Origin of the sequence: Chitinophaga sp. H8 (assembly GCF_040567655.1) — a bacterium.
Lineage (GTDB): Bacteria > Bacteroidota > Bacteroidia > Chitinophagales > Chitinophagaceae > Chitinophaga > Chitinophaga defluvii.
Genome location: NZ_JBEXAC010000001.1, coordinates 3,402,622 through 3,460,292, shown reverse-complemented (window position 1 = coordinate 3,460,292; position 57,671 = coordinate 3,402,622). Strand labels below are relative to the sequence as shown.

Below are 57,671 nucleotides of genomic sequence, written 5' to 3'. Positions count from 1 at the left end.
TGTGTCAGCAGGTCTGCCAGGCCTTGCCCCTGCGGAGGACCATAAGCAATAGTAGAGCTGCCGGTAAATGCTACCGCATGGTTCAACAGGTAGTTGTTGGCAATACTGAGCAGATGGCCATCACTTACCTTAGGATCGAATAACTGGGCACCGTAACAGCATTCTGCGGCTACCACGGTACCAAAGGTTACCTTTTTGGTAAGGGCATCTGACTGAAGGGCAATGGGATAATCATTGCCTTTCTGACCGTAATAGGCCGCATCATCCAGTGCACCATGGCAATTATAAAAATGTACTTTGGGTTTCATCTGGGATAAAGTCCATTTGGCCACTTTCCCTTTACCGGGAGAAAGCTGCAGGCTTTTAAAACCACCAAAGATATTTTGCAGGCTTTGTTCGGTCGACTTTTGCCAGTCGAACACACTTACTGAAAAATAGGCATGGTAATTTTTCCTGGCCACCGGCTTCACCGCCATGCTATCCTTGAGCAGGGATAGCAGATAAGCCGGATCATTTTGTCCGGGCACATCCGGCAGGCGGCCTACCACTCTGGCAGGTGCAATGAATTTACCGGGCTTGGTATTATAAGGTACATCGCAGGCATAGGGCAAATCGCTCGGAATATATTTGTCTTCATCATCCTCACTGAAAAGCAGGTTGTCCAGGCGCTGAAAAGGAATAATGTCCTGGGCGCCCACCAACAAGATATAACCAGGAGAGAAGTGTTTATATAGCGCATCTACCGCCTGTTTATTTTGTTTGGCATCCAGTGTATCCGTTACAGCTTTTGCCTTACATTTTTTCATCAATGCTGCATCATCCAGGAAGATAATCCGGGTATCCAGCCGCCGGGTTTTATCAAATTCACGGAGGGATTCCAGCGCAGCCAGAATGGATTTGTGTTTACTGCCATACTTTTTTTCAAGGGCAGTTTTGTTGGTCAGGATAAGTTTAATAGCGTTTTCCATAAAATCTGTTTGGGGTGTGATCATTTTAAACGGTATATCAAATGTATCATAAAAAATCAGTACCTGTAGCAAGCTGCAGGTTATCTCCTGCAAGATTAATGGATGGCTACGCCGCTTACTTGCATAGTGGAGGCGGATTTTATATATTAGGGTCTTAGCCTTACAGTTATGCCCTTCTTTCGTGTTTTATCATTGTTATTCGGCTGCTTTTTTAGCAGCATGCAGGTGCTGGAAGCGCAGGTGATAGCCCGCATGGTGGTACAGGCCGGTACTTTTGCCAGGGATAATAGCGTGGTAAGCTGTGCGCTGGGCGAATATAGCATAACATCTGCAGCCTCCTGGAAGCTGGAAGAAGTACGGGGAAATAAAAGGATAGCTGTACCCATGCAGATAGAACCAGGTAGGTTTCCACGCATCTGGTGGGTGCTGACGGGGAAAACACCGGTGGGAGTGCAACGTGTGTTTGAGTTGTCCAAGGTACCAGCAGGAGTAACAACCCTCCCGGTAATGCGGGTAACTGACCGTCATGGTAATCTGTTATTGGAGGAAGGAAGCCGGCAGATCCTGCAGTATAATTATAACACCGTATATCCGCCTCCGGGGGTAGATACCATGTACAAGAGAAGTGGCTTTATACATCCGGTATGGGCACCTAATGGTGCAGTGCTTACCAACATATTCCCTGAAGGGCATTATCATCATATGGGTATCTGGAATCCGTGGACACACACTTCATTTGAGGGGAGGGTGGTTGATTTCTGGAATCTGCAAAAGAAAGAGGGGACAGTACGGTTTACCGGCTTTCTCTCTAAAACTCAGGGGAATGTATGGGGAGGATTTAAGGCCCGGCAGGAGCATGTAGTTTTTGAAATGAATGGAAGAGAAAAAACAGCGTTGGATGAGGTATGGGATGTGCGGGCCTATACTGCAGGTACACACGACAGCAGGCGGATATGGGATTTTGTATCTACTATCAGCTGTGCAACTGACAGCGCCTTATTATTATTGCAATACCGTTATGGAGGAGGCTTGTGTTTCCGGGCTACAGCAGCGTGGACCAGTAGCACCAGCCAGGTATTGACTTCCGAAGGGAAAAACAGAAAAGACGCTGACAGTACCCGTGCCCGCTGGGTAAAGATCAGCGGTAGTACCGGCAAAGGACATGCAGGGATACTGATTATGAATAGTCCGGACAATTACAACTCCCCGCAGCCATTGAGAGTATGGCCGGAGAACGCAGAAAGGGGAGAGCTGATGCTCAATTATAGTCCTACTAAAATGGCTTCGTGGCTGCTTACCTATGGCCATGAATACACGCAAAAATACAGGATAATGGTGTTTAAGGGAGATTTAACTGCAGGGGAAGCAGAAGCAGCCTGGCAGGATTTTGCACATCCGCCTATTGTAATCCTATCCTCTTATACTCCACCAGATCCACAAAATGTACAGGGGCTGAAAGGCGAGGCGGCTCCAGGTATACCAGGGACTGGCAGGTAAGCCGCCCGGAGCTGGCAGTTGTTTTACAGCTACATATATATTGGCCGGAAACATCAGGACTAACAGGACCATTAAGGCCCAGGCCGCATAATACTGTGTGGCGGTGTGCAGTAATCCTGCTCCAAAAATAATTTCCAGGATACCCGTTAAAATAACCAATGCATAGGCATAGGGCAACAGTCCCTCGATCATGTAAGTGAGCTTATGTGGTTTTAACAGATGCATGACACCAATTAATATAAACATCGTAGCGGCTGCCAGCCGCATATCATTCGCAAAGTGTAGCAGATAAGATATATTGAAGAGATATCCTGCTAATAAAAAAAGAAGACTAAAAGTCAGTAAGCCTGCAAAGAATGCCATTGGGATAATTTTTGTTCTCTCAAATTTCGGCATTAAAAAAGTGCAGCAACCTAACATTTGTTAGTTAATAAAAGAGTCGATACTTTAGACAACCATTAAAAAGTGTAAACTATGATACTTCCAGATCAAAGACACTTGTTTGATATTCCTTCAGAGGTAGTTTATATGAATTGCGGCAGTGTATCGCCCCTGCCCAAGCAGGTGCAGGCAGCTGGTATAACAGGGCTCAATAAAAAAACAACCCCCTGGCAATTGCAAACGGAAGATTGGTTTGGACGTGCAGAAGTACTTCGTGATTTATTTGCAAAAATTATCGGCGCAACAAAAGATCATATTGCCCTTATTCCTGCTGCCAGCTATGGCATTGCTGTTGCAGCAAACAATGTCCAATTACGTCCTGATCAGCATATAATATTGCTGGATCAACAATATCCATCGAATGTATATGCCTGGCAGGAATTATCCCGCAGCAGTGGTGCTGCTATTGTAACCGTAAAAAGGGCAGCCGGACAATCGTGGACTGCCGCTCTGTTATCACATATTAATACACATACCGGCGTAGTGGCTATTCCAAATTGCCATTGGACAGATGGCAGTTTGATTGACCTGGAGGAAGTGAGTAAAGCAGTAAAAAGTGTATCTGCCAAACTGGTGATAGATGCCAGTCAGTCGTTAGGTGCTTATCCCCTGGACATCAATAAGATCAAGCCGGATTTTCTGGTTACGGTAGGATATAAATGGTTGCTCGGCGCTTATGGCATGGGCTTTTTATATGCAGATCCCCAATACAGTATAGCCGGAAAGCCGATTGAATATTCCTGGCTGAACAGAGCGGGCAGTGATGATTTTACATCGTTGGTGAATTACCAGGAGATATACAGAGCAGGCGCAAGACGGTTTGATATGGGTGGTTTTCCCAGCTTTGTACATGTGGAAATGAGTATTGCCGCATTATCCCAGATACTGGAATGGGGGGTGGCCAATATACAGGAAACCCTGTCAGTACTCACGGATGCTATTCAGGAAAAGGCAGCTGCCCTGGGGTTGGAAACACCGGATAGCAATCAGCGGGTGGGGCATATGATCGGAATCAAATTAAGTGACAGCCAGGTGGTAAAGCTCAGAAAGGAGTTGGCCGATAACCAGGTATATGTGAGCTTCAGGGGCTCCAGTATGAGAGTGGCCCCTTACTTATTTAATACTTTGAACGACGTTGACCGGTTGTTCCGTTATTTGTAACTGTTCCTTTTTCTTCCGGCCGTGTTGTGTTGTTATTTTTTGATATTCCGGCGGATGCGGCTAAGGCTCTCCGGCTCAATACCCAGGTAGGAGGCAACATATTTAACAGGTATTACTCTGACTATCTCCGGATGTTCCTGTAATAGTTGCCGGTATCTTTCCGCAGCGGTGTATTGCAGTAATGAAAGTTCGCGGTGGTATTTGCGGAGATATTGTTGTTCTGCCAGCAAGCGGCCTATTTTTTCGGTAGCCGGATGAGCTCGGTAGAGTGTCTGCAGGTCATCATAATAAAAAGCGAGGGCGTTTACCGGGAGGATGGCCTGCAAGCTCACTCCTGCAGGCGTTTGTGTAATAAAAGAAGCATAGGAGGTGGAGAACATGCCTGGGAATGCAAAGTCCAGGCAGGTTTCTTTTTCCTGGTACAGCGCCACTACGCGGACGGTGCCTGCTGTGATATAATAAATAGCATTGGTTGTTTTTCCTGCCTGGGATAAAAAGGCTCCTGCCTCAAACTGTACCGGATGAAGTATGCGCTCAAAGGCCGGCCAGTTTTCATCTGCGCCGGTATACAATTTGGCAAGCGCTCTTCTTAGCTGGTCCAGGTCAGTCATCTTTATGTTTTTCTCAGATGTACGGATTTGATAAAATGATCACTTCCCTTGTCGAGGATGAGGCCAGCGCGGTAGCGGGTAGGCTGGATATTTTGTTCCAGGTTAGGTTTATTAATATCATCCCAGATCTGCGTAGCCATGGCAATTGTTTCTTCATCAGATAGATATGCATAGCGATGGAAAAAAGAGTCGGGATTCTGGAAAGCAGTACGGCGCAATGATTCAAAGCGGGCAATGTACCAGTTACGGATATCTTTTTCCTGGGCGTGTACATAAATGGAGAAATCGAAGAAATCGGAAACGAATACAGATGGATCCCTTTTTTCCTGGCGGGGGCGTACCTGCAATACATTGATGCCTTCCACGATTACGATATCGGGCTGTTCGATCCATTGATGTTCGGATAATACATCATATTCCAGGTGAGAATAGAGTGGTGCGGCTATTTTCTGTTTCCCTGATTTTACATCCGCGAGGAAGCGGATCAGTTTCTTTATATCATAACTTTCCGGGAATCCTTTCCGGTTCATGATATGTTGCTGTTCCAGGATCCTGTTGGGGAAGAGGAAGCCATCGGTAGTAACCAGGGCTACCCGTGTATGATTAGGCCAGGCAGAAAGCAGTTTCTGTAATACCCGGGCAGTGGTGCTCTTTCCTACAGCCACGCTACCGGCAATCCCGATAATATAGGGCACTTTATGTACGCGGCTGCGTAAAAAAGAGCTGGTAGTAGCATGGAGCCTTTGTGAAGAGGTTACGTATAAGTTCAGCAGGCGGGATAGCGGAATATAGATCTGTGTTACTTCTTCTTCCGTGAGCGGTTCATTCATGGCATGCAGCTGGTCCAGGTCTTTAGTGTCCAGGAGGTGGAGCATGGCATCATCGCTTGTTTTAGCCCATTCTTCGCGGCTAATAGTAATATAAGGTGAGTAAGGTTCACTTTGAGTGAAACTGGTCATATTGCATCTACATTGATAGGTAAAGGTAAAATAATTACGTATTGGCGTTACGGAATTATTTTAGCCGATGTACACTGTTTTGATATTCAGGAATTCGTGTACACCTTCCTGTGACAATTCCCGGCCATAGCCTGATTGTTTTACCCCTCCAAAGGGGAGGCGGGCATCGGAGTGCACCATGGCATTAATGAACACATTGCCGCTTTGAATGCGCGGCGCCAACCGTGTAGCCTTTTCCGTGTCGCTGGTCCACAGGGCAGCCCCTAATCCGAAGGAGGTTTCATTAGCCAGTGCAATGGCATGTTCTTCATCACGGGCGGCAGTGATTACTGCCACGGGGCCAAAGGTTTCTTCCTGGAAGGCCGCCATATTGCTTTGTACCTGTGTGAGAAGGGTAGGCATAAAATTGCAGCCTTCGTATTGTCCGCCCAGTTCCAATACAGCACCCTGCCGGATCGTTTGCTGCATTTGGTTGCCTACCTCTACAGCCAGGTCGGGTCGGGCCATTGGCCCCATGGAGGTAGTATCCAGCATCGGATCTCCCTGGCGGAGAGCTTGTATCAGTGTTTTTACATGCGCTGTAAATCCGGGTACGGCATCCTGTTCTACGATCCAGCGTTTGGCCGCAATGCAGGATTGTCCGGCATTTTGCATACGCCCCTGTACCGCCAGTTTGGCTGCCTGTTCCAGGTTGGCATCTTTAAGCACGATAAAAGGGTCGCTGCCGCCCAGTTCCAGCACTGTTTTTTTAATGTATTTACCTGCCAGCTGTGCCACGCTGCTGCCTGCCGGGGTACTGCCGGTGAGCGTAACGCCCTGTACACGGTTATCTGCAATGATGGGTTCCACATTTTTAGAAGATACCAGTACGGCCTGAAAGGTACCCGCCGGAAAGCCCGCATGGAGGAATACTTTTTCTATGGCCAGTGCACAGCCGCTTACATTGCTGGCATGTTTGAGCAGGCCGGCATTGCCCGCCAGAATATTGGGAATGGCAAAACGGAATACCTGCCAGTAGGGGAAATTCCAGGGCATGATGGCCAGGATAATGCCCTTCGGCTCGTAAGTGGCATAACTTTTACTGGCATCTGAGGTAATAAGCCTGGGCTGCAGCATGACAGCTATATTTTCAGCATAATATTCGGCGGTGGTAGCACACTTCAGTACTTCAGCCTTTGCTTCTTTCAGTGTTTTCCCCATTTCACGTGTGATCAGGGTAGCATGTTCCGTAACATTCGTCTTCAGATCTGCGGCTACCTGCAACATCCAGTTGCACCGCTGCTGCAGCGATATTTGTTGTAACTGCCGGAAGGCTTTATCACCTGCAGCCAGCTTTTGTGCTATTTCGGCTTCCGTATGTGCCGGATAGCTGGCGATAGTTTCCTGGGTGTATGGGTAAATGCTTTCGAAGGTAGACATACGAGGAGCTTTTAGCTGTTAGAAATTAGCTGTTAGCTGGATATGGTTAGCTTTTAGCAGGACTGCTTAAATGACGTTATTAGGCTAATAGCTAAAAGCTAACTGCTAACAGCTTCAAAAATAACGCTTCTCTCAATACCAGCCGTTTTGCTAACTTTGCCCAGCAAATAAAGAGATGCATTTTATGGCTTTGAGCAGGTGGAATATTATGATCATGGCCCTTTGTACGGGCCTGATAGTAGCGAATATATATTACAGCCAACCATTGCTGGTATTAATGAGTGAAGAATTTAAAGTGTCGGAGAGTAATGCCGGGCAGGTAACCTTTTTTACACAGCTGGGGTATGCATTGGGACTTTTATTTTGTGTGCCACTGGGAGATAAGCTGGAACGGAAGCGGCAGATCATTATCATGACGGCTTTGGCCGTGCTGGCATTGGTAGCTTCCGCTTTATCCATGAATATATTTATGCTGAAGATTACCGGACTGCTGATAGGATTTACGTCTGTGGTACCACAGCTGATCCTGCCATTGGCAGCCAATCTTTCTGATCCGGGCAGCAGGGGCAAGGTAATCGGTACTATTATGAGCGGATTGCTGGTGGGGATTCTGTTGTCGAGGACCATCAGCGGCGTAGTAGGGCATTACTGGGGCTGGCGGGCTATGTTCTGGATAGCCGGAGGTATTGGATTGATATTATTGCTGATTATGATGGTATCATTTCCTAAAAGTGCGCCTAACTTTTCCGGTACTTATGGCGCGTTGATGAAGTCATTGATTACGATCACCAGGGAGCAGCCGGTATTGCGGGAAGCAGCAGCTATTAATGCCTGTAGCTTTGCCATGTTTGGCATGTTCTGGACTACCGTCGTGTTTTTATTATCAGCACCACCGTTTAATTATGGGAGTGATGTAATAGGGCTGATGGGGCTGGCAGCAGCAGCAGGTGCGTTGGGTGCTCCGTTGATAGGGCGGATAGCAGATAAGAAAAATCCCCGCATAGCTATTGGCTATGGTATCATCTTCCTGTTTGCCGGATACTTTCTTTTTTATTTTTTCCAAACAAACATTGTAGGGATCATCATTGGTATTGTGGCAATAGATCTGGGATTGCAAGGGATACATGTATCTAATCAAACCAGAATTTATGCATTGGTACCTGAGGCGCGTAACCGCTTGAATACCGTATTTATGACCATTAGTTTTGTGGGTACTTCTCTGGGTTCAGGGATTGGATTGTGGGTATGGCAGGTAGGGAAATGGAATGGTGTTTGCGCAGCAGGAGTATTACTCATTACATTGGCACTGATCATTTATTTAGCTACTTATAAGAAGAAGGAGACGATTGTAGCAGGATAAGTTCTATAAACTATTTATTACTGGCCGTGCCAGGTAGCAAAGCTATCCGGGTACGGCCGGTAATGTTTTATAGTGTATTATTTTTCATTTGTCTGATATAGGCTGGTTTGTATCCCCAATAGGCATGGAAGGCACGGGTAAAAGTAGCCGTATTTTTGAAACCTAGTAGTTGTGCCAGTTTGCCCGGAGAAAGTGTCCTTTTTACCAGTTGTTTAAAAGCCTGTTCCATTTTATAATTCCGGGAGAAGTCATAAATGGAGCTATGAAACAGCTGCTGAAAATTACGGGCCAGTATCCCAGGAGCTATGTTAAAATTTCTGCCCAATATGTCTGCATTAAAATGTTCATGGAGCTGTAGTTTCATCATTGCTTTTACGTTGTCCAGCGTGTTTACATCTTTGGGCGTTAAAGGACGGCGTGCCTTTTTACCTTGTTGGGCAAATGATGTTGCAAAGTAACTCAGCAACTGCCAGCATTTTTTCTGCAGGTATATGTCGGCTATTTGTCCGCTATAGGCATGTTGCCGGATCTGCTCTATCAGGCCCATACAATACACATTAATGGCAACGGGAGCCGTATTGATCTGCGCCTGCCCGTGTGTTTTTGCTTTTTTTATCGCTGTAAGGAGTGCTGCAGCCTGCTTGTTTTTTTTCAATAAGGGCCAGATAGAAGGGGCCAGGTCTATATGAAAAAAATTATGTGTTCCTAAGGGGATTGGCGCCAGGTGTTTCCCTTTGGGAACATGTACTATTGTTATCTGTCCGGATTCAAGTTCTACGTTGGTTTTATCACCGGTTATGGCCGGATGGTTATTTTCCACCGCAGCTTTGACGCTAATATCCGACAGCATAAAATGCAACTTGTATCCAGCCTCATTGGTAGTAGGATAGATAGGGTTGTTGTTCAGTACAGTGATGTGATGATCCCATATTTTGAAACGCCGTAAGGCAATCATCTGGGAGAATACTTTTCTGGATTCATTTTCATAAAAGAATTTCAGGGCATCCCGCATAATGCTCCCTGTAAACGTTTCCGGGATGTACCCCATTTGTATAAGCAGGTCATTGTCTATCTCCTCTCCGGCATAAGATGCAAAAAGCATAAGATCTGTTTTGGTTGGTAAATAATCATATCCTTACATAGATAGAATATGACATATTATTTTTGTTACAAGGTTAGAATTTATTTTATGTCCTGGCGTTAACTGTCTGTTAATCACAGTCAGCGCCGTGGTTAACGATGTGTTAATATCCGGATCAATCCGGGGGAGGTTAATATTATTCTGACTACCGGAAAGAGATAAGGCAGGAGGAGAGAAGTGGGGGCGATATGAACAAAAAAGAGAAACAGACTTTCATCTGTTTCTCTTGCTGTATTATTTTCCGGGGAGGGATTATACCACCCTGGTAATTTTCAGAATGTTAGTAGGCAGGTGTTCTTTAACAGGCGTGCTACCGGTATTTACGGCCACGTCATCTGTTTTCAGGAAGCCTCTTTCTTTCAGGATGTGGATCTGATCAAAGATGATATCATCCAGGCTTTCTTCTTCCGCATAGTAGAACGCACGTACCCCCCAGCTCAGGCTCAGTTGGTTAACCAGTGTTCTTTCTTTGGTGAAGATATAAAGAGGAGAGCGCGGGCGGTAGCTGCTCAGCATAAAGCCGGTGTAACCACTTTGCGTCATACCTATCAGGGCATCAGAATCCAGGTCTTCTGCTATTTTACAAGCGTTATAACACAGGGCGTCGCTCAGGAAAGTAGGAGAGTGGCGGTGTGGAATAAGGTTACGGTTGTAAATGATATCTTCTTTTTCTACTTCGTCGATGATCTTTTTCATGGTTTCGATCACCAGTACCGGGTGCATACCAGTAGCAGTTTCCCCGCTCAGCATTACAGCGTCGGCACCTTCCAGTACGGCATTGGCCACGTCGGTAATTTCGCTACGGTTGGGTCTGCTGCGGTCCATCATACTTTCCATCATCTGGGTAGCCACGATAACGGGTTTAGCACGGTGGATACATTTGCGGATGATATCTTTCTGGATCATCGGGATCTGCTCTACAGGCAGTTCCACACCCAGGTCACCACGGGCAATCATGACGCCATCACTTTCCCAGATGATCTCTTTGAGGTTCTGGATCGCTTCAGGCTTTTCTATTTTAGAGATGATCTTGATCTTGGATTGCCGATCTTCCAGGCGCTTACGCAGGTCCATCAGGTCTTTTACGCTTCTTACAAAAGAAAGCGCTACCCAGTCGCACTGTTGTTCAATGATAAATTCCAGGTCTACGATATCTTTTTCGGTCAGTGCCGGCATGGATATTTTGGTATCGGGGAGGTTAAAGCCTTTTTTGGAGGACAGGATGCCGCCCAGCATTACTTCGGCTTTAATTAGACCATCAGGCGTAGTTTCTCTTACAATGGTTTCAATTTTACCATCATCTAACAAAATTCTGTGGCCTGGTTTGATATCCCGGTAAAGATCAGGATAAGAAACGTAGATTTTCTGGGCATTACCTACCACCTTTTCGTTGGAAAAAGTGAGCATCTGGCCAATGGTTAAAGGCAATGCATTATTTTCTATTTCGCCTACCCTTAGCTTAGGACCTTGTAAATCGGCCAGGATGGCAATATTGAAAGGTTGTGTTTTATTGATCTGACGAATGTATTCGATGATCCTCAATTTATCTTCATGGGAGCCATGAGAAAAGTTGAGGCGAAAAACATTCACACCAGCCTGCACCAGTTCCAATAATTTTTCATAGGTATCGCAGGCAGGGCCTACAGTAGCTACGATTTTTGTTTTGTGTGCAGAATGTTGGCGACCAGCAGCGTGGTCCATTTCTTTGTGGTAATATTTGGACAGATCCTTTGTACTCATAACTATTTTTTTAACTCGCAAGTATTTTGACAATCTTAAACCATTCAGGATCAATTTCCTGTTTGGCCTTTACGGCCTTATCCAGAGGTGTATATTGGATCTTATCATTGACAATACCAATCATTACATTATGTGTCCCGTCCAGTAATGCATCTACAGCAGCATAACCCATCCGGCTGGCCAGGATACGGTCCATACAGGTAGGAGAACCTCCGCGTTGGATATGCCCCAGGATACATACCCTGGTATCGATCTGCGGCAGTTTTTCCTGCACTATTTTGGCCACTTCGTTGGCGCCCCCGTTTTTGTCACCTTCTGCCACTACAATCAGATTTACCAGTTTCCTCCGGCGTTCGTTGGCCTGGAGGTCTTCAATGATAGTAGCCACATCAGAATGGCGTTCGGGGATCAGGATGTGTTCTGCACCGGTAGAGATACCGCTGTGCAAGGCGATATAGCCTGCATCACGGCCCATTACTTCAATCACAAACAAGCGGTCGTGGGCATCGGCAGTATCCCGGATTTTATCAATAGCAGATATAGCTGTATTTACGGCTGTATCAAACCCAATGGTAAAATCTGTGCCTGCGATGTCCTTGTCAATAGTTCCCGGCAAGCCTATACAAGGAATGTCAAACTCCTGGCTGAACTTTTGCGCACCATTGAAAGATCCATCTCCACCAATCACTACCAATCCGTCAATGTTGTGTTTTTTCAGGTTTTCATAGGCTTTTTTTCGCCCTTCATATTCATGGAACTCCTTGCACCGGGCCGTTTTCAAAATGGTGCCGCCACGCTGTATGATGTTGGCCACCGATTTTGACTCCATTGGAAATATTTCGTTTTTCAACATTCCCCTATAGCCATACATGATGCCATACACATTCAGCTGATGATAAATTCCCGTTCTTACAACGGCACGAACGGCTGCATTCATGCCTGGGGCATCTCCCCCTGATGTAAGTACTGCAATGTTGTTCACTTTTTTCATATAAATTGCTCAAAAAATACCTTAAAGGCGCACAAAAATAACATTTTGCAATTGCTTTATTGCAGTTATCTGATGAAATAACCTAAATTTTTCATTTTAGTCAAATAAATATCAAATTTTTTTTAAAATATATAGGTATGCTGAAAAAGACTAATAAGGGATTATTAATTATGAGTATGACTTTTATGACGGGCAACTTAGTTGCACAGCAACAACCGGTGATCACTTACCCTAATACCTGGAAGGTAGATACGGTAGACCATTATCATGGTACTGACATTGCAGACCCCTACCGCTGGCTGGAAGATGACAACAGCGATGCTACCAAAGCATGGGTAATAGCACAGAATAAAGTAACAGAAGACTATCTGTCCGGTATTCCTTTCCGGAAGGATATTAAAAAACGTCTGGAAGAATTGTGGAACTACGTAAAAGTAGGTACCCCATTTAAAAGAGGCAACTATTATTATTTCTATAAAAATGATGGTTTACAGAATCAGGCCGTACTTTACCGTATGGCTGCCCTGGATGCCCAGCCGGAAGTTTTTATTGACCCCAATAAATTATCTGCCAACGGCACAGCAGCTTTAGGGACTATCAGCTTTTCCAAAGACGGGAAGTATGTAGCTTATCTGCTGGCGCAGGCAGGGTCCGACTGGCAACAGGCATTTGTAATGGACGTAGCTACCGGTAAGTTGCTGGAAGATAAGTTGGACTGGATCAAATTCAGCGGGCTTTCCTGGCGCGGAGATGGTTTTTACTACAGCCGTTACGATCAGCCTGATGAAAGCAGTAAGCTGTCGAAAAAGAATGAGTTCCATAAGGTATACTTCCATAAGATGGGTACCCCTCAGGCACAGGATGAGCTGATATTTGTGGATAAAGAACATCCTTTGCGCAGTGTCGGCGCCCAGGTAACCGAAGATGGCCGTTTTCTGATCCTGTCTGTTTCTGAAGGTACTTCCGGCAATGAAATCTGGTTCCGGGATTTCCAGGATGCTTCCCAAACAGATTTTAAACTGCTGATAAAAGGATTTGATTATGATCCGGATGTTATTGATAATGCAGGTGATCAGTTGTTGGTACGTACCAACCATGATGCGCCCAACTATAAAGTAGTGTCGATAAACCCCGGACATCCGGAGCAAAGTAACTGGAAAACAATCATTCCGGAAAAAAAGGAAGCCCTGCAGGGAGTAGGAACAGCGGGAGGGAAACTGTTGCCCAGTTATCTGAAGGACGCCTCTACCCGCGTATATCAATATGATTATAATGGTAAGCTGGAACGGGAAATTAAATTACCCGGCATAGGTACCGCCACCGGATTTGATGCCCGTAAGGAAGACCAGGTGCTGTTTTATTCCTTTTCTTCTTTTGTAATGCCTGCTACCGTATTTAAATATGAAGTAGCTACCGGAAAATCAACGGTATATAATAAACCGGAAGTAAAATTCAATCCAGACCAATACGAAACCAAACAACTATTTTTTACCAGTAAAGATGGTACCCGGGTGCCCATGTTCCTTTCCTACAAAAAGGGGATCAAGCTGAATGGCAAGAATCCGGTATTATTGTATGGATATGGCGGCTTTAATATCCCTATTACGCCAGGCTTTAATGTATCGAACCTGTATTTTATGGAGCAGGGCGGCATTTTTGTGGTGGTAAGTTTACGTGGTGGCAGTGAATATGGGGAAGCCTGGCACAAGGCAGGTATGCTGGATCAGAAACAGCATGTGTTTGACGATTTTATAGGAGCAGCAGAGTACCTGGTAAAAGAAAAATATACGAACCCAAGTAAGATAGCTATCCGGGGCGGATCCAACGGCGGATTACTGGTAGGCGCATGTATGACCCAGCGTCCGGACCTCTTTAAGGTGGCATTGCCGGCAGTAGGGGTAATGGATATGCTGCGTTTTCAGAAATTTACGATAGGCTGGGCCTGGGCAGTAGAGTATGGCAGCAGTGATAATGCAGACCAGTTTCCCTATCTGCTTAAGTACTCCCCCTTACATAATTTAAAACCTGGCACGCACTATCCTGCTACCTTAATTACGACGGCCGATCATGATGACAGGGTAGTACCTGCGCACTCCTTTAAATTTGCCGCTGCGTTGCAGGCTTGCAATGAGGGCCCTAACCCCTCCCTAATCCGGATTGAAACGCAGGCCGGACATGGTGCGGGAAAGCCTACTTCCAAACAAATTGACGAGGCCACAGATATATGGGCATTTACCATGTTTAACCTGGGCATGAAATAATATATTGATCTACAGGAGATCACAGCCGGCTCACTGTTTACCGCAATACCACCGCATGAAGCGTAATGTGTGTGGTATTGCGGTGAATGGTGGAGATGGACTGTTGACCAACGACTATTTTTTATTATCTTTAAAAGATATTGTGTAATCGCACATTTGTAGCAACCAGGACGGCGTAACTGCCCACTGCTAAATAAAAGGTTGTTACACATTTTTCAATCCAGGATAGATCATCCGCTATCAACAAACGACTATTTTAAAATAGCAATTATGAAGGTACTTATAACAGGTAGCAATGGATTATTGGGACAACATCTGATCACGCTTTTGTCAAAAGATGACCGGTATGAAGTGATTGCCACAGGCCGTGGTCCTAACAGGCTTCCACAGCAGGAAGGATATATTTATGAGCCGGTTAATCTGCGGGAGAATGGCAGTGTACAGCAGTTGTTCCAGAAGTATAAGCCGGATGCAGTAATTCATGCAGGAGCTATGGCGCAGGTAGATGAGTGTGAAAAGAATAAAGACGCCTGCTGGGATACTAATGTAGGCGCTACCCGTTACCTGGTACATGCAGCGGAAAGCTGCAATGCTTTCTTTTTATTATTATCTACCGACTTTGTTTTCGATGGACTGGAAGGTTCTTATGGAGAGGAAGATCCGGTAAATCCGATTAACTATTATGGTTCCAGTAAGGTAGCCGCAGAAAGGCTGGTAAAAAACAGCAAGCTGGCTTCCTGGGCAGTGGTGCGCACTGTGCTGGTATATGGGATAGCAGCTGACCCCAAGCGCAGTAATATGATTACCTGGGTGAAAAACAATCTGGAGCAGGGTAAGAAGATCAAAGTGGTGGACGACCAATGGCGTACCCCTACGCTGGTACAGGACCTGGCGGAAGGTTGCCAGCTGATTGTAGATAAAAAGGCGAATGGTTTTTTTAATATCTGTGGTAAGGATAAGCTCACCCCTTATGATATGGCAATACAAACAGCCGAATACTTTAAGCTGGATGTAAACCTGATTGAAAAGGTAGGTTCTTCCAGTTTTTCACAACCTGCCAAACGGCCTGCCAAAACAGGACTTACAATAGACAAAGCAGCCAGTGAACTGGGCTTTCAGCCACATACCTTTGCAGAAGGGCTGGAAATAGTGGCTACAGAACTGGCCTTGTGAAATTAATATGAAGGAAATCCTAAAACTCCAGATATGCATGATGACCGCCGTATAAAGTACGTACGGCATCAATAACAGCAGCCGTATCAGCTGCTATGGACCGGCGGGGTACTGCCAGTTTGTAAAGTTCGGGTCCTTTGGAATGCATTTCTACGGCATGCCCCCATCCTTTTAATTGCTGATAACGTTTCTGTGCTTTCTCCAGATTATCGTATTCTGCAAACACCACAAGATAGTCCAGGCTGTCTGTAGCAGCAGATGGGGTGGTATTGCCGGCAGCAGTACCAACTGTTGAATCAGCAGTATGGACAGACTCGCTTTGCTGTTGCATGGTGTCTATGGGGGGAGCCGCTGGAGTGCTTACTTCCTGTTGCGCAGCCGCTACTGATTTATTATTACCAGAACTGATAAACCAGATGGCAAAACCTATTACAGCCGCCGCTACCGGTACTGCTACCCACCACCATTTAAAACCGGAGGTACCTTCTTCTGTAGGATCTGAATAGTCGGAGCTGACAGGGGTGAGGTGCTCTACTACCTGTTGGTCTACCACTTCCGTAGTGCCTTGCTGTACCTTATGGCTGGCCCCCGGACGGGATACGGGCTGGAGGAATATTACTTCCTGACCGGTAGGCAATACCGCTGGTTTAAACGTGATATGCCCCATCATATCAGCACGCAACTGGCCTATTCCCGGTAAATCCAGCGGCTGTCCCGTTTGGAGAGCAGCTCTGAAGGCTGTGAGGTAGCGGTCCAGCTTACGTTGTGCAACAGCGGTAACCAGTTTTTCTTTTAAAGCAATCCATTCCAGACAGGCACCATCATCCGTCCACTGCTCGTCAAAGAGCACTTCCTCCGCAGGTGGTGTCAGGGTCTTATCAGCCACATCAAACCGTGCGGGAATATGACGCAGGGTAAAAGTACCTACCTGGGGCAGGCAACAGGTTTTTTGCCTGAAAAGAATATCCTGTATGTATTGCTGTAATATCAAGTTATATCAACATTAATGGTGGGGTAAATTTTGCAAGTTTACAACTTTAAAATTTAATCATGATACCGCCCACTATATTAAAGCCATAAGTAGGGTAGAGGTGCCAGCGCTGATAATTGGTATTAAACAGGTTGTTGGCATTTAACCAGAGGTTGAAATTTTTACCGATGTCATAAGAGGCACCCGCATTCAGGTCCCAGGCTCCTTTGTTTTTGGCAAAGTCAAAAGATTTGTCAGGAAGCTGGTATTGGTAATAGCTGCCGCTTAAAGCAAACAGGTCGGCGCTCAGCCGGAATTTTTTACCGAAAGTATACTGGGCAAAGATATCCCCCTGGAATGGCGCCAGGTGCCATGGTTTTATTTCCGTGAACTGTTTGTTGTAGTTAAACCAGTCCATGGTAAACTTTACCTGGAATTTCTCTTCCTCTATGTATCCGATCTCTGCATGCAGTTGAAAAGCACGCAGTTCTTCTTCATTGCGGGTAATGAACTTTTTAGCATCCAGGGTATCATTTACGAACAGGGGCAGGTTAAACCACCTTACTGCTGCAAACTTGGTATTATAGTTAAAATGGCTGCCCAATGTTCCTTTGATACCGGTGTATTTTTCTTCCACGCGGGTATTCATCATACTGGCATCATAGGTACCGATGAAGGGATTTTTATTGGCCAGGTTCCGGAAGCTGTTCTTTTCAATATAGGATATCCATCCGCTGCTCAGGATCAGCTTTTTGCGTACCAGGTGTGATTCGTTTACGATATCCGGCAACAGGTAGAATTTGCTGTTGGTCCAGGTAGGATTTACGCCTGCATGGAGCATAAAGCCAGGTTTGGTAATCTCTACAGCAGGATGGATGGCTGCTACGTTATTATTTACCTGTTTGTTATTGTCTTCTTTGAAAGTAGACAGGTCAAACACACCTTCAGCCTTGATATAGATGTCTTCAATCAATTGTTTGCGGACAGGTACTTTCAGTATAAAAGTGTTTTCCATCCGTTTGTAATTATCTCCGAAGATGATGAATTTAGCCTGTGGCTGGAACTGGAAGGCCCAGTCGTTATGCGGCCGGTTTTTTACACCTACCTGTGCGGTTACCTGGTTAAATACCTGTTTGATATCAGATTTATCGAAACTTTCCAGCACGTGATCATAACCATAATAATGTACCTGGTTGCGGTCGTACCCGATACTACCGTTTACTTCCAGGAGCGGGGAAAGGTAAGTACCAGACGCCAGTACATTCAGGTTACTGTAATCCTGGTTTTTAATATCACTGCCTTTGGAGGAGATATAGTTGGCAAAGATGCCATAGTTAAACTTTTCATTTCTGCCGCTACCCAGGCCTACTTGTACAAACGGGGTGCTCAAATTGCCATAGCCCAGTTTTACAAAGTTATTCTGTATAGGGTTCAGTGAATCTTTTCCCAGCGCCAGTGGTTTTAAGGGCACAGGTTGGTACATAAAGTAGAGGTTGAGCGCAGGTACCTGGTAAGAAAGCCTTGGCCTGGCCGTATCAATGCCTGGCAGGGAAGCTGTCAGGTTGAGTTTGGCGGCATCCCTCAACTTAGGCTGATAAGTGGAAATAATGTCAATGGTTTCTTCTTTCAGGAGGGTATCTTTCTGGGCCATAGCCTGCTGGTGCAGGGCAATAGCGCTGATCCCGGTGATAGTAAGCAACCTGCTGATATATTTAATAGAACACTTCATGCTGTCGAAATTCTTTGTTAAATGGCCATGCATATATAGTTCATGGTCCTGAACTTTTATTACCGGTATACGGGAGAGGCGATGAACCTCCCTGTATCACTTTATTTTGTTTTCGGTTTTTTAGCCGCCGCTTTTTCCTCTGCTTCAGCTTTTGCCAGCTTTTCTTTTGCTTCCTGCTTCAGTTCCGGAATAGGGCAGTTTTCTGCGATACTCTGGTAAGTAGCTTTGGCATTGAAATAGTCTTTTTGACGTGCATACACATCTCCCAGTAAAATATAGGATTTAGCCATCCAGGTTTGATAGGAAGGTGTGTTTTTGATAACATCAAAGCCTGCTTTTTCTGCCGCATCCAGCTCATTCTGGGCCAGGTAGGAAGCCGCAATATTATAACGGGCTTCTGCACCGGTTTCAGATTTGGTAAGGCCGGCTACGATTTTATATTCTGCAATAGCTTCCGGATATTGATTAGCTGCCTGTAAGGCTTTACCCAGGTAAAAATGACCGATGATCTGGTCATCTGTACTGATATTAGCACTGGACAATAACATTTCCGCATAATTAGTCACTTCATCCCAGTGTTGTAGCTGGTAGTTGCTGCGTAATAATCCGCGGGTGGCCGTCATCGTATTTTCCTTGCTGGTGGATAAGTCCTGCAGCTGCAGATAATAGGTGCGGGCTTTTTCATAATTCTTTACCTGCAGGTAATTGATATTGGCCGCCTGGAGTGCAGAACGTTCTGCATAAAGGCTGTTGCTTTTTGATAATACCAGCTCGTAGGCAGGTAAGGCAGTCGTGTAGTCTTTATTGTTATAAGCACATTCTGCTTTATAGAAATAAGCAGGCAGTACGAACTGTCCGTTAGGGAACTTTTGCAAGTAATTGTTAAAGGCACCGGTAGCAGCACCACAGTCGCCACTGGTAAACTTCGCCTCTGCCGCAGCATATGCCAGGGAGTCTTCTGCAGAAGCAGAAACTGTTTTGCCGGTAGCTTTCAGGAAAGCCAGGTAATCATCTGTTTTACCCTGGTTTACATAAATGCTCTTGATGCTTTGCAACGCTTCGCCGGATTCCGGAGAGCTGGGGAATTTTTCTACCACCTGCCGGTAGTAGGACAATGCCTTGCTGTCGTTGTCGGTATTAAAATAGCACAGTCCCAATTTCAGCAATGCCCTTGGAGCATTAGGACCATTAGGCTGTTTGCGGAGTACATTTTCCAGGAAAGGAATAGCAGCCGTATATTTTTCGTCCGACAGGTAAGTGTTGGCTATTTCAAAATCTGCATCGTTATTAAAGTTGGAGGCCGGGAATTTATTACCCAGTTGTTTTAGCAGGTTCAGTTTTTCGCCATGTTTACCCTGGATACCGAGTACAATACTTTTCTGGTAGGTAGCGTAATCGGAGCCGGGTTCATTATTGGCAATGATCCGGTCGTACAAAGCGATGGCTTTGGGAAAGTCGCGGAGCATATAATAACAGTCGGCGCTGCGCAGTACTGCATCGTTGGTGATACGTTGTGCATTAGGCCCGCTGGCTCTTTGTGCCGCTTCAAAATGCTGGAGGGCTTCTGTGTATTTTTCTTTTTTCAGCAGGCTATAGCCCAGGTTGTAGCTGGCTGTTTGCGCATTGGCCTCACCGGAAGATGGTGGGTTGGTGTTGAGATAGGCCGTCAGGTTGCTGATAGCATTATCTGTTTTATTCTGGCGCAGGGCTATTTCTGCTTTCCAGAAATGGGCCAGTTGTTTGATCTGTGCATCATAAGGGTTGTTGATCGCAATATCCAGTAAACGTTCTGCTTCGGCCAGTTGCTGGTCATTGATCAGCTGGGTAGCACGGCCATAAGCCACTTTCTGGTAGGCTTTCAGTACTGCCGGTGTTTTTTCCGGAATCATTTCAATGGTTGCCACCGCATCTTTGTAGTTATTGGTATTCATAAACAGGTTCACCAGTATTTCCCTGGCTTCCTTGTTATATTCGGATTGCGGATAAGAGGCTACAAAGGTGGTCAGTTCCGTTACCGCTGCATCCTGGTAGCCCAGTTCGTAGGAGAGTTTGCCGTAGTTGAAGCGGGAAATCTCCTGTTGTTTGGGATTAGAGCTGTTACGGGCACAAAAAGCGAAGGCATTACGTGCATTGGCTTTCTGACCGGTACGCAGGTAGCAGTCGCCCAGCAGGTACATAGAGTTTTGTCCCAGGGAATCCTTTGCACTGCTCAGTTGTTTAAAACCGCTGATGGCTTTATTCAGATTACCGGTCTGGTAATATGCATAAGAAAGCTGGTATACATCTTCATTGCGGAGGTCATCGGTATTGTCCTGGTATTCCTGAAGGTAGGGCAATGCTTTTTTGTACTCATTTTTCTCAAAGTAGGCTTGTCCCAGCAGTTGTTTCAGTTCTGCTTCATAATAGAAGCCGCCTTTTTTCAGGATAGGTTCCGCGTAGGCAATCAGTTCATCCCGTTTTTTCTGGAAATAGTAGATTTCCGCGATATAGTAAGGTACTACAGAGCTGTATTTAGGTTCATTTACCACCCGTTGAAAGCTGGTAAGCGCTTCATTATGCTGTTTATTGTAATAGGCGATAAAACCGTAGTAGTAATTAGCCGGGATGTAGTATTTACCTTGTATTTCCTTGATGGAAGCAAACAGGGGCTGTGCTTTCTGAAAGTCTTTTACATTGAAGTAGCAGTAGGCCAGTTCAAATTTAGCATCAGCGATCTGAGAATTGGATAAATTGTCAATACTGGCATTTTCGTAGTACGGAATTGCTTCTTTCAGCTTATTCTGATGGAAGTAGTATCTGGCCAGCTGATAGCTAACCAGTTGTTCCCGTGGGCCATTATTAAAGCGTTTGAGGTAGTCGAGCGCGAGTTTTTCTGCGTTTTCCTGTTTGAGGATCAGCGCACAAACAGTGTAATAGTAGTGAGCATCTGCTTTTACCAGGTCACGGTTTGTTTCCTGGAAATAATCAATATTATCGATGGTTTGTCTGAAAAGCTGCATAGAAACAGCATATTTTCCTTGTTGGAAAAAGTGCTGCGCTTCTTTAAAAACTTTATCCGGTTCTGTATATACCCGTGTTTGCTGCGCCTGGGCTGCTGGTATTGCTACGATACCAGTGCCGGCAAAAGCCAGCAGGGATAAATACAGCTGTCCGGGAACAAATATTTTTCTTATGAATTGCATGCGCTACCTGTTAATTCTTAAATATGCGTTTAAAACGAATCCTGAACGGAAATATTTTCCATTCAGGCCTTATACAATATATTTCCTGGAGTCACAAACTGGGCAAATATAAAAGTTTATAATTTTTTTTCATTGATTGCTTTTCCCATTAATGTGGATAACTCCGCATTATCAACATAGCGTATTCTCCTATCTTAGCGTCGCATTTATATACAAGAATCAAACCAGTTCTAATTCTATGAGAAAACTGTTCTCTGCAAAGTACACTTCCTGGTCCGTAAGTTTATCCATGTTAGTGCTAAGATTAGTGATGGGCGGTATGATGCTAACGCATGGATGGCCCAAGTTAATAAATTTTCCTTCCAGGGTGAACTCCTTTTCGGATCCTTTACATGTTGGTAAAACAGCCTCTCTGGGGATGGTGGTATTTGCTGAGGTGTTTTGTTCCGTATTTATCATATTGGGGCTGCTTACCCGTTTGGCCAGTGTACCATTGATTATTTGTATGAGTGTGGTGATATTTATGATTCATGCCGGTGATCCGGTTAATAAAATAGAATTACCAGCTTTGTTCCTGGCATCTTTTGTAGCCATCCTGTTTACCGGCCCAGGCCGTGTATCCATTGACGGTTTACTGAGTAAATAAGTATTGCAGGGTAATGGGCTGCGGATCAATGGAATAGCGCTGTTTCGGAGCTATTCATCATTAGAAAAACAGTATTTTAGACTAAAGTTAGCAAGATGTTTATAAGCAATACTGCAATAAGGGTGCGTTACGGTGAAACCGACCAGATGGGATATTTGTATTATGGTAATTATGCCTTGTATTATGAAGTGGGCAGGGCAGAAGCCATCCGTGAGCTGGGCTTTACTTATCGTGAGCTGGAAGAGCAGGGGGTGATTATGCCGGTGGCAGAACTGAACATAAAGTATTACCGCCCTGCATTTTATGATGATTTGCTAACAGTAAAGACTATACTGAAGGTGCTTCCGGTAAATCATAAGATACAATTTCATACGGAATTGTATAATGAGAAAGGAGAGTTATTGAATGTGGGGGTAACCACACTGGCCTTTATTGATGTGCAAACGAAACAGAAAACAGCATTGCCGGCAGCATTAAAAGAGCGGCTGGAGCCCTTTTTTAAGTAATCAACTTCCTGATTTACAAGGAGTATGATGCTATTTGGAAGGAAAAAAGGCTTTAAAACATAGTACCAGAATGACCAATAACAGGCTACCTATGAGGAAGAAGAAAAATTTCCTGGTCATGATTACTTGGATTTGATGGGGTAAATAATAAGTTAGTAACCTTCTTATATAATAAGAAGTGGTGTAGGTGCCGCGCTAAGGGATAGCAACAAATTTTGTTTTAAATGCGTGGTTTTAACAGAAGATGAGTCAGCTGCAATTTACAGATTATTGCATTACAAAGCGTAAATCTGTAAAACCCGGAGATAGGGATACCGATTACTTCAGGCCATCCAGCACCTTCCACATTTTTTGCCGTACCGTACCTGGGGAGCCATTGAAGTTATTCACCATAAAAGCAAAAACCAGCGGAGGCCCCTGTTTAGGGGTAATATAACCGGCATAAGCCCGTACATTACTGATATATCCGTCTTTCATTTTAATACCATTCATCTCAGGAAGTGCTTCAAAATAAGCAGCAAACCATTTTTCTTTCTGGGCCAGGAACAACACTTTAGCCAGTGCTGCCGTAGTGACCCTGTTGGCCGGTGATAACCCGCTACCATCCATGATATTCAGTGCATTACTATCTATCCCTGCCTGTTGCCAGTGCTGACGGATAATACGTACCCCGGCGGCAGTAGATACATTTTCGGATTGCTGGGAGGCGAGGGTTTTTACAAAATGTTCCCCATACAGGTTAATACTCTTTTTAAGGAACCAATAAATGAGTTTATCCAGTGATGGAGAAAGCGTAGTATAAAGGGAGATGGTTTGTTGAGGCAGGCGTTGGTTGTTTTGGCGCAGGAGCCGGACAGTGGTAGCACCATTGTTGGCAATGCCCGCTTCCTGTAGCGCCTGTTCCACGCGGAAAGCACATTCAAAAGCAGGGTCTGGGATAGCGCCTGAGATCGAGAAATTCTTTTCATCCAGTCCTACGGTACCTCTCAGATAGGCCAGGTTGGCAAAAGGAGGCAAATATATATAAGCCTGATCCCCGGAACCAGCAGGGCCTGTTGTTAATTCGTTGGTGATGGTGAGGTAGGGAAGGCTGGGACGTGTGCCCGTCAGGGTTACCACATCGCCGGTTTTTCCCCCTGGTTTGAGCAGCAGGTCAAATTGGTTTTCGCGCCAGCTGAGGCCAGCTGTTCCGGCACCATAGTAGTTGCCCATGTCCTGCCAGATCCAGCCATCAGGGAGGGTTTGGGTGTCAAAAATACGGTCGTCCCCGACGATTTTACCCGTAATTTTCTTAATACCTGCTTTTTTGATGGCAGCCATCCAGCTTTGCAATACTGCACTTTCTGTAGCCACCTGGTAGCGGGGGCTGCCTAAAGAGGGATCTCCCGCTCCTTTGATCACGAGGTTGCCCTCTAATACACCCGCTGCATTGATACTACCATCGTATGCCAACTGGGTTTTATATTGATAATGGGTACCTAAAAGACTTAAAGCTGTAGCTGCTGTAATTGTTTTCAGGCAGGAAGCGGGCGCGAGTCCCATGTCTTCATTTACAGAAAAGATCTTTTCTCCTGTTTTGGCATTTAATACACTCAGTGCGTAGCTGGCATATTTCAGCTGGGCATCTTTTGACAAAGATTGCAAAGCTGTTTGCGCTTGCTGTGGCAATGTCTGTGCATACAGGTGACTACCTATCAGGCAGCAGCATCCCAATAACAGGTATTTTTTCATGGCATGCAAGGTAGTGTATCCCCGATGGACTTTCAAGCCTTAAATGATGGGATCATGGGAAGCCTCATCAGAAATTGGTGTAAGCATCGTAATTTTATTCCTTATTCCAAATCATAAGCACGTGAAAAAAGTCACCGTAAGCATTATTACCATTGGAGATGAATTACTGATAGGCCAGACCATAGACACAAATTCGGCCTGGATGGCGCAGGAACTGAATGCCCTGGGAATCTGGGTACACCGCCGTGTAGCCATTGGGGATGTAAAGGAAGATATCCTGGAAACGATGGCAGAGGAAGCGGCGGTGTCGGATATTGTGCTGATTACCGGCGGGTTGGGGCCTACTGCAGATGATATTACCAAACCTACCTTGTGTGAATATTTTGGCGGGGGGCTGGTACAAAACCCGGATGCCCTGAAAAATGTGATGCACATTTTTGAGAGCAGGGGATTACCTGTTTTACAAAGGAATGTAGACCAGGCGATGGTACCGGAAGCCTGTACCCCCATTTTAAATGACCGGGGAACTGCACCGGGCATGTGGTTTGAAAAGGATGGGAAAATATACGTTTCTATGCCAGGTGTGCCGCATGAAATGAAAGGTATGATGGAAAGTTATGTATTGCCCCGGCTGCAGGAATATTTTGAAACACCGGCGGTAGTGCATCAAACGTTGCTTACCTCTGGCATGGGAGAATCATTTATAGCGGAGCGGCTGATGGATTTTGAAAAGCAGTTGCCTGCCCATATCAAGCTGGCTTACCTGCCCAGTTATGCCCTGTTGAAATTGCGTTTAACGGCCCTGGGAAAGGATAAGATTTCCCTGGCAGCGGAGTTGTCGGGTCATTTTCAATTGCTGAAAAGCATCTTACCGGATATCACTGTAGCCGACCAGGATATTGTGATGGGAGAGGTATTGGGGCGTATCCTGCAGAAGCAGGGAAAAACAGTGGGTACTGCAGAAAGCTGTACCGGCGGATATATTGCCAGCAGTATTACGGCTGTACCCGGTAGTTCGGCCTATTTCAAGGGAAGTGTGGTGACGTACGCCAATGAGATGAAAATGAAATTATTAGGTGTAAAGGCCGCTACGCTGGACACTTATGGTGCGGTAAGTGAACAAACGGTGCGGGAAATGGCTACCGGGGCATTGCAATTGCTGGAAACAGACTACGTGATGGCAGTGTCCGGTATTATGGGGCCTGATGGCGGAACACCGGATAAGCCAACCGGTACGGTATGGATAGCTGTGGGGAGCCGGGAAGAGATACGTACCACAAGGCATCATTTCCGGTATGACCGCGACCGGAATATTCAGATGACTGCTATTTACGCAATGAATGAACTGCGGAAGTTGATGAACACGTAAAAGGGAAGTTGAGGTATGCGTTTACTCATTCGCATATATTTTTCCCTTATTTTTGTCGCGACTAAAGCTTAAATCAATCTTATGGCCATTGTAGAACTGGTAATGCCTAAAATGGGGGAAAGTATAATGGAAGCCACCATATTGCGCTGGCATAAAAAGCCCGGAGATCATGTAAAAGTGGATGAAACGGTGCTGGAAATTGCTACGGATAAAGTGGATAGTGAAGTGCCCTCCATTGCAGAAGGCGAGATTACCGAGATACTGTTTGCTGAAAATGATGTGGTATCTGTGGGTACTGTGATAGCACGTATTAACACCAATGCGGACGCACCTGCAGAAACTATTCCTGCAGCACTTCCTGCTCCGGCAGCAGCTCCGAAGTTTGAAACCGCTGCTCCCGCAGCTCACAGTGCAGCTGCCGCCCCGGTGGCACAGGAAGCAGAAAAGAGCACAGGCACCGGTCCCCGCTTTTATTCCCCGCTGGTGCTCACTATAGCCCAGCAAGAAGGGATCAGCTTTGCCGAACTGGAAAAATTGCCTGGTAGTGGTAATGATGGCAGAGTGACCAAAAAGGATATCCTGGCTTATGTGGAAGCACGCAGGCAGGGCAATGTAGAAGTGGTTACCGCTGCGGAAGTAGTGGCTCCTGCAAAGAGTGCTGCTACGCCGGCCAAAAACCAGGAAGTAACTACTATTGCTTCTCCTGCTTATAATGGCAATGTGGAAATTATTGAAATGGACCGTATGCGTAAGCTGATCGCCAACCATATGGTACATAGCAAGCATACCAGCCCGCATGTAACCAGTTTTTCCGAAGCCGATGTGACCAATATGGTGAAATGGCGTGACCGGATCAAAAAGGATTTTGAAAAGCGGGAAGGAGAGAAACTCACCTTTACCCCCCTGTTTATTGAAGCAGTGGTGAAATGTCTGAAAAAGTTCCCCCTGATCAATTGTTCCCTGGACGGAGATAAGATCATTCTGAAAAAAGATATCAATATTGGCATGGCTACGGCATTGCCAAGCGGTAACCTGATTGTACCGGTGATCCGGAATGCAGATATGCTTAACCTGGTAGGGCTTACCAAACAGGTGAATCACCTGGCCAATGCAGCACGTCAAAATAAACTGAAGCCGGAAGATACCCAGAGTGGTACTTTTACGCTTACCAACGTAGGTACTTTTGGCAGCATTATGGGCACACCTATTATTAACCAGCCCCAGGTAGCTATCCTGGCGGTAGGTGCTATCAAAAAGCGTCCGGTTGTAATAGAAACCTCAGAAGGAGATGCTATTGCTATCCGTCATATGATGTATCTGTCTATGTCGTATGACCACCGTATTGTAGACGGCGCATTAGGTTCTACTTTCCTGAGCGCAGTAGCACAGGAACTGGAGCATTTTGATCCTCAGAAAGAATATTGATTAACCAACGTTATTCATATAGCAAGGCTGGCTGTAATGGTCAGCCTTTTATTTTTGTACCTGCGGATAACAGGGGGAGATGGGGAAAGCGGGGTGGGCTTAAATAAAAAGAGGTTGTATCCTTAACAGACACAACCTCCAATTTTTTTGACCGGAAATAAGATAAAGGCCAACAGCATTAGTAACGACGATCACGGGAGCCGTATCCACCGCCACCACGGTTACCACCTCCACCTTTGAAATTATTGTTCGGTTGTTTGGGTCTTGCTTCGTTTACCATTAATTGCTTACCTTCTATTTCGCTGCCATTCAAACTATCCATCGCCTTAGCGCCTTCTTCCTGATTAGGCATTTCCACAAAGCCAAAACCACGTGAGCGGCCGGTTTCGTGGTCTTTGATAACTTTAGCGGAGGTAACCTCTCCAAATTCGCTGAAAATCTGATGAAGATCTTCATCGTTCAACCTGTAGTGAAGGTTGGCTACGTAAATGTTCATGATAACTGAAATTAAAAAAATGAAAAATAATATTGAAGTTAGGAAATTTAATGTAATAAAAAAGTAGGGAGTGAAATATTTTGGCAAAATTCTTTACGGGGGAGGGGGTAGGTAGGGTAAAGGCCTGTAAGTGAATCATTTAACCTTGTTTGGGAACCCTTTCAGATAGCATAAATTAATGAAATATTGACATCCATAATTATACTTTTTTCGTAAATTCAAGATATGATCCATTAAACTTTAATTTTATGGGTAAGCTCAGCGAAACATGGTTTGCAGACGGTTATATAGACTTTGAGCTGAAGAAATATACTTTGTTGGCCTATTTGCAGGAAGTGAACCGGTACTTCAACGAAAATATGCTCTATCCCCAGCTGGCTGATGTTATTTTCCACTATAACAATCTCATTGCTTTCAAAGAGAATAAGCAGTTTTTACAGCAGCAATTTCCCAAGCGGCTCACGGCGGTCAACATTGAAAAGTTGCAGTTGCTTTATGAGCAGATCATAGCAGATGATGAACTGATGCAGGAGCTGGAAAGTATTATGCTTTATTCGCTGGAGAAGATGAACCGTACCATCAAGGAAGGCACGGAAATCTATGAGTATATAGAGGACAAGCTAAGTATTTCACCGGTGGGGCTGATCCCGCTGGACACCCATGAAGGTTATCTGCTATTATGTGACGGGCAGAAACGGGATACCCTGGTATATGCTTACCGGCTCACTATTTTTGAGCGTCATGACGAAAAGTACCGCGGCATTCATACGGAATACCTGGATGCGTTTAAGATGGGGGTTGTAAATACCTGTGAGAATATCAAAACCACGCTGATCCGTCAGCGGAGCAACCTGCCTAATCCTGCCGTTTATAGTATTGAAACCAGCCTGGTAGTACCGGTAAATGAAACATTATTACCTATTGCCAAAAGATTCCTGGTAAAATACATTGCAGTCAATGCAGCCTGATACTACCTGGTTACTGTAATTTAACTTTAGCCGTTTCTTCGTTTCCAAATTTTACTTCCAGTGTGTGATCCTGCAAAAAGGGTTGATAATACTGTGCGATGATCTTTTGTATTTTTTCACGGGATTGCTGCAGGTGCATGGGATTGTTTTCCAGTTGTGCACGGGAGGTCTGGTATAATTTTTTTTGTACTTCCGTATAGGTTTCATCATCCTGAAACTGCAGCCAGCCTTTACGATTGGAGGTTTCCATTTTATCCACCTTCAATTCATAGCTAAGCAGGTGCGGAGGGGGAAGTTGTACCAGGATTTTTTTGTCGGTTACCTGTACCTGGAAGTTTTTTTCGTTGATATCAACGCCATATTTGGCATGGTAGGGGATAGATACCCAGATGGTATTTTCGAGAAATGCTTTTTTCAGATTGTCGGTCCATTCGCCACTACTTTCTATATTACTCCTTTTGATGCTGGCCACTCCCTGCACTTCCAGGCTGGCCAGTTCTGCGATTTCCTTTACAATGAGGCTGTTGGTGATAATTTCCTGGCTTACAGATTTACTGCCAAAACGTTTTCCCAACCAGAAAACCAGGATAATCAGCATCAGGATAAATAACAGGGCGATGTATTTTTTCATACCTGAAAGCTAATAATTAATTCTTAAAGCAATGCCGGTCTTATAAGAGTACCTGCAATCATCATGGCAGCGGGTACTGATGGTAAGCAATGCTATTTACAGGCCGGTTCATATGCTACCGGAAGATTTTAATTGCGTATAGATATCGGGGTTATGTTTCTGCATAAAACGTTCCGGGTTAGTAATCTGTGTAAATCCAAACTGCTGGTATAGTCCGTGCGCATCTGCAGTAGCCAGCATCCATCTTCTGAGTAGCTGTAGGCCGGGCAGCTCTGTGATTGTTTTTATCAACCATTTTGATAATCCCTGTCCGCGGTATTCCGGTATTACAAATACATCTGCCAGATAAGCAAACGTAGCCATGTCGGTAATCAGCCGGGCAAAACCTACCTGTTTGTGCTGGTGGTAAATACCAAAGCACATGGAACCGCGGATGGCATCTTCCATAATATTTAAAGGCAGATCTTTTGCCCAGTAAGTATTTGAAATGAACTGATGGATAAGTGTTATATCCAGTTTTTGTTTATCCGTAGAAATTGTAAAATCGCCTTGCTGTACTTCCAGTATATTCATTTGGTAAAATGTTGACTACTCTAAAATACCAAATAATATGTAGAAGTATACTATTGCAAAACTGGTGTGCCGTTGCATTCCTTTGCTATCTGAAAGGATACTGCAATCAGCACACCAGTAATAAGAAACCTCCGTTTATCAACCAGCTACCGCTACCTGCATGGCCATATCAGGCATAGGCATCTGTGCAATAGCAGCACTCCCGGATTCGACAGGAGCGGGTGTTTTCCCATTGAATAATACGTGATCTTTTATAAAAAGTGTCTGGTTATAATAGCCAAAATTGTAGTGGGAAGTTTGCCACTGCCGGAAGTTCATTTGCTGTAAGGAGCGCATGGCGGTTTTAAAGCGCATCATACGGGCATACAGCTGAGGAGGAATGCCAATGATTTCCATGAACATTCTTTCCAGGGTAGGCCGGGATATACCATATTTGCCGCTGAGGCTTTCCATACTTACAATCCCGTTTTGTTGCTGCACATAATCCGCTATATCATCTACCTGTTTTAATGGGTAGGCTTTTTGTTGTAAGGCATTTTCCAATGCTGTATCGAGTATACTACCTATCTCATCCGGTGTGGTCCCTTCAAATAAGGTATTACTCAATTGTTGCCACAACTGGTTATTGTGTTTGCACAGGTTGCGGTAATAGTTGGTGAAGGTATGCATGCTCATACCTGTAAGGCGGTGACAGCCATATGCATTTAACTGTACTACCACCATTTTTACCGGCCCGTTCAGCTGCAACTGCCCCGGATGTGTAAAATGTCCTATTACAGAAACAGGTGGCAAACTAAAGGAAGCATGATTGGCCGGTTTGCAGATAGCTTCACCAGATTGAAGAAATATGATATACTGATCTCCCAGTGCAAACAGGTGTTGTGGTAAGGGAATGTTACCCTGTGCATCATCTTCCCAGTAATAATATTGCTTTACATAGGGATGCAGCGTACTCTTGGCAGCGTAAATTTGGAAGTTCATAGGCATTAATTTGTGTGTTACCGGATAATCAGTAACATTATCCGGTACATAGGATCTCTAAAGGGTGATTGTTTGGTAAATATATGTTAATAAAATCATATAATAAAATATTTAATAGTTGATTGAAAAAGCTACGAGCAATGGGCCCCGAGCGATGAGCTAAAAATGCAGTGGATACAGTAAGCTATTAACATTTCGCCCTTAGCTTTTAGCCTAATGCAGTGGATGATTGGATAATGATAAATTTTAAGTAATTTATTCTTACGTGTGTTAATATTGTACCATAGTAGATTTTACTATACCCTGTTTTATAGCCTTTCATGCACTCTTCATACTCTATCTATGCTTTAACCATGCTTTAACTATGCTTCAACCATGCTTCAAGGTTGGAGGAACCAGCTGAAAGTCTTTCAGGAGCAGAGAGATATATTATACGTGTTGAGATCGTTAAAGGGGGGAATCGCCAATGCCAAAAGTTGGTTTTGACAAAAAAAAGCATAACCCGCCAGGGCGGGCTATGCTTTGTAATCAATTAATATTCATTGTTTCTTATTCATTTCAGGGTAGCGGCTACTCGGTATCCCATCCCCAGTTGATCCCTTTTTCTGTGGCAGGTACCCCGGATTTGAGCCATTGAGGGGCAGGGGCATCTTTCAGGAAGTGATCAAAGAACTGTTGTTCTCTGCGTTGGATATCCTTACGGTTTTGCCGTTGCATCAGGTTATGTGCTTCATTATTATAGTTGAGCATCCATACGGGTTTACCTAAGCGGCGGAGGCCTGTAAACAGCTCAATACCCTGGTACCAGGGAACTGCCCCATCGGCATCGTTGGCCATAATAGCCAGGGGAGTATTTACTTTAGGCAATGCAAAAAGCGGGGAATTTTCGATGTATAGCTCCGGTTTTTCCCACAAGGTGCCGCCAATTCTGCTTTGGGTATGTTCATATTGAAATTGCCGGTTCATCCCGCTTTCCCAGCGTATACCACCGTAGGCGCTGGTCATATTGGCTACGGGGGCTCCGGCCCAGGCAGCTTTGAACAGGTTGGTTTGTGTAATCAGGTAAGCCACCTGGTATCCTCCCCAGCTTTGTCCCTGGATGCCCATGTTTTTGCTATCCACCCAGCTGTTTTTAGCCAGGGCTTCCGCACCACTTACAATATAGTCGTACGCACTTTTGCCCGGATGGCCATTTTCATAAGAAATGTCTGGTGCGAAGACCAGGTATCCCCGGCTTACAAAAAATGAAATATTGAGCCTGGATGGAGTAGGGGCAGGTGGCTGATAACTATACAAGCCATCTGATAATTTCTCATAAAAGTAGATGAGCATCGGGTATTTCCGGGTACTATCAAAGTTTTCAGGTTTGTATAAAATACCTTCTGCAGGTTTGCCACTAAAGGTGGTCCATTTATAGAGTTCCACCGTACCCCAGTTGTAATCCTTTTGCTGGGGATTGATACTACTGATTTTTACTGCCTTATCCAGTTGCTGGCCTGCATACAGGTCGGGAGATAGCTGGTAGTTACTTTTATTAAAGAGATACACTTCCGCCTTGCGGGCTTTCAGCAGATCGGTATAGCTGTATGGTCCCATTGTTATTACGCGGGGGCCTTTGGCATTTTTTTTATCTGAGAGTTTTAAGGCATAAAAGCCATTATACTTGGTGCTGTCCTGGTAAGCATTGAAGCGTAATTCCTGACCGGGGGTAAAATAACGTTCTTCCGGATCGAGGCGTACATAGCGCATCCGTGTTTTATTAGCCCGCCCGGCTCCCTGGGTGATCATTCTTGGAGTTTCTTTACCAGCAGGATCTACCTGCCAGGTATCATAACGGTCGTAAATGTATACGTACCGGTCTTTTTGCATCCATCCGGCCAGACCGTAAGGCTCCGGTACATCCGGATGATCATCTTCCTCATCATAGAGCGCTGTGGTAATACCGGCAGTCATGTTACGGATCGTGCCGGTTGCATTTTCATAGCTATACCATTGCCTTAATCCCAGATCGTACCAGATGATGTATTGACCATTGGGAGAAATATAATAGTTCCCATCCAGGTTTTCTTTGATGACATGGCGGGTACCATCCGTTACATTTACCAGCAACGCTGTTTTAAGGGTACGGCCTTTCCATTGAAGCGGAATACGTTGTCCTTTATCGGTATAACCAAGTGCATAGTTGCTGTTTCCTTCTGCTGCTATGATCACGTTTTCCATGTCTTTATCTGCCAGTTGGACCACCCGTTTGTTACCTGGGTAATATACGGCTGCATAGCTTCTTTTCAGCTCTTTGTCGGCGTTTTTTAGCTGCATAGGCTGCAGGTAGTCGTCCTGGTAATGCCAGATATCCACTTTTGCCACTTCAAAATCTACCAGGTTAGTATCTTTTACCGGCGGTATAGGTGCTGTACCAAAAAACAGGCGTTGTCCATCTTTACTGAAATAGATAAGGCTGTTGGCACTAATAGTCCATTGCGCAGGAATACCGCTGGTAGTTTTATCGGCCACTACAAAGGCGCTGTCTTGTCCGGGTTTATAATAGTGGAGGCGGTAAAACTGCTGTGAAGCTTTGGCACTGTCGGGCGTAGCAAAATAAGCAGCCTGTTCGCCTTTTTCATCAAAAGCAAACTGTTTATAGCTGCCGCTGCCCCGGCTCAGGGTATCTGTTTTGCGGGTAGCGGTATGCCAGAGCAGTACCCCATTACGGGATAAGGAATCTTTTTTGTCTATGCCGATTTCTATGAGGAGTGCATTGCCTGGTTTGCTGTAGGTATATTCCAGGGTGTTTTTAATCGTATCCTGAATGCCGGTTTCCAGGTAATGGATTACCAGTATTCCGCTTTCTGTGCTTTCCGGAGAGGTGCTGTTATCATCAGCCGCGTCGGTATCTTTGGTACTTTTTACCGGTGTTTTTTTAATGGCTGCCGTATCTGTTTTGGGTTTATTCAGCAGGTAGGCGATAGTACCGCTGCCTTTGGCAGGAGTTTTAAAGGATTTTACGTCCGGGATCTTCCATACGCTGGTGCCGCCCAGTGTCACAATGCCCATAGAATCTTTAGGCATCTCTGCTGCTTTTTTCTTTTTGATCCGGGCTTCGCGGGTGTCTTTGTACGGCGGTTTGATGGTGAAGATCACGTTTCTGGAATCCGTAGTAATGACGGGGTTGGCACCTCTGGGAATTTCCAGCCGTTGCTGGTTGATGCGGTTGTAGATGACCAGGCTGGCATCCCCTTCCTGTGGATTAACGGTGTAGGCTATCCATTGTCCGTTTTCGCTGATCACTTTGCTGCCAATACTCTGCCAGCTATCGTATACACTATGGTCCAACGGTTTTTTAGCAGGCTGTTGCGCATAGGAAAGCAGCGTAGTTACCGTTAAAACTACTCCTGTAATGGTTGTTCTCATAGGTGCTAAAATAAGGAATGACACGCAGAATAAACGTCAGGAACTGGGCTAAGTAGCCGATGATTATATGAACGGTGAAGGCCGGACAGGTATTTAAGCCGGTGTTGCTACTTTGGTCCGGTGTTGTTTAACCACCCGCAGCATTTGCAAGGCCACAGAAAGTATAATGCATCCCAGTCCGCCGTAGAAAGCCGGGTTCAGTTCTTTGTTTTCCTGGAAAATGATAAAAGCCAGTATGATGCTATATACCGGTTCCAGGTTAAAGCAGAGATTTACTGTAAAGGCAGATATTTTCTTCAATGCATTCATAGACAGCATGTACATGCAAACGGTGCAGGCCCATGCCAGGATGAGCAGGTAGATACTATCTGTAAAAGAGGGGAGCAGGGAAGGTTGCGGAAACAGGTAGAGGTAACCCGGCATGAGCAGGGTAAGGCCCAGAAAGCCGCTGGTCAGCTCATAAAAGGTAATGGTGCGGGTATCATATTTTTTAATCAGTCTTTTATTGAATACAGTAAAGAGGGCAGCAAACATAGCAGAAATGATACCCAGCAGGATGCCCGTACGGTATTGAGAATCAAAATGAAAGATGAGGAGGATACCAGACAGGGTAAGTGCACTGAGGAGCAGTTCCACTGCGTCAAACTTTCGCCGGGTGATCAGCGGGTCAAATATGGCCGTAAAAAGGCTGGTCAGGGAAAAGCAGATTACGCCGATAGATACGTTGGCATATTTGATACTACCGTAAAAAAAGATCCAGTGGAGGGCCACTATCATGCCGGTGCCGGCAATGGGGAGGATTTGTTTCCAGTGCAGTTTTTTGAGGGTACCCTGCAAACGGAACAATAAGTATAATGTAAAGGAAGTGATGCCAAGCCGGTACCATACCAGTGGTCCTTCGCCGAGGTTGATCAACTTGCCGAAAATGCCTGTAAAGCCCGCCAGGAATACGGATAAATGCAGTTGTAAAAATGCTTTTTTCATGATGTGCGCTTTCCGGAGAGGAAAAGAGCGGAGGCAAAAGTAACAGGTGAAAGCGGTTTTCCGTCATTTCACCTGTTAGCTTTTAGTTATTTTTTACCCTGTGGGTATAATTACGGAAGAGGCTTTGCCACTGGATTTTCAATACTCCTAAAATCCCTTCTTTCACAATACCCTTGCTCATTTTGGAATATCCTTCCTTGCGGTCTTTAAATGTGATTGGTACTTCTTTAATTTTAAAGCCTAATTTCCAGGCGGTAAATTTCATTTCTATCTGGAAAGCATAACCAACAAACTGAATGGTGTCGAGGTTAATGGCTTCCAACACATTATTTTTATAGCATACAAAACCGGCAGTAGCATCTTTTACGGGTATCCAGGTTACCATCCGTACGTATACGGAAGCACCGTAGGAAAGCACGGCACGATCCCATGGCCAGTTTTCTGTTTTGCCACCTTTTACGTAGCGGGAGCCTACCGCCACATCCGCACCATCCCTGGAACAGGCCTCATAAAGGCGGTTCAGGTCCTGGGGGTTATGTGAAAAATCGGCATCCATTTCAAAAATATACTGATAGCCTTTTGCCAGTGCCCATTTGAAACCATGTATATACGCAGTACCCAGTCCCTGCTTTCCGCTCCTTTCTTCCAGAAATAATTGTCCGGGATACACTGATTGCAGTGATTTGACAATAGCACCGGTACCATCCGGAGAGCCGTCGTCGACTATAAGGATGTGAAAATTCTGATGCAGGGAATACACCGTGTCAATGATATTGCGGATATTATCCTTTTCATTGTACGTAGGTATAATGACAAGCTTTTCCAATCAGCTGATATAATTTTTGGACTGCGAAAATAGTGTATTTCGGTTGCAAGATAGAATCTTCCTGCTAAACATTAGATTTTTTTTAACATCATATTGTGATAGATTTCCGACAACTTTTGTTTGGTATTGAGGGGGAAATCAGCTTTCATCATCCAGTCGTAATATTGGGGTTCTGCTTTTAATACATCCCTTACCGGGCGGCCTTTATTTTTCCCGAAATTAAACACTTCCACACCACCCTGCATCACAATGCGGCGGGCAAAGTCTACAAAGTCTTCTTCTTTTGTAAAGTCGGCCAGGGAGTCTACATCTGTTTGCAGTTGTTCGTAGCGGCCCAGTTGTGCTTCCAGGATTTCATAAGTAGCCAGGGCATCCGCTTCGGCGCTATGGGCATTTTCCAGGAGTTTGTCGCAATAAAATTTATAGGCAGCACTCAGGGTTCTTTTTTCCATGAGGTGGAAAATCCGTTGTACGTCAATCAGTTTACGTTTGGTGACATCAAACTCCAGTTCTGCCCTTAAAAACTCTTCTACCAGCATTGGAATATCGAAGCGGTTGGAGTTGTATCCGGCCAGGTCACAGTTATCCATAAACACTTTAAACTCGTTGGCTACCTGTTTAAAAGTAGGGCAGTCCTTTACGTCCGCGTCGCTGATACCATGAATAGCGGTAGTAGCAGGAGGGATGGGCATGCCAGGGTTGATGCGTTTTACTTTTGATTGCGTTGTTTTGTCCGGAAAAACCTTGATAACAGCAATTTCAATAATACGATCTGAGGCAACGTTAGTACCGGTGGTTTCGAGATCAATTACGGCCAGCGGCCTCTTCAGTTGCAATGTGGGCATTGTAGTCAGTTATTAAGTATGATGTGTTGGTATGCTATTATTACAGGTATTTCTTCAATGAATTTACATCTAAACCATCGTAGTTGCCGGAACTCATCATTAATAAATTCGTTTGCTGATAAGTTTGTGCATCCAGGAATGCTTCCAGCTGGTTACGTTCGTGAAAGATGTGGAGGTCATTTCTGCCAAATCCCTGTGCGATAATTTCGGGCGATAAGTCCGGGAGGCGTTTCAGTTCCAGGGCATGTTTACTGAAAAACACCACTGCTTCATCCGCCAGGTCCATTGCACCGGTGTATTCATTCATAAAGTCGGCATTGAGGCTGCTATAGGTATGCAACTCCAGTACGGCTATCAGTTTCCTTTCCGGGAACTGTTTTTTAAGTGCTTCAATGGTTGCTTTTACTTTAGACGGCGCATGGGCAAAATCCCGGTAAATCACGCATTGGTCATTTTTACCGATCAGCTCCAGTCTTTTGGCTGCGCCGGTAAAGGTGGTCATGGCCTTTAATACCGCTTCGTCATTGATCCCCAATTCATTACATACCAGTTTGGCAGCATGCAGGTTCATCAGGTTATGTTCCCCGAAGATCTGGAGATCGGCCCAGGCATCATCAAAATATACCCTGGTAATGCCATCCCGGATATTATGTACGGGCGCATTATAGGGGATCAGCCGGAGGTGTTTGCCTTCCGCTTCCACCAGGTTGCGCAGCTCATCATCAGCATTATTGTAGATGAGTACCTGTTCCGGAAGGAGCTGGCGTATAAAGATGGCAAACTGTTCCTTATAGATCTCATAGGTAGGGAATACATTGATGTGGTCCCATGCTATGCCGGTTAAGATGGCGATATGCGGATGTAAGAAATGGAATTTGGGTCTTTTCTCTATTACAGAAGCCGGATATTCATCTGCCTCACAAATGATCAGCGGGGCGTTGGTGATGTTGACTGATTGGGGGAACCCTTCCAGCCGTGCGCCCACCAGGTAGTCGAATACCTGGTTATTTTCCTGGAGAATATGCATGATCATGGCGGTAGTGGTGGTTTTACCATGGCTGCCACCTACTGCAACACGTTTTTTATCCAGGCTTTCCTGGTAAATGTATTCCGGGAAGGAGTATATTTTCAGGCCCAGTTCACGGGCTTTGATCAATTCAGGATTATCTGCCCTGGCGTGCATGCCCAGAATCACTGCATCTATGTCTGCTGTGATGCGGCTATCGTCCCAGCCCATAGCAGGCGGAAGGATCCCCGCCTGTTCCAGGTTGGAGAGCGCAGGTTCAAATATTTCATCATCACTGCCGGTTACCTGGTAGCCTTTCAATTTTAAAGCGATGGCCAGTTGATGCATTACGCTGCCTCCAATGGCAATAAAGTGTACTTTTGTCATATCAGGGGGTATATGATTTGTGATGTCAAGTTAGCAGGGACATGGTTTTCCAGCCGATGGGACAAGATATGGCGCTGCTTTTCACATCATAAATCAGATCATAGTGTTGTTATTTTTAATATATTAATTATATTTGCAAAATAACGTTACAAAACACGATTAACAAAGCGATATAATTTTCCCTATGAAATTTCGTTTACCAATTAAATTTCCCATCATGAGATCTTATGTTAGAATTTTGGGCTTCGCCGGTATGGTTTGTATCTTTGCCACTTTACTCACCTCCTGCGCAACCCACAGCAAATTAGGTTGTCCTATGAAGATAACCAAAGCGCCCGTGGATAAGCATATGAAAAATTGTTAATGAACTGGATTGATCTGACCACCGAGGAACAGTTATCAAAAATAGACCAGGCCTCTGCGGAGCAGCCCGTGGTTATTTTTAAGCACAGCACGCGTTGTTCTATCAGCGCGATGGCAAAATCCCGGTTAGAGCGGGCAGCAGCACCTGCGAATGTATCGTTTTACTACCTGGACCTGATCCGGTATCGCCACCTTTCAGACAAGATAGCACATGACTATAAAGTTGAACATGAGTCGCCCCAGGTGTTGCTCATTAAAGACGGAGCCTGTGTTTATGACGAAAGCCATAACGGCATCAGCATGGATGAATTGGCAGCGCAGGTAAACTAAGTACCTTTCCTGGTAAAATGATAAATATAAAGGTGTAGAAGCGGATACATTTTGTTGTTTATCATTTTACTTCAATAAGTTTCCTGGTTTCCGTAGTTTTGTGCAATACTCAAGAGGCATGAAACATCGTATAGTAGTAGCGGTTACAGGAGCAAGCGGATCTATTTACGCCAGGCAATTGTTGCAGAAACTGCAGCTGGCTGGTGATCAGACGGAGGCCGTAGCAGTAGTAATGACGGAAAACGCCAAAACGGTGTGGCAAACTGAGCTGAATAATGAGGATTACGCGTCCCTGCCCTTTAAATTTTACACCCAACAAGACTTTCATGCCCCCTTTGCTTCCGGTTCCGGAAGATTTAATACGATGATCATATGTCCCTGTTCTGTAGGTACGCTGGGGCGTATTGCTACAGGTATGTCTAATGACCTGATTACCAGGGCTGCGGATGTAGTGCTGAAAGAGCGGCGCAAGCTGATCTGTGTGGTGAGGGAAACCCCGTATAACCTGGTGCATATCCGGAATATGGCTACGGTGACGGAGGCCGGTGGGATCATTTGTCCTGCCACCCCTTCCTTTTACAGCCAGCCGGCTACCATTGAAGCCGTAGTAGCCACGGTGGTAGACCGTATCCTGGACCTGGCCGGGATAGCGCAGGACACCTATCGCTGGGGTCAATAAACTGTTTATCATTCATCATTTGTAATTGATTTAATATGCAGATTGCCATTATTAACGGGCCAAATTTAAACCTGTTGGGAAAGCGGGAGCCGGGGATTTACGGCAGCCAGTCTTTTGAACAATATTTTGAAACATTAAAGGCCGCCTATCCTGTGGTGGAGTTCAGCTATTTTCAGAGTAATGTAGAAGGGGAGATCATTAATCATTTACATGAAAAGGGATTTAGTGCAGATGGTATTCTGCTTAACGCAGGAGGATATACGCATACTTCTGTAGCCATCCGTGACGCCATTGCAGGTATTAAAACACCTGTGATAGAGATTCATATCAGCAATGTATATGCACGGGAGGATTTCCGTCATACCTCATTAATAGCGCCTAAATGCGTAGGGAGTATCTGCGGACTGGGCATGAAGGGGTATGCCCTGGGCGTAGCCTATTTTGTAAATTGATCTGCTACTATAATGGCATATAAAAAAGCGGTTGCTTCCCATGAAGGAGCAACCGCTTTTTATTATCGTATTATCTTTAGCAGCAGCTGTCGGCTGTAGCATGTTCTTCTTTAAATGCTTCTCTTGGCTTCAGTCCCAATAGTTCAAACATCATATGATCCTGTTCAAAAGAAGGGTTGCCGGTGGTGAGCAGTTTTTCACCGGTAAAGATAGAGTTGGCACCAGCCATAAAACACAATGCCTGGTCAGATATGCTCATTTCGGCCCGGCCTGCGCTGAGGCGTACCATGGCTTTAGGCATTAAGATACGGGTGGTAGCGATCATGCGTACCATATCCCAGAATTCTACTTTAGGCAGGTGTTCCAGTGGCGTTCCTTTTACCCGTGTCAACGCATTGATGGGTACGGAATCCGGATGTTCCGGCAGGCTGCTCAGGGTGTGGAGCATACCGATACGGTCTTCGTGCGATTCGCCCAGCCCGATGATCCCACCACAGCATACGCTAACGCCCGCTTTCCTGACATTTTCCAATGTTTCCAGGCGATCGTCATAGGTGCGGGTAGTAATAATTTCGCTATAATGCTCCTTGGAAGTATCCAGGTTATGGTTGTATGCATAGAGGCCGGCATCTGCCAGTTTTTTAGCCTGTTCTGCATTCAGCATCCCTAATGTGCAGCATACTTCCATGCCCAGTTCATTCACGCCTTTTACCATGTCCAGTACCCGGTCAAAGTCGCGGTTGTCGCGTACTTCCCTCCAGGCAGCACCCATGCAAAAGCGGGTAGAACCTGCATCCTTGGCTTGTTGGGCATATTGCAGCACTTCTTCTTTTTTAAGAAGGCCATGTACTTTGATATCAGTATTATAACGGGCTGCCTGCGGGCAATAAGCGCAATCTTCTGTACATCCGCCGGTTTTGATGGATAACAGGGTGCAAACCTGTACTTCGGCGGTATCCTGGTACTGGCGGTGCAGTGTAGCTGCCTGGTATACCAGTTCCAGTAATGGAGTATTGTAAATAGCTTTTATTTCTTCAATTGTCCAGTTGTGACGTATCTGCACATCTTGCATATTTATAATATTTATGGAACAAACCTACAGGAAAAAATTCAATTACAAATAAAGCGGGCAGGAGGGAGCCTCCATGCACTGTTTACAGGTATTGAAAGTTTGTTTTAGGTGTAATGTTCAGCAGTGTATGATAAATCAGCAGGATAGTGTTTTCCACGTCTTCCTTTTTAAGCATTTCCACTGTAGTATGCATATAGCGCAGCGGAATACTGATCAGCGCAGAAGGGGTACCGTCGTTGGAATAAGCAAACGCATCGGTATCTGTGCCGGTACTGCGGCTTACTGCATGCAGCTGGTGCGGGATATCATTTTTCTTAGCAGTTTTGATGATCAGATCCCGGAGGATATTGTGCACCGCAGGGCCATAGGTAATGCTGGGCCCTCCGCCGCATTTGATTTCGCCTTCCACATTTTTATTGATCATAGGCGTGGTAGAGTCATGGGTAACATCGGTAATGATGGCCACATTGGCTTTGATCCTTTTAGCAATCATTTCGGCACCCCGCAGTCCCACTTCTTCCTGTACGGCATTCACGATATACAGGCCAAAAGGAAGTTGTTGCTTCTTTTCTTTCAGCATCCTGGCCACCTCTGCAATCATAAATCCGCCAATACGGTTATCAAAAGCACGGGCGATATAATAATCATAGTTTAACTCTTCAAAACCATCTTCAAAAGTGATCACACAGCCCACATGCACCCCAAGGTCTTCCACTTCTTTTTTGGAGCGGGCGCCACAATCCAGGAAGATATTATCTACTTTGGGATGTGGTTCCTTTTCCGGGTTGCGGTTGCGGGTATGAATAGCAGGCCAGCCAAATACGGCTTTCACAATTCCTTTTTCTGTATGGATATTTACTCTTTTGGAAGGAGCGATCTGCTGGTCAGAGCCACCATTCCGTATTACATAAATGAGTCCATCCGGAGAAATATAGTTGACAAACCAGGAAATTTCATCAGCATGTGCTTCTATCACCACCTTAAATTCAGCTTTAGGGTTGATGACCCCCACCACAGAACCATAGGCATCTACAATGTATTCATCTACAAATGGCTTCAGATAAGAGAGCCAGAGTTTCTGTCCTTCTTTTTCGAAGCCGGTAGGAGAAGGATTATTCAGGTAGTTTTTGAGAAAGGCCAGCGCCTCTTTACCCAGTATAGATTTTTGCTTTTTGCTCATTGGACTATTAGTTAATGTAGCAAAAGTAGGGAAAATAATAAAAGCTATTAGCCTTTAGCTGTTAGCTTTTAGCCGGTTAACGATAGGCATGTAATGCATCCGATGGCAGGCAGCTAATAGCTAAATGCTAACAGCTAATAGCATATGTAATACTGCCGACAGCATCATAAAGCCATCCAGGATAAAGTAAAACATGTAATCTGAAGGGGTATTGCGTGCTTTGCGGGTAATGATGGCCGTAGCCAGCACCGCTATCAGCAAGGTACAGATGACAGGCAGGGAAGTGTAGGGAAGCAATAACACTGCGCTGATGGCAGCCATCAGCAGGGAGCAGTAGTATACCCGGAACAGATTCTTGAAGCTCAGGTAAGTAATGAGGCTGCGAATACCTTCTTTTTTATCCGATTCGAGATCACGGTAATCAAACAGGATACAGATGGCATAGATCAGGAAAAAGCGGTGGCAGGTAAACAGGACCACATCCAGGGTGATACCGGTATCCGCAATGAATGCCGGCAGGAGGGTAGTTACGTAGGTCCATACAAAAGTAAGGAACAGGGTTTTGCCTATGGCTATTTTACTCAGCCAGTTGAATGTTTTATGAGGCACTTTGGGCGCAGAATAAAGGAAGGTTAAGATGGCGGCTCCGCTTAAAGGTAGCCAGTGGGCCCGCAGTTGCCAGAAAAAAAACAAGGCACCCAGTCCGCCGATCGCGCAAAGTGATAACTGTAATACTTTATTTTGCTGGGCCCAGGTAATGCGTTCGGAAGAGGAATAGATTGCAGGGGTCAGGTACCAATGGAAATTATAGCTGCACATGGTTGCTGCAAATACAAACGCATAATAGGTGTTATAGTCGTAATGCAGTTGCAGCAACTGGTTCGTTTGCCATACCATCATTAAGGCACAGCAGGAAATATAAACGGAGGTAAATAAGAAAAAGTTAAACAGCGTGCGCATAATCTTTCTGGTGCCCGGATATAAATAGTTCATGTATCATATGATTCCCTGCGTCATTGGCAGGTATCTCTGGTACATGTGTTCGGAAGCACCCTACAAAGGTATATTGCCGTGTTTTTTTCTGGGCATATTCACCACTTTATTTTCCAGCATTTTAAAACCTTTGATCAGTTTTACGCGGGCCTGTTCAGGAACAATCACCTCGTCAATATAGCCTTTTTCTGCAGCCAGATAAGGATTGGCAAAGCGTTCGGTATAGTCGGCCACGAGTTCATTCATGCGTGCTTCCGGATCTGCCGCCGCATCAATTTCTTTTTTGTAGATGATTTCCACTGCACCTTTGGCTCCCATTACCGCGATTTCGGCTTGTGGGAAGGCAAAGTTCAGATCAGCACCAATGTGTTTTGAGTTCATCACACAGTAGGCCCCGCCATAGGCTTTACGGGTAGTGACTGTTATTTTGGGCACGGTGGCTTCACTCAGGGCAAACAGGAGTTTAGCCCCATTGGTAATGATACCGTTCCACTCCTGGTCGGTGCCAGGTAAAAATCCCGGAACATCTACGAGTACCAGCAGGGGTACATTAAACGCATCGCAAAAGCGGGTGAAACGGGCCCCTTTTACGGAAGCATGTATATCCAGTACCCCCGCCAGGATAGCGGGCTGGTTGGCTACAATACCAATGCTCCTGCCAGCAATACGGGCAAAACCTACTATAATATTTTCAGCAAAATCGCGGTGTACTTCAAAAAAGCTATCCGTGTCCGTTATTTCCGCAATCACCTCTTTCATATCATAAGGTTGATTGGGATTGGCAGGGATCATATTGTTGAGGGCTTCCCGTACTTCGTTGGATGGCTCATAAGGGTATACCGGCGCCGTTTCCTCGCAGTTCTGGGGCACATAGCTCAGGAGCTGACGGATGTTCTGGATACATTCTACTTCGTTGCTGCAGGCAAAATGGGTAACCCCGCTTTTAGTAGCATGTGTTTGTGCGCCGCCCAGCTCTTCGGAAGTTACTTCCTCATGGGTAACGGTTTTAACCACGTTAGGCCCGGTTACGAACATATAGGAGGTTTGTTCCACCATCATAATAAAGTCTGTAATAGCCGGAGAGTATACAGCCCCTCCTGCACAGGGCCCCATGATTGCTGATATTTGTGGAATAACGCCGGAGGCACGGGTATTGCGATAGAAAATATCCGCATAACCTCCCAGGCTTACTACGCCTTCCTGGATACGGGCTCCTCCACTGTCATTCAATCCTACTACCGGCGCGCCGTTTTGCATAGCCAGGTCCAGGATCTTGCATATTTTACGGGCATGGGGCTCAGACAAGCTACCCCCATATACTGTAAAATCCTGTGAAAACACATATACCAGCCGTCCGTTGATATTACCGAAGCCTGTTACTACCCCATCACCTAAAAACTGTTCCTGGTCAGTGGTCAATCCCCGGTTACGGTTATTTACCAGCATATCCAATTCTTCAAAGGAGCCTTCATCCAGCAGCAATTGCAATCTTTCCCTGGCAGTGAGCTTACCCTTTTTATGTTGGGATGCAATACGCACTGCTCCGCCGCCCTGCATGGCTTCGGCTATCTTTGACTGTAGTTCAGCTATCTTGTTCATGGTTTTAAATAATGGGTAAAGCTAAAAAATAAAAGGATTCCTTTGTAAAAGGAATCCTTTGTATAATGTAAATGTAATGCTTTTACGGTTGCTTTTTCTTATACCACGGAATCTTGGGGGTGGTAATGGTATCACTGCTATTGCCGGCATTATCTATAATAAATGCCCTTACATGAAAGCTGTCGGGGGTGAAGTTGTCATCAATACCTACCCGGAAGTCATTGCTTTGCATGTTGACAGATACAATGGCATTCACGCTGTTGCCTTTATTGGCCTCTATGCCCGGCATTTGCCTGGAAGGAAAATCATTTTCATCTACAGGTGGCGTACCATCCACATAGTTAAGTATGTAAATATTGTTTTCGATGTCGCCATCCCCGTCTTTCACGTTAAACTCTATATCAAATTGCTGGGTGGTAGTATCTATAGATGAGATGGAGTAAGATCTGAAAGAAATCTGAGGTTTACTGCTCAGGGAGTCTTTCTTACAAGCATAAGCCAGGCAGATAATCACAGATAAAAGGAGCAATTTCTTCATATAACAAACCTACATTTTTTTAACTAAAATACAATGGTTCAGTGGATGGTAATCCCCCTTTTTAAGGATAACCACCTATTAAATTAAACGCTTTTTCAGCTTATTTGTTACTTCACCGGGGCTAAATTTGCAGTTCTCCCTAACTTTGGGTGATTTTTAAACGTTGGGAATACATGATGGAAACATCCCTGGAACATATATTTTCTTTAACCGCTGCCGGGCTGGAGCCTGCCGCGCTTTCTCTTTTTCAGTACCAGTACCAGGAAAATGAGCTTTACCGGGCTTATGTAAATGCCCTGCATATCAGGCCGGAAGAAGTCAGGTCTATCATGGGGATCCCCTTTTTACCCATCCAGTTCTTTAAAACGCACCAGGTAGTTTGTGGCCGTTTTGAACCAGAGGCAGTGTTCGAAAGCAGTGGAACTACCCAAACCATCAACAGCAGGCATCTGGTAAAAAAAGTGAGCCTGTATACCACGAGCTTTATGACAGCCTTTGAAAACAGGTATGGTGCGGTAAGTGATTATGTGGTATTAGGGTTACTACCTTCTTACCTGGAACGGCAACATTCCTCATTGGTACATATGGTGCAGGAAATGATTTTGCGGAGCGGGCATCCGGAAAGCGGGTTTTACCTGTATGAGCATGATAAATTGTATGCCCATTTACAGGCATTGGAAGCCCGTGGACAAAAAGTGCTGTTGATAGGGGTTACTTTCGGATTGCTGGATTTTGCAGAGCGGTATACCCTGCAGCTGCACCATACAATAGTAATGGAAACAGGGGGGATGAAAGGACGGAGAGAGGAATGGACCAGACAGGAAGTACATGGTTTTTTGCAGGAGAAACTAGGGGTAGCTGAGGTACATGCAGAATATGGTATGACAGAATTATTATCCCAGGCATATTCGGAGGGGAAAGGGGTTTTTACTACCCCCCCCTGGATGAAGGTACTGGTCCGGGATGAAAATGACCCTTTTCAGCTGGCAGATAAAAGTGCAGCAGGCGTTATTAATGTAATCGATCTGGCAAACGTGTACTCCTGTGCGTTTATTGCTACGGAAGATATTGGGAAAATCTATGCGGATGGGAGCTTTGAAGTACTGGGACGCTTAGATAGTTCCGCTTTAAGGGGATGTAGCCTGATGGTAAGTTAGGTGGAGTAAAATAGTAAGAAGGCTTTTATAGTTTAAATTTTTTATATGTATCTTGCCGGCAGAAAACTATCCTATGAAGCAGCCGGTATTGATAATACTGTGGTTAACCATGTGTATCCCTTGCGTACAGGCGCAATGGCTTAAGAAAGCAGGTGACAGGATTAAGTCTGTTACACAGCAGAAAACAGTTTCCCCGGATGAAGCAGCCATGGAGGAGGAAGATGCAGCGTATCCGTTTTCCGGAAAAAAAGAAGCAAAACCCATGAAGGCACTTACGATTGGTGGCGATGACCGGGTTTCCATTGATTCCAATTATGTTTTTGATGTGGCCGTGTATCAGGAAACGGAAGCTTTCCAGGGCAATCAGCGTGTGGTAAATGGAGGAGAGGAAATTGTGATTTATTACAGCAGTGAAAAACCGCAGTTCAGTATTCAACTGAATAGTAAAAGTACAGGAGCACGGTACCATTTTTATGCCGACTTTGAGAAGGAATCGCAATTAAGCATTACTGCTATACATAACATTGGCAGCGGCGAGAAACAACAGCTGGATCTGGAAACGATGGAGCCGGTATATCCCGGTGAAGTAGGTTATCTGACGCAACTTACCAGAACCGGCGCTAAAAAAGTAATTGCAGGTATCGCCTGTGAAGAGTATGTAGCACATAATTCCCGGAAAGATGCCAAGGTAACTGCTTCCAGCAATGCCAAGGTAACTGCTTATGTTTGGATCCCGATGAAGCTGCATACCTTATTTCAGGGGTATGGCCTGGTGGCGGAAAAATATAAAAAGCAGATTGAACATATGCTTACACAGGGTTTCTATCCTGCGGTAGTTTTTCCGCTGGAAATGTATATGCAATACGGCAATGGAGACAGGGTATACACCTATACTACTGATATTGTAGTAGGTGAAAAAAGAAAAGTAAATATTGCAGATATTATTAAGTAATATGGGCCTACCAGTTATTTTTCCATAGCAGCTTTTTTCAGTAGTACGGTCATCTCGTCCTGGTTGTGGTGATGTGTATTGGAAGAGGCTAATGCTTCCATGTAGGGAAAGCTGTGATGATCCATCCCAAATTTGTTCAGCAAATAAACATCCAGTTCATCTATTGATTTAGTCCCTTGTAGGTAATCGCGTAAAAAGAAACTAAAGTATTGCCTTTCTTTTTCAATCAACAGCACCAATGCAATTTTGTCTTTCAGCATATTGCTGTTCTTTTGACGGAAGATATACAGTGCCTGCTGATATTTTTTTTCTGTGAGGTGTTGTTTTTGCGCGGGTAACAGATACAGACAGAAATAGGCTACTGCCAGGTCTTCAAAAACAGCAGTAGCATCATCATCTGAATCTACATTGTGCCAGGTAGCCCATTCGTATAAATCTTCCTGGTCTATATTTCCTTTCAGTAGTTGTTCCAGGTGATGAATCAATCCAGCACGGGTAGGTATGGTATCGGAAGTGCTGGAAATATGTTCAACGATATCTGCGTAGTAGTTTTCATTTATATTCTGAGCGGCGCGGGTAAGCAAAAAAGTGACATCCTGGGTAGCGTACCGGCTTGTAATTTCTTCCCAATCAAATAAGCCATCTACTTCCTGTTTGATTTCATTTTTTGTCTTAGTCCCTTGAAGGTATGCCTTGATAAGGGTGATAAAAAAAACGGACGTTACCAGGGGCAATCTGTTAGTCATTGCAAGGTATTATTATTAGTTAGTGCCAATTTCATAGGTTACAGCAAAATTATTACCAATTCAGGAGGGCCCTAAACTTCCATGAAGTGATGAATCTGTGTTCAGGGGCCTGCTACTTGTACAGCATCAGAAACAGTTATTGTTCACTTTATTTTATTTCATTCCCGTGTATTACCAGGTCTAAAATAAAGCATTGTGATAATATTCCAAGCAATAGCGATGAAAAAGTGAAGAATATGTTACTGTTGGTCAACTGTGTTGACTATGTGAAATGTGGTATAAATCAGATTATTTACTAAATTTAGTATACCATGCTGCCCCTTGCTAAGTTACCGGCACATTATGTACATTGATATTTATAAGGCACAACGATTTAACTTTTATTTAGGAATCCGATAGTGAGTAATCACAGTAAATACAGATGATAGAATAGGTGCGTAAATACATCAAAAAGCATAAGTCTACATTTCCTCACATTGTTTTAAAATTAAACAAATGCAACAGAACAACACCTCTAACAAAAAAGTGATTTTTTCCGGGTCTTTAGTCGCTGCGGCTATCCTGGGCCTTACAGCAGTACAGGGTAATGCTGCTCCTGTTACTACTTATGCTCATCTGGGATCTGGTGCTGAAGTAAGAAATGCTTTGCTGGGTGGAAGCAATACCGGCAATGTATTTGAATTGAAATGTGGTGAAAAGAAGGATTCTACCGGTAAGGCAAAAGATGCCAAATGCGGGGCTTCAAAAGCCAGTAAAACAAAAGAAGGGAAATGTGGAGAAGGAAAATGCGGAGAGGGGAAATGTGGCAGTAAAAAAGGGAAGAAAGCGAAAAAGGATTCTACTGCTCCTGCCGCCGCAAAACCTGCAGCAGGCGCTAAGTAAGCTAAACATTTATTTGGGGCCAGGGGCAGGCTGCTGCCCCTGCTTTTTATTGCTTATAAAACCCAAAAGATATGGTAGGGTTAGGTTTCAGGCGTGATTTTGCTGATGAGTTTATTCTTGGTAAGCACATAAAACCGGATTTCGTGGAGTTTGCTCCCGAAAACTGGATGGGTATAGGCGGATACTGGAAAAAAGTATTACATCAGGTAGTAGAAAAGTATCCGGTATTGTGTCATGGCTTATCCCTTTCCATTGGCAGCCCGGATGAGCTGGACCAGGAATTCCTGAAATATGTGAAAGCATTTTTGCGGGAGTATAATGTACAGCTGTATTCAGAACATCTGAGTTATTCCAAGTGTGATAATGCCCATATGTATGACCTGTTGCCTATTCCTTTCCGACGAGATGCGGTAGCCCATATCGCTGCACGTATCAGACAGGTACAGGATTTTCTGGACCGGCCGCTGGCCATGGAAATAGTATCTTATTATACACCTGTTGCAGCAGAAATGAGCGAGGTAGAGTTTATCAATGAAGTAGTGCAGCAATCGGGGTGTCAGCTATTGCTGGATGTGAATAACATTTATGTAAATGCCTTCAATCATCAGTATAACGCAAAAGAATTTATACAACAGCTGCCATTGGATAAAGTAGCCTATATTCATATGGCGGGCCATGAACAGGTAGCTCCGGATCTGATCATTGATACACATGGAGAAGCCATCATAGATCCGGTGTATGAGCTTTTTGAATGGACGATACAACGGTTGCATCCTGTACCGGTATTGTTGGAAAGGGATTTTAATATTCCGGAAATGGAAGAATTGCAGGGCGAAATGAACCGGCTGCAAGCTATTTGTCACAAACAATGGAAGCAGAGAAATGAATTTGTTGCCTGACACCTATCATATTCAGCAAAACTTTTCGAAGTATTGCCGCACCGGTAAAAAAGCAGATCTGCCAGGTATTCCTGCCAACAGACTGAAACATTACCGCCGCCTCGTATTTAATGTAATCCAGGATACGATGGCATCCGCATTTCCCATTGCTTATAATAATATCCCCCGACGCAAATGGGATAAGATGCTGCAGGACTTTTTCAGTAATCACCATTGCCAGTCGTACCAGATGTGGAAGCTGCCACTGGAGTTTTACACTTATGCAGTAGAACATAACTGGGAGGAAAGCTACGCATTACCTTATCTGAATGACCTGCTTAGTTTTGAATGGGCAGAGATGGAAGTATATAACATGGAAGACCTTCCGGTACCTCCATACCGGCGGAATGGTAATTGGCTGGAAGAAGAGCTGGTATTAAACCCTGAATTCAGATTGCTGGCGCTGGCTTACCCGGTTCATTTAATAGCCCCTGTCAGGGAACTGGTGGCTAAAAAAGGTACCTATTATGTATTGATATACCGGCAGCCGGGAAGTGGAGAGGTGCAGTTTATTGACCTGTCTCCCTGGCTTGCATTTACAGTAGAGCAACTGGCACAGGGAAATCCGCTGTCTGCATTACTTGAATTTGCCCCTTCTTTGAATTTAACTGATATTCCCTCCCTGCAAAAAGATACCCTGGTATTTTTGCAGCAAATGCAGCAACAGCATTTTGTTATGGGGGTCAAGCCGTAGTTGTTTATTTTTTATATCTTTCTCCTTAAAATCAATTTAAGCATTTAAACATAGCCCCAATAACCTATAGCCATGAACAAAATTGTTTTGCTCTTGCTTGTTACCATGATGTTTAGTGGATGTCTGACCTATAACTACAGTAAGAGAACTTCCTCGTATCATACTGACGATGCTGATGTAGGCCCCTCCTTTTATGTTCCGATGAGTAAGAAAAAAGCGAAACGAACAGTGTATCCGTCTGAAGGCTTTGTAGCAGCTATCAGGCAGTACCGTTTTGAAAAGGGCTTTTTCCCCAATGATTTGTTGCTATTCGAGCATTTTAACGAAAAGAGCCGGCAGGGGGTGAAGCACATGAAAGAACGGGGTTTTGAAAACATGCACATTGAATATCTGTACCTGGATTCTCTGGTAATAGGGTTTGGGTACAGGCCTCCTATGCCGGAGCGAAAACAGGAAGTGCGCCTGGAGAAATATTTCACGGGAAAATTAATATTCACCACAAAAGATTCTATTTTTAATACGTTTACCAAACTGGACTAACGTATATGAAAACTAGCTCCACCACTGGCCTAAAAAAGTTTTTCCTGATTGCAGGTGCTTTATTGAGTACGTGGGGAGTATTGGCACAATTATATCTGGTATTGGTAGCACCCTTTAAGCCCGGTGTTACTTATGGTGGCGCAATCATCCGGGTATTTAGTTACATGACGATATGGACGAATACCCTGGTTGCATGTCATTTTATTACTGGTTGGCTGGCACCCACATCCCGGCTGAACACCTTTTTAACAAAGCCGCTTATCCAGACCGGTACACTGGTTTATATCCTCATAGTGGCCATTGTATATCATTTGCTGCTGGCTAATACCTGGAATCCTACTGGTTGGCAGGCTATTGTTGATACGGTATTACATTATGGGGTACCTGTTTTTTATCTGGTGTACTGGTTATTGTTTGGTATTATAGTCAGGCAGGAATATAAAAGCGCCGTAAAATGGCTCTTTTATCCTTTGTTATATGGTATTTATGCTTTGATCCGGGGAGTTATATGTCATGAATATCCTTACCCGTTTGTTGATGTAAATACATTAGGGTATCCTGAAGTATTCCGTAACATAGGTTTGCTCGCATTGGCCTATTATATTATTGGGATGTTCATCTTGTTGATGAATAATCTTTTCCTGGCTCCCAGGAGATCCTGATGCCTTTGTACACTTCGCTTATGGCTCATGCCAACGGAGCTGAAAAATAATATTCGTTGTCGTAGGGGTAAACAGATATAAGTCAGTCACAGTGTAAACAATTACACCTGACATGATACGCCAGCAGAGATTTATTATTCAGTTATGCCTGTTATTGGGATTACTTACGCAAGCTGATTTGTTGTTTGCCCAATTAGGGGGTGCTTCTTTAAATGGGCCAGGTATGGCCATAAGTGTTGATTATTTACCCGCCTCACGTTATATAAGACCGGAAGATAGCGTTAAAACAGGCTCCACTACTTCCCAGCAGCGCTTTAATTTTGGTGCCGCCTTTTTACTTTCCAATAAAGTAGATACTGCCACGGGGAAGCTAAGGGTGTGGTCTGCGTCTTTATCAGGGTCTTATGCACAGCTGGAAAATAAAGATTATGAGAAGAATATATATCCGGATGAGTTACTGGGTACTCAGATAGGATTGCAGCATTACCGGAGCTTAAATAAGCGGTGGACAATGCTGGCACTCTTATCAGCAGGGATCAATACAGACATGGAAAAGATAGATCAGAATGACTTGTTTGTGAACGGAGGAGTAGTCTTTATCAGAAAACATAACCCTAAATTATCTTATGGTATTGGCGTCGTGCTAACCAATTCATTTGGTATGCCCATGGTATTACCCGCGTTTTTAGTACAGTGGAAAACCGGCGAACGGTTTAAGATAGATGTTGTTTTCCCGGAGAAGCTGAGTGTATCCACGAGATTGAACCGGTATGCAGATATTGGATTGGCGTTCCGGATGCAGGGAGCCGCCTATGATGTAGAAAAACGTACCGATGGCAAACGGCTGATGGGCTATGCCGAAATGAAGTTGGGGCTTGAAAATACATGGCATCTGAGCCGGAAGATTGATTTTATTGCTTCAGGAGGAAGTATGCTTTTTAGTACTACCAGTTTCCAGGAAAAGAAGTTGTCAGAAATGTTTAAGCCTAAAGCAGAGCACCGGCTGGCCACCAATTATTTCCTCAGTGCAGGTTTGCGCTGGAATTTTGCGCCAGCCCGCAGGTAATATGATTATACATAGCTTAACCACCAGTGGGTATGCTGCTTTTTATACTGTTGAAACCGGCGGCAGGGGAAATACAATAAAATAACCGCCCCTATCCATATGGTATATACGAAAGGTAAGCTGAATCCAAATTGTGCCGGCCGGAAGAGGAAAATGGAAGCCGGATCTGCAATTTGAGCAGCGGTATACCCCGACAGGAAAAAGACGATTACCAGCAAACTGTGTAATAAATAAAAATGCAGCAGATAATAGAAGAAGGGCACGCTGCCATATACGCTGACTATCCGGGCCCATCCTGTTTTGGCGTTTTCCAGCAAGGGGAGGGCCACCAAACCAGGGCCTAATGTCATACAAAGGTATTGGAGGGAGGGGGGATATTTGCTGGTGTTAAGAAAGGCCAGCAGGTTGGAGAGAAAATCCTGCTGTGGTTTCCACGGAAGTGGATTACCATATACATTAATGATACGGAGGCTCATAAACAGCGCCACCAGGAAAAATCCGGCTGAAAGGAGCACATGTTTCCGCTTTTCTGCCGGATACGCCTGCGTATATAAATACCCTGTACAATATCCCAGGAGCATTACTCCTGTCCATGGAAGGATGGTATAAAAGATCCCCACAAAATGATGAGTATCCAATGGTACTACAATACCGGGGGAGGTGAGCAAGGCAGACCATAATATGCCTGTAACGCCTGTAGCCGGCAGGGTGGCATAATTGGAGAGGTTGTGCCCAAAGAACAGAACCAACCCGGTAATTAATACTGCTTTGTAACCCAGGCGGCTTAAAAGGCCCAGAATGACCATACTCCAGCCAATGGCCCATATTACCTGCAGAATGATAAAATTATAGAAGGGATTAAAGGTTAGCCCCAGCGTAACCAGGGTAATTTCTATTAAGACCAGCCATAACCCTCTCTTTATCAGAAAAAGGCTGGCTTGTTGGCGTGTTCTCCGTTGTGCGGCCAGAAAAGCGGATATGCCGGAAAGAAATACAAACAACGGTGCACAATAGTGTGTAATCCAACGGGTGAAGTATAACGCAGGAGTAGTCGTAGCAATATCCAGGGGATCGGCAGTAATAGCCGTTTGATGAAAGAAATCCCGGGTATGGTCTAATGCCATAATTATCATGATAATACCTCTTAGGATATCTATAGAAGCAATACGATAGGAAGACGATGGCATGGTGGAATTTATTTAGGGGTATCGTATTTTTTGCCGGGAATGCTTACCGGTCATCACAATGATAATAAATATACAAATAAGTACTGATAACTTGATACTACGGCTTGGGCGGGCTTGTCAGATATCCCTGGAATTATCCCGGAAGTGTATAGGACAGAATAGGATGGACACCTATTTTCATTATATTATCTTAAATGCCATAACGCCATGGGCTTCCACGTAATCTAAAACAACACGTTATGATTAGAAATAATATCTATTATCATGAATGATTGGTTTACCTTATTATATTATAAGAGAGCCAATTAACAAACTTTAAGATTCAGCATCATTATTATTAAGTAAAACTTACTATGCGTATATCCAGCAACCCATCTCTAAAATCACTATTTACCCTTACAGTTGCTATTCTTGTAGGAATTTCCTGTAACTCAGTAAAAGATCCGGCATCGGATGAGGCCAACGCGGATCCGAAGATTGCAAAACTTAAACTCCCGGCAGATTTTCGTGCGGAGCATTTATATAATCCTTCCGCAGAGGGATTAGGTTCCTGGGTGTCCATGACATTTGACGATAAAGGAAGAATGATTGTATCCGACCAGTATGGCTCCTTGTACCGCTTGGTACTTCCGGCAATCGGGGATACTACCAAACCTAAAGTAGAAAAACTGGACATCATCGACAGTAACAGTAAAGACACTGCCAAACCCAAAGTATCCATGGGATATGCACAGGGTTTGTTATATGCCTTTAATAGTTTGTATGTGATGGTAAATCACAGCAGCAATGATGAATTTAAAAAAGGTAGTGGATTATACCGTTTACAAGATACAAACGGTGACGACCAGTTTGATAAAATCACTTTGCTGAAAGCTTTGGATGGAGAGGGAGAACACGGCCCTCACAGCATCGTTTTATCTCCGGATAAAAAATCCATGTATGTGGTGGCAGGTAACTTTACCGCGATCCCTAAAATGGATAGCTATAGGGCGCTTCCGGTATGGCAGATAGACAATGTGCTGCCATTGCTGCGGGACCCTAACGGACATGACAATACGGTAGCTAACCATGGTGGATGGATTGCCCATATTGACTCTACCGGTACCAATTGGGAACTGGTAAGCTCAGGATACCGTAATCCGTTTGATATTGCCTTTAATGATGCCGGCGAGCTCTTTACCTATGATTCAGATATGGAGTGGGATTTTGGAACGCCCTGGTACCGTCCTACACGTATCTGCCATGTAACCAGCGGCAGTGAATACGGCTGGCGTGCAGGTACCGAAAAATGGTCGCCCCGCTACCCAGATAACCTTCCTCCTTTATTAAATATAGGACAAGGATCACCTACTAACTTTATTTATGGTGGTCATGCTAACTTCCCGGAGAAATACCGCAAATCCCTGTTTGCCTTTGACTGGAGCTTTGGTATTATCTATGCTATCCAGACGCAGGCAGACGGAGCATCTTATAAAGCCAATGCAGAAGAATTCTTGTCCGGTTCTCCTTTGCCATTAACAGATGGTGCTATAGGACCTGATGGTGCTATGTATTTCCTAACTGGCGGCCGCAGGCTGGAGTCAGATCTTTACCGTATTTATTACACCGGAAAAGATGCTGAAAAAGGTGAAATGGTGGCAGTGGAGCCAACAGCAGACCAGAAGTTACGTCGTCAGCTGGAAGAATACCATGGTGCCCCTAAAGCAGGTGCCGTTGATTTTGTTTGGCCTTATTTAAAGCATAGTGACCGCTTTATCCGCTTTGCGGCAAGAATTGCTTTAGAGCATCAGCCGGTAGCCCAATGGCAGGACCGCGTATTAAACGAAAAAGATCCGGTTGCATTAACTACTGCTACGCTGGCCCTGGCTCGTCAGGGGAATGCCGCTGTGAAAACACAGGCATTGAAATCACTGATGGGCGTGGATTATACACAGCTGACGGAACAGCAACAAATAGATTTCCTGCGTGCAATTGAACTGGTTTGTGCCCGCATGGGTGAACCAGATGCTGCTACCAAAGCACAATTGGCTGCTTACCTGAATCCGCAATACCCGGCTAAAACAAATGACCTGAACCGGTCCTTGAGCAAACTGATGGTATACCTGGATGCTCCGGAAGCAGTGGCTAAAACAATGGCATTGATGAGCGTAGCCGTAGATGATACCACCGGCCAGAAAACAGCGATGGAATCGTCTGATCTGATCCTGCGTAATCCACAATACGGAATGGATATTGCCAACATGTTATCCAAAATGCCTCCTTTACAACAAACCTATTATGCAATAGCGCTTAGTGCTGCTAAAAATGGCTGGACACCTGAGCTGCGGGATCAATACTTCCAGTGGTTCTATAAAGCATTTAGTTATAAAGGTGGACACAGCTTCGTCGGCTTTATTGACAATGCCAGGAAAAATGCACTTAATAATGTGCCTAAACCTGACTTCGCGCATTTCAATGCTATATCCGGCGATTCTCTTGTAAACACTTCCCGTAATAATACGGTGCAGGGATCTGTTCAACCTAAAGGACCAGGAAGAGGCTGGAATGTAGAAGAGGCATTGGCTGTTGTTGAGAAAGGAGAGGGCCCCCGTAATTATGAACAGGGTAAAGCCATGTTTACCGCATCTCTTTGTGGCGCCTGTCATGGTATGCGTGGAGAAGGCGGTACTGCCGGTCCTGACCTGACACAACTGGGTAGCCGCTTTTCTACAAAGGATATTCTGGAAGCGATCATTGATCCGGGAAAAACTATTTCTGATCAGTATGGCGCTACCGAATTTAAACTGAAAGCAGGTGGATCAGTAGTAGGCCGGTTGGTAAAACAGGATAGCGAGAAATACTATATCTCCCAGAATCCATTTGCACCACAGGTATTGAAAGAAGTACTGAAGAAAGATGTGAAGAATACCGCCGTTTCTACTGTTTCTCCTATGTTGCCAGGATTGATTAACAGGCTGAATGAAGATGAACTGAGAGATCTTATTGCTTATTTGAAGTCTGGCGGTAATGCACAGGACACTGTTTTTGTAGCTAAAAAATAATAATAGGGAGATAAAATAAAAGTGGCATTATGAGTGATCCGAAATGGAAAGGCAAAATATCCCATCATGCACAGCTGGGAGGGATAGAAACAGCGGTCATCGATAATGGTCCGGGCAGAGGAGTGCGGATCGCCTGGATCAATACAGGTACAGGCCTTCGTTATAAGGTGGTAATTGACCGGGCGATGGATATTATGGATGCATTTTATAATCAG

The 57,671-nt window shown here is 44.8% G+C and carries 51 protein-coding genes (2 of these 51 only partly in view); 23 read left to right on the top strand and 28 right to left on the bottom strand.

Features of this window, described 5'->3' with window-relative positions; genetic code table 11:
- A protein-coding gene (locus ABR189_RS13195; protein WP_354660971.1) for a C25 family cysteine peptidase crosses the window boundary here: on the bottom strand, positions 1–968 show its 5' portion. It extends 556 nt beyond the left edge of the window; the window shows 968 of its 1,524 coding nt (coding positions 1–968); its start codon is at positions 966–968; its stop codon lies beyond the left edge, outside the window.
- A gap of 168 nt (positions 969–1,136) precedes the next feature.
- Here ABR189_RS13195 and ABR189_RS13190 point away from each other — a divergent pair, with 168 nt between their 5' ends.
- A complete protein-coding gene (locus ABR189_RS13190) occupies positions 1,137–2,465 on the top strand; it encodes a DUF6807 domain-containing protein (RefSeq protein WP_354660970.1) in 1,329 nt (442 codons plus the stop codon).
- Here ABR189_RS13190 and ABR189_RS13185 read toward each other — a convergent pair.
- A complete protein-coding gene (locus ABR189_RS13185) occupies positions 2,379–2,828 on the bottom strand; it encodes a DoxX family protein (protein WP_354660969.1) in 450 nt (149 codons plus the stop codon). The genes ABR189_RS13190 and ABR189_RS13185 overlap by 87 nt on opposite strands.
- A gap of 111 nt (positions 2,829–2,939) precedes the next feature.
- Here ABR189_RS13185 and ABR189_RS13180 point away from each other — a divergent pair, with 111 nt between their 5' ends.
- Entirely contained in the window at positions 2,940–4,067 is a 1,128-nt protein-coding gene (locus tag ABR189_RS13180; RefSeq protein ID WP_354660968.1) for an aminotransferase class V-fold PLP-dependent enzyme, read from the top strand.
- 32 nt (positions 4,068–4,099) lie between these two features.
- Here ABR189_RS13180 and ABR189_RS13175 read toward each other — a convergent pair whose 3' ends face one another.
- The 3 genes from ABR189_RS13175 to ABR189_RS13165 are packed head-to-tail and all read right to left on the bottom strand — an operon-like array spanning position 4,100 to position 7,056.
- A complete protein-coding gene (locus ABR189_RS13175; RefSeq protein ID WP_354660967.1) occupies positions 4,100–4,678 on the bottom strand; it encodes a Crp/Fnr family transcriptional regulator in 579 nt (192 codons plus the stop codon).
- Positions 4,679–4,680: 2 nt separating this feature from the next.
- Complete coding sequence (gene coaA, locus ABR189_RS13170; protein ID WP_354660966.1) at positions 4,681–5,637, bottom strand: type I pantothenate kinase; 957 nt, start codon at positions 5,635–5,637, stop codon at positions 4,681–4,683.
- Between the two features lie 60 nt (positions 5,638–5,697).
- A complete protein-coding gene (locus tag ABR189_RS13165) occupies positions 5,698–7,056 on the bottom strand; it encodes an NAD-dependent succinate-semialdehyde dehydrogenase (RefSeq protein WP_354660965.1) in 1,359 nt (452 codons plus the stop codon).
- Positions 7,057–7,240: 184 nt separating this feature from the next.
- Between ABR189_RS13165 and ABR189_RS13160 the strand changes: the two genes are divergently transcribed.
- Positions 7,241–8,416 (top strand): MFS transporter, encoded by a 1,176-nt coding sequence (locus ABR189_RS13160; protein WP_354660964.1) that lies wholly within the window; start codon positions 7,241–7,243, stop codon positions 8,414–8,416.
- A gap of 67 nt (positions 8,417–8,483) precedes the next feature.
- Here the strand turns inward: ABR189_RS13160 and ABR189_RS13155 are convergent, their stop codons facing one another.
- From ABR189_RS13155 to pfkA, 3 genes are all read right to left on the bottom strand, one after another.
- The gene (locus ABR189_RS13155; protein ID WP_354660963.1) at positions 8,484–9,518 is read right to left on the bottom strand and encodes a helix-turn-helix domain-containing protein; all 1,035 of its coding nucleotides are present in this window, start codon (positions 9,516–9,518) and stop codon (positions 8,484–8,486) included.
- Positions 9,519–9,809: 291 nt separating this feature from the next.
- Positions 9,810–11,297, bottom strand: a complete 1,488-nt coding sequence (gene pyk / locus ABR189_RS13150) for a pyruvate kinase (RefSeq protein ID WP_354660962.1) — start codon at positions 11,295–11,297, stop codon at positions 9,810–9,812.
- 10 nt (positions 11,298–11,307) lie between these two features.
- On the bottom strand, positions 11,308–12,288 hold the full coding sequence (pfkA, locus tag ABR189_RS13145) for a 6-phosphofructokinase (protein ID WP_354660961.1): 981 nt from the start codon (positions 12,286–12,288) through the stop codon (positions 11,308–11,310).
- Positions 12,289–12,425: 137 nt separating this feature from the next.
- Here pfkA and ABR189_RS13140 point away from each other — a divergent pair, with 137 nt between their 5' ends.
- Together ABR189_RS13140 and ABR189_RS13135 are read left to right on the top strand one after the other, a co-directional pair.
- On the top strand, positions 12,426–14,549 hold the full coding sequence (locus tag ABR189_RS13140; RefSeq protein WP_354660960.1) for a prolyl oligopeptidase family serine peptidase: 2,124 nt from the start codon (positions 12,426–12,428) through the stop codon (positions 14,547–14,549).
- 270 nt (positions 14,550–14,819) lie between these two features.
- Positions 14,820–15,722: an SDR family oxidoreductase gene (locus tag ABR189_RS13135; protein WP_354660959.1), complete on the top strand. Its 903-nt coding sequence runs from the start codon at positions 14,820–14,822 to the stop codon at positions 15,720–15,722.
- A gap of 19 nt (positions 15,723–15,741) precedes the next feature.
- Here ABR189_RS13135 and ABR189_RS13130 read toward each other — a convergent pair whose 3' ends face one another.
- The 3 genes from ABR189_RS13130 to ABR189_RS13120 form a co-directional block, all read right to left on the bottom strand.
- Positions 15,742–16,713: an HU domain-containing protein gene (locus ABR189_RS13130; RefSeq protein ID WP_354660958.1), complete on the bottom strand. Its 972-nt coding sequence runs from the start codon at positions 16,711–16,713 to the stop codon at positions 15,742–15,744.
- Positions 16,714–16,759: 46 nt separating this feature from the next.
- Positions 16,760–18,421 carry a hypothetical protein gene (locus tag ABR189_RS13125; protein WP_354660957.1) on the bottom strand — a complete coding sequence of 554 codons (1,662 nt, stop codon included), beginning with the start codon at positions 18,419–18,421 and terminating at the stop codon, positions 16,760–16,762.
- Positions 18,422–18,522: 101 nt separating this feature from the next.
- Positions 18,523–21,603: a tetratricopeptide repeat protein gene (locus ABR189_RS13120; protein ID WP_354660956.1), complete on the bottom strand. Its 3,081-nt coding sequence runs from the start codon at positions 21,601–21,603 to the stop codon at positions 18,523–18,525.
- A gap of 238 nt (positions 21,604–21,841) precedes the next feature.
- Here ABR189_RS13120 and ABR189_RS13115 point away from each other — a divergent pair, with 238 nt between their 5' ends.
- The gene (locus ABR189_RS13115; protein WP_354660955.1) at positions 21,842–22,249 is read left to right on the top strand and encodes a DoxX family protein; all 408 of its coding nucleotides are present in this window, start codon (positions 21,842–21,844) and stop codon (positions 22,247–22,249) included.
- 95 nt (positions 22,250–22,344) lie between these two features.
- A complete protein-coding gene (locus tag ABR189_RS13110; protein WP_354660954.1) occupies positions 22,345–22,755 on the top strand; it encodes an acyl-CoA thioesterase in 411 nt (136 codons plus the stop codon).
- A 318-nt stretch (positions 22,756–23,073) separates the two neighbouring features.
- On the opposite strand, the gene dacB is transcribed toward ABR189_RS13110, so the two are convergent.
- Positions 23,074–24,486 (bottom strand): D-alanyl-D-alanine carboxypeptidase/D-alanyl-D-alanine endopeptidase, encoded by a 1,413-nt coding sequence (dacB, locus tag ABR189_RS13105; protein WP_354660953.1) that lies wholly within the window; start codon positions 24,484–24,486, stop codon positions 23,074–23,076.
- Positions 24,487–24,607: 121 nt separating this feature from the next.
- On the opposite strand from dacB, the gene ABR189_RS13100 reads away from it, so the two are divergent.
- On the top strand, positions 24,608–25,855 hold the full coding sequence (locus ABR189_RS13100; protein ID WP_354660952.1) for a CinA family nicotinamide mononucleotide deamidase-related protein: 1,248 nt from the start codon (positions 24,608–24,610) through the stop codon (positions 25,853–25,855).
- Between the two features lie 81 nt (positions 25,856–25,936).
- The gene (locus tag ABR189_RS13095) at positions 25,937–27,280 is read left to right on the top strand and encodes a dihydrolipoamide acetyltransferase family protein (protein ID WP_354660951.1); all 1,344 of its coding nucleotides are present in this window, start codon (positions 25,937–25,939) and stop codon (positions 27,278–27,280) included.
- A gap of 178 nt (positions 27,281–27,458) precedes the next feature.
- Here ABR189_RS13095 and rbp read toward each other — a convergent pair whose 3' ends face one another.
- On the bottom strand, positions 27,459–27,776 hold the full coding sequence (rbp, locus tag ABR189_RS13090; protein ID WP_354660950.1) for an RNA-binding regulator: 318 nt from the start codon (positions 27,774–27,776) through the stop codon (positions 27,459–27,461).
- Between the two features lie 248 nt (positions 27,777–28,024).
- Between rbp and ABR189_RS13085 the strand changes: the two genes are divergently transcribed.
- Positions 28,025–28,744 (top strand): hypothetical protein, encoded by a 720-nt coding sequence (locus ABR189_RS13085; RefSeq protein WP_354660949.1) that lies wholly within the window; start codon positions 28,025–28,027, stop codon positions 28,742–28,744.
- Positions 28,745–28,754: 10 nt separating this feature from the next.
- On the opposite strand, the gene ABR189_RS13080 is transcribed toward ABR189_RS13085, so the two are convergent.
- From ABR189_RS13080 to ABR189_RS13045, 8 genes are all read right to left on the bottom strand, one after another.
- Entirely contained in the window at positions 28,755–29,375 is a 621-nt protein-coding gene (locus ABR189_RS13080) for a DUF4230 domain-containing protein (RefSeq protein ID WP_354660948.1), read from the bottom strand.
- 108 nt (positions 29,376–29,483) lie between these two features.
- Positions 29,484–29,948: a GNAT family N-acetyltransferase gene (locus tag ABR189_RS13075; protein WP_354660947.1), complete on the bottom strand. Its 465-nt coding sequence runs from the start codon at positions 29,946–29,948 to the stop codon at positions 29,484–29,486.
- Positions 29,949–30,086: 138 nt separating this feature from the next.
- Positions 30,087–30,929 carry a helix-turn-helix domain-containing protein gene (locus ABR189_RS13070; RefSeq protein ID WP_354660946.1) on the bottom strand — a complete coding sequence of 281 codons (843 nt, stop codon included), beginning with the start codon at positions 30,927–30,929 and terminating at the stop codon, positions 30,087–30,089.
- A 570-nt stretch (positions 30,930–31,499) separates the two neighbouring features.
- Complete coding sequence (locus ABR189_RS13065) at positions 31,500–34,337, bottom strand: alpha/beta hydrolase family protein (RefSeq protein WP_354660945.1); 2,838 nt, start codon at positions 34,335–34,337, stop codon at positions 31,500–31,502.
- 93 nt (positions 34,338–34,430) lie between these two features.
- Positions 34,431–35,321, bottom strand: coding sequence for a DMT family transporter (locus tag ABR189_RS13060; RefSeq protein WP_354660944.1), 891 nt, complete (start codon positions 35,319–35,321; stop codon positions 34,431–34,433).
- A gap of 82 nt (positions 35,322–35,403) precedes the next feature.
- A complete protein-coding gene (locus ABR189_RS13055) occupies positions 35,404–36,147 on the bottom strand; it encodes a polyprenol monophosphomannose synthase (RefSeq protein WP_354660943.1) in 744 nt (247 codons plus the stop codon).
- Positions 36,148–36,218: 71 nt separating this feature from the next.
- Positions 36,219–36,992, bottom strand: coding sequence for an exonuclease domain-containing protein (locus ABR189_RS13050; RefSeq protein WP_354660942.1), 774 nt, complete (start codon positions 36,990–36,992; stop codon positions 36,219–36,221).
- 40 nt (positions 36,993–37,032) lie between these two features.
- Positions 37,033–38,385: a UDP-N-acetylmuramate--L-alanine ligase gene (locus tag ABR189_RS13045; protein WP_354660941.1), complete on the bottom strand. Its 1,353-nt coding sequence runs from the start codon at positions 38,383–38,385 to the stop codon at positions 37,033–37,035.
- A 363-nt stretch (positions 38,386–38,748) separates the two neighbouring features.
- Here ABR189_RS13045 and ytxJ point away from each other — a divergent pair, with 363 nt between their 5' ends.
- The 3 genes from ytxJ (at position 38,749) to aroQ (ending at position 40,209) form a co-directional block, all read left to right on the top strand.
- A complete protein-coding gene (gene ytxJ, locus ABR189_RS13040; RefSeq protein ID WP_354660940.1) occupies positions 38,749–39,078 on the top strand; it encodes a bacillithiol system redox-active protein YtxJ in 330 nt (109 codons plus the stop codon).
- Positions 39,079–39,196: 118 nt separating this feature from the next.
- On the top strand, positions 39,197–39,757 hold the full coding sequence (locus tag ABR189_RS13035; RefSeq protein WP_354660939.1) for a UbiX family flavin prenyltransferase: 561 nt from the start codon (positions 39,197–39,199) through the stop codon (positions 39,755–39,757).
- A 35-nt stretch (positions 39,758–39,792) separates the two neighbouring features.
- The gene (gene aroQ, locus ABR189_RS13030; protein WP_354660938.1) at positions 39,793–40,209 is read left to right on the top strand and encodes a type II 3-dehydroquinate dehydratase; all 417 of its coding nucleotides are present in this window, start codon (positions 39,793–39,795) and stop codon (positions 40,207–40,209) included.
- A 76-nt stretch (positions 40,210–40,285) separates the two neighbouring features.
- On the opposite strand, the gene bioB is transcribed toward aroQ, so the two are convergent.
- The 5 genes from bioB to ABR189_RS13005 form a co-directional block, all read right to left on the bottom strand.
- Positions 40,286–41,281 (bottom strand): biotin synthase BioB, encoded by a 996-nt coding sequence (bioB, locus tag ABR189_RS13025; protein ID WP_354660937.1) that lies wholly within the window; start codon positions 41,279–41,281, stop codon positions 40,286–40,288.
- An 82-nt stretch (positions 41,282–41,363) separates the two neighbouring features.
- Positions 41,364–42,461, bottom strand: a complete 1,098-nt coding sequence (locus ABR189_RS13020) for a M42 family metallopeptidase (RefSeq protein ID WP_354660936.1) — start codon at positions 42,459–42,461, stop codon at positions 41,364–41,366.
- Positions 42,462–42,581: 120 nt separating this feature from the next.
- Complete coding sequence (locus ABR189_RS13015; RefSeq protein ID WP_354660935.1) at positions 42,582–43,454, bottom strand: UbiA prenyltransferase family protein; 873 nt, start codon at positions 43,452–43,454, stop codon at positions 42,582–42,584.
- Between the two features lie 60 nt (positions 43,455–43,514).
- Positions 43,515–45,053 (bottom strand): acyl-CoA carboxylase subunit beta, encoded by a 1,539-nt coding sequence (locus ABR189_RS13010; protein WP_354660934.1) that lies wholly within the window; start codon positions 45,051–45,053, stop codon positions 43,515–43,517.
- Positions 45,054–45,135: 82 nt separating this feature from the next.
- The gene (locus tag ABR189_RS13005) at positions 45,136–45,591 is read right to left on the bottom strand and encodes a hypothetical protein (RefSeq protein WP_354660933.1); all 456 of its coding nucleotides are present in this window, start codon (positions 45,589–45,591) and stop codon (positions 45,136–45,138) included.
- A gap of 173 nt (positions 45,592–45,764) precedes the next feature.
- On the opposite strand from ABR189_RS13005, the gene ABR189_RS13000 reads away from it, so the two are divergent.
- Together ABR189_RS13000 and ABR189_RS12995 are read left to right on the top strand one after the other, a co-directional pair.
- Positions 45,765–46,748, top strand: coding sequence for an acyl transferase (locus tag ABR189_RS13000; protein ID WP_354660932.1), 984 nt, complete (start codon positions 45,765–45,767; stop codon positions 46,746–46,748).
- A gap of 109 nt (positions 46,749–46,857) precedes the next feature.
- A complete protein-coding gene (locus ABR189_RS12995) occupies positions 46,858–47,700 on the top strand; it encodes a hypothetical protein (RefSeq protein ID WP_354660931.1) in 843 nt (280 codons plus the stop codon).
- A gap of 14 nt (positions 47,701–47,714) precedes the next feature.
- Here ABR189_RS12995 and ABR189_RS12990 read toward each other — a convergent pair whose 3' ends face one another.
- Positions 47,715–48,446: a hypothetical protein gene (locus ABR189_RS12990; RefSeq protein ID WP_354660930.1), complete on the bottom strand. Its 732-nt coding sequence runs from the start codon at positions 48,444–48,446 to the stop codon at positions 47,715–47,717.
- A 495-nt stretch (positions 48,447–48,941) separates the two neighbouring features.
- Here ABR189_RS12990 and ABR189_RS12985 point away from each other — a divergent pair, with 495 nt between their 5' ends.
- The 6 genes from ABR189_RS12985 (at position 48,942) to ABR189_RS12960 (ending at position 53,228) form a co-directional block, all read left to right on the top strand.
- Positions 48,942–49,328 (top strand): HvfA family oxazolone/thioamide-modified RiPP metallophore, encoded by a 387-nt coding sequence (locus tag ABR189_RS12985; RefSeq protein ID WP_354660929.1) that lies wholly within the window; start codon positions 48,942–48,944, stop codon positions 49,326–49,328.
- Between the two features lie 71 nt (positions 49,329–49,399).
- Positions 49,400–50,227, top strand: coding sequence for an HvfB family MNIO-type RiPP peptide maturase (locus tag ABR189_RS12980; RefSeq protein ID WP_354660928.1), 828 nt, complete (start codon positions 49,400–49,402; stop codon positions 50,225–50,227).
- A complete protein-coding gene (locus ABR189_RS12975) occupies positions 50,211–50,960 on the top strand; it encodes an HvfC/BufC N-terminal domain-containing protein (RefSeq protein ID WP_354660927.1) in 750 nt (249 codons plus the stop codon). Before ABR189_RS12980 ends, ABR189_RS12975 begins: the two co-directional genes overlap by 17 nt.
- Positions 50,961–51,032: 72 nt before the next feature.
- Positions 51,033–51,500, top strand: a complete 468-nt coding sequence (locus ABR189_RS12970) for a hypothetical protein (RefSeq protein ID WP_354660926.1) — start codon at positions 51,033–51,035, stop codon at positions 51,498–51,500.
- Between the two features lie 5 nt (positions 51,501–51,505).
- The gene (locus ABR189_RS12965) at positions 51,506–52,162 is read left to right on the top strand and encodes a Pr6Pr family membrane protein (protein ID WP_354660925.1); all 657 of its coding nucleotides are present in this window, start codon (positions 51,506–51,508) and stop codon (positions 52,160–52,162) included.
- Positions 52,163–52,274: 112 nt separating this feature from the next.
- Positions 52,275–53,228 carry a DUF6268 family outer membrane beta-barrel protein gene (locus ABR189_RS12960; RefSeq protein WP_354660924.1) on the top strand — a complete coding sequence of 318 codons (954 nt, stop codon included), beginning with the start codon at positions 52,275–52,277 and terminating at the stop codon, positions 53,226–53,228.
- Between the two features lie 5 nt (positions 53,229–53,233).
- Here ABR189_RS12960 and ABR189_RS12955 read toward each other — a convergent pair whose 3' ends face one another.
- Positions 53,234–54,415 carry an acetyltransferase domain-containing protein gene (locus ABR189_RS12955; protein ID WP_354660923.1) on the bottom strand — a complete coding sequence of 394 codons (1,182 nt, stop codon included), beginning with the start codon at positions 54,413–54,415 and terminating at the stop codon, positions 53,234–53,236.
- 353 nt (positions 54,416–54,768) lie between these two features.
- Between ABR189_RS12955 and ABR189_RS12950 the strand changes: the two genes are divergently transcribed.
- Positions 54,769–57,456: a c-type cytochrome gene (locus ABR189_RS12950; protein WP_354660922.1), complete on the top strand. Its 2,688-nt coding sequence runs from the start codon at positions 54,769–54,771 to the stop codon at positions 57,454–57,456.
- A 29-nt stretch (positions 57,457–57,485) separates the two neighbouring features.
- Positions 57,486–57,671 carry the 5' end (the start) of an aldose 1-epimerase family protein gene (locus tag ABR189_RS12945; protein WP_354660921.1) on the top strand. Its footprint extends 882 nt past the window's final position, so only the first 186 of its 1,068 coding nucleotides appear in the window; it begins with the start codon at positions 57,486–57,488; the stop codon falls past the right edge of the window.

Excerpts from the sequence above, each read along its gene's own strand:
- ABR189_RS13190 (WP_354660970.1), top strand. The coding sequence starts at position 1,137 with ATGCCCTTCTTTCGTGTTTTATCATTGTTATTCGGCTGCTTTTTTAGC.
- ABR189_RS13185 (WP_354660969.1), bottom strand. The coding sequence starts at position 2,828 with ATGGCATTCTTTGCAGGCTTACTGACTTTTAGTCTTCTTTTTTTATTA.
- ABR189_RS13180 (WP_354660968.1), top strand. The coding sequence starts at position 2,940 with ATGATACTTCCAGATCAAAGACACTTGTTTGATATTCCTTCAGAGGTA.
- ABR189_RS13175 (WP_354660967.1), bottom strand. The coding sequence starts at position 4,678 with ATGACTGACCTGGACCAGCTAAGAAGAGCGCTTGCCAAATTGTATACC.
- coaA (WP_354660966.1), bottom strand. The coding sequence starts at position 5,637 with ATGACCAGTTTCACTCAAAGTGAACCTTACTCACCTTATATTACTATT.
- ABR189_RS13165 (WP_354660965.1), bottom strand. The coding sequence starts at position 7,056 with ATGTCTACCTTCGAAAGCATTTACCCATACACCCAGGAAACTATCGCC.
- ABR189_RS13160 (WP_354660964.1), top strand. The coding sequence starts at position 7,241 with ATGGCTTTGAGCAGGTGGAATATTATGATCATGGCCCTTTGTACGGGC.
- ABR189_RS13155 (WP_354660963.1), bottom strand. The coding sequence starts at position 9,518 with ATGCTTTTTGCATCTTATGCCGGAGAGGAGATAGACAATGACCTGCTT.
- pyk (WP_354660962.1), bottom strand. The coding sequence starts at position 11,297 with ATGAGTACAAAGGATCTGTCCAAATATTACCACAAAGAAATGGACCAC.
- pfkA (WP_354660961.1), bottom strand. The coding sequence starts at position 12,288 with ATGAAAAAAGTGAACAACATTGCAGTACTTACATCAGGGGGAGATGCC.
- ABR189_RS13140 (WP_354660960.1), top strand. The coding sequence starts at position 12,426 with ATGCTGAAAAAGACTAATAAGGGATTATTAATTATGAGTATGACTTTT.
- ABR189_RS13135 (WP_354660959.1), top strand. The coding sequence starts at position 14,820 with ATGAAGGTACTTATAACAGGTAGCAATGGATTATTGGGACAACATCTG.
- ABR189_RS13125 (WP_354660957.1), bottom strand. The coding sequence starts at position 18,421 with ATGAAGTGTTCTATTAAATATATCAGCAGGTTGCTTACTATCACCGGG.
- ABR189_RS13120 (WP_354660956.1), bottom strand. The coding sequence starts at position 21,603 with ATGCAATTCATAAGAAAAATATTTGTTCCCGGACAGCTGTATTTATCC.
- ABR189_RS13115 (WP_354660955.1), top strand. The coding sequence starts at position 21,842 with ATGAGAAAACTGTTCTCTGCAAAGTACACTTCCTGGTCCGTAAGTTTA.
- ABR189_RS13110 (WP_354660954.1), top strand. The coding sequence starts at position 22,345 with ATGTTTATAAGCAATACTGCAATAAGGGTGCGTTACGGTGAAACCGAC.
- dacB (WP_354660953.1), bottom strand. The coding sequence starts at position 24,486 with ATGAAAAAATACCTGTTATTGGGATGCTGCTGCCTGATAGGTAGTCAC.
- ABR189_RS13095 (WP_354660951.1), top strand. The coding sequence starts at position 25,937 with ATGGCCATTGTAGAACTGGTAATGCCTAAAATGGGGGAAAGTATAATG.
- rbp (WP_354660950.1), bottom strand. The coding sequence starts at position 27,776 with ATGAACATTTACGTAGCCAACCTTCACTACAGGTTGAACGATGAAGAT.
- ABR189_RS13085 (WP_354660949.1), top strand. The coding sequence starts at position 28,025 with ATGGGTAAGCTCAGCGAAACATGGTTTGCAGACGGTTATATAGACTTT.
- ABR189_RS13080 (WP_354660948.1), bottom strand. The coding sequence starts at position 29,375 with ATGAAAAAATACATCGCCCTGTTATTTATCCTGATGCTGATTATCCTG.
- ABR189_RS13075 (WP_354660947.1), bottom strand. The coding sequence starts at position 29,948 with ATGAATATACTGGAAGTACAGCAAGGCGATTTTACAATTTCTACGGAT.
- ABR189_RS13070 (WP_354660946.1), bottom strand. The coding sequence starts at position 30,929 with ATGAACTTCCAAATTTACGCTGCCAAGAGTACGCTGCATCCCTATGTA.
- ABR189_RS13065 (WP_354660945.1), bottom strand. The coding sequence starts at position 34,337 with ATGAGAACAACCATTACAGGAGTAGTTTTAACGGTAACTACGCTGCTT.
- ABR189_RS13060 (WP_354660944.1), bottom strand. The coding sequence starts at position 35,321 with ATGAAAAAAGCATTTTTACAACTGCATTTATCCGTATTCCTGGCGGGC.
- ABR189_RS13050 (WP_354660942.1), bottom strand. The coding sequence starts at position 36,992 with ATGCCCACATTGCAACTGAAGAGGCCGCTGGCCGTAATTGATCTCGAA.
- ABR189_RS13045 (WP_354660941.1), bottom strand. The coding sequence starts at position 38,385 with ATGACAAAAGTACACTTTATTGCCATTGGAGGCAGCGTAATGCATCAA.
- ytxJ (WP_354660940.1), top strand. The coding sequence starts at position 38,749 with ATGAACTGGATTGATCTGACCACCGAGGAACAGTTATCAAAAATAGAC.
- ABR189_RS13035 (WP_354660939.1), top strand. The coding sequence starts at position 39,197 with ATGAAACATCGTATAGTAGTAGCGGTTACAGGAGCAAGCGGATCTATT.
- aroQ (WP_354660938.1), top strand. The coding sequence starts at position 39,793 with ATGCAGATTGCCATTATTAACGGGCCAAATTTAAACCTGTTGGGAAAG.
- bioB (WP_354660937.1), bottom strand. The coding sequence starts at position 41,281 with ATGCAAGATGTGCAGATACGTCACAACTGGACAATTGAAGAAATAAAA.
- ABR189_RS13020 (WP_354660936.1), bottom strand. The coding sequence starts at position 42,461 with ATGAGCAAAAAGCAAAAATCTATACTGGGTAAAGAGGCGCTGGCCTTT.
- ABR189_RS13015 (WP_354660935.1), bottom strand. The coding sequence starts at position 43,454 with ATGAACTATTTATATCCGGGCACCAGAAAGATTATGCGCACGCTGTTT.
- ABR189_RS13010 (WP_354660934.1), bottom strand. The coding sequence starts at position 45,053 with ATGAACAAGATAGCTGAACTACAGTCAAAGATAGCCGAAGCCATGCAG.
- ABR189_RS13005 (WP_354660933.1), bottom strand. The coding sequence starts at position 45,591 with ATGAAGAAATTGCTCCTTTTATCTGTGATTATCTGCCTGGCTTATGCT.
- ABR189_RS13000 (WP_354660932.1), top strand. The coding sequence starts at position 45,765 with ATGATGGAAACATCCCTGGAACATATATTTTCTTTAACCGCTGCCGGG.
- ABR189_RS12995 (WP_354660931.1), top strand. The coding sequence starts at position 46,858 with ATGTGTATCCCTTGCGTACAGGCGCAATGGCTTAAGAAAGCAGGTGAC.
- ABR189_RS12990 (WP_354660930.1), bottom strand. The coding sequence starts at position 48,446 with ATGACTAACAGATTGCCCCTGGTAACGTCCGTTTTTTTTATCACCCTT.
- ABR189_RS12985 (WP_354660929.1), top strand. The coding sequence starts at position 48,942 with ATGCAACAGAACAACACCTCTAACAAAAAAGTGATTTTTTCCGGGTCT.
- ABR189_RS12980 (WP_354660928.1), top strand. The coding sequence starts at position 49,400 with ATGGTAGGGTTAGGTTTCAGGCGTGATTTTGCTGATGAGTTTATTCTT.
- ABR189_RS12975 (WP_354660927.1), top strand. The coding sequence starts at position 50,211 with ATGAATTTGTTGCCTGACACCTATCATATTCAGCAAAACTTTTCGAAG.
- ABR189_RS12970 (WP_354660926.1), top strand. The coding sequence starts at position 51,033 with ATGAACAAAATTGTTTTGCTCTTGCTTGTTACCATGATGTTTAGTGGA.
- ABR189_RS12965 (WP_354660925.1), top strand. The coding sequence starts at position 51,506 with ATGAAAACTAGCTCCACCACTGGCCTAAAAAAGTTTTTCCTGATTGCA.
- ABR189_RS12960 (WP_354660924.1), top strand. The coding sequence starts at position 52,275 with ATGATACGCCAGCAGAGATTTATTATTCAGTTATGCCTGTTATTGGGA.
- ABR189_RS12955 (WP_354660923.1), bottom strand. The coding sequence starts at position 54,415 with ATGCCATCGTCTTCCTATCGTATTGCTTCTATAGATATCCTAAGAGGT.
- ABR189_RS12950 (WP_354660922.1), top strand. The coding sequence starts at position 54,769 with ATGCGTATATCCAGCAACCCATCTCTAAAATCACTATTTACCCTTACA.